Raw genomic sequence first — 57671 nt, 5'->3', positions numbered from 1 at the left:
CCCCGGAATCGCGGCGACGCTCTCCGGCACCGTCTCGAGGCCGACCCCGAGGAAGAGGAGCAGGGAGAGGAGACCGCCGACGACACCCATCGACAGAATATACGATCGGAACTCGGCGTTGCTCGTCAGGCGTTCGGGGTGGCCGCGCCAGGCGTACCAGTAGAGCGCGAAGTTCGCCCCGGCGACGATCATGAAGACCATGACCGCCCACTGGACGATCGGTTCGAACGCCTCGACGCTGCGCCCCTCCGGCGAGAACCCGCCGGTCGGCAGCGACGTGAGCGCGTGGGAGACGGCGTTGTAAAACGTCATGTTCGGGGCTAGCCCGGCGAGATGAAGCCCGTAGTAGACGGCCACCGCTGCGAGCGTGAACCAGGCGTAGATCAGCCAGAGCGCCCGCGCCGTTTGCCTGATTCGCGGCGTTAGCTTCTCGACCTGTAGCCCCGGTGATTCCTCCCGAATGAGCTGTGTGCCACCGACGGAGAGCTCAGAGAGGATCGCGACCATGAGCACGATGATTCCCATCCCGCCGAGCCACTGGGTGAGCTGTCGCCACAGCATGATCGACCGCGAGTGGGTCTCGACGGAAATCTCGCCCATGACCGTCGCGCCGGTCGTCGTGAACCCGCTCATGCTCTCGAACAGCGCGTTGACGGGATGTGCGATCGTCCCTGTCCCGGCGACGAGATACGGGATCATCCCGACGAGCGGGAGCACTAACCACGTCAGTGCGACGAGCAAGAACGCTTCGCGGTGCTCGAGGTCCGGGTCGGGCTCGAGGCGCTCGAGACCCGTCCCGACGGCGACGGCGACGACGAGCGCGACGAGAAACGGAAGCGGACTCTCCCGGTAGAACAGTGCGACGGCCGTCGGAACCAGCAGGGAAAGCGAGAGATACTTCAGCACCGTGCCGAGGAGACTCAAACTAGATCGGACGTCAACGTGAATCCTTCCTCTCATTCTAAATACCAACCTGGTGGAAGCGAGACGCGCTTCTCGCTCGACCGAACGTAACTACCTCCGACAGATTCGATGTACAGCAATAAAAACTGTGTCTCGAGACCGCCTCGGCCGAGAAACGGGGGAGTCCACGGGCGTCACGAAAAGAACTGCCGGTAGTGTTCGCCCATTGCCGCTCGAGACGTTTCCGAGAACGCGGCGATGTAGTCCATGTTGAAGTACGACCAGGCCTCGTCGGCGGGATCCGCGTAAACGTCGATCGCATCGGCTTCGGTCGCAAACCGGTGATTTCGCGGCGTATTCCGACTTTCCATCGCCGAGTAGCCCGTGGCCATCGGCGTGATCCCGTGTCGGACGAACCAGCCGCTGGCTGCGGGATGGTCCTGTGCGCCACAGCTGTGTGCGCGAACCACCGGCGAGCGGTCGCGGTCGGGCTCGTCGGCCGGATAGTACGGAAAGTCGGCCCAGCCGATGACAGCGTGCCCGCACTCGTGGGCCGCGAAGTTCCGAACGAGTTCCCGCGGTGCCCCGAACCGCCAGCCGAGCAGATCGACGAGTTCGGTATTGACGTAGCCGTACGCTCCGGCCGCTGCGTATTCGCTCCCGTCGTGTCCCGCGTACGAACGCATCGCACCCGCGGTCGTCGTTCCGTCTTCGACGACGAACAACGTCACCGTTTCCGGCGTCCGATCGGATCTGAGCGCGTCGTCGGTTTCGATCGCGTCGAGCGTCTCGCCGTGCGACGGAGACACTCCGAACGTCGCGACCGAGGGTTCGTCCGTCGTCACTTCGGCCGTCCCCGGGGTCGCGTCCGTCCACGTCTCGGCGAACAGTTCGACGCCCTCGAGGACGGACTCGAGCGCGTCGTCGGTCGGCTCGACGGAGTCGTGGCGGACGACTTCGATCGTCAGATCGCCGTCACCGACGGCCGCCGAACCGGTTCCCGATGCGATGGCCGTCCCGGCGACTGCGGTACACGCACACGTGAGAAACCGGCGACGGTCAAGCGCAGGTCGCCGGTGGTCCATCGGAGTCATAATTGAATCCAATACCGTTCGAGAGAAAAGACAGACCACTCATATCGTCCTTCCGGCCGACAGCAACGGTGACGCCGAGGACCGGATGTCGTGATTCCGATCGACTGCGTGTCGTGATTTCGGTCGACTGCGAGGTCACCGCCGAGCGAGGTGGCCGCACCTAGCGGTCCCGGCCGTTGATCCGTTCGCCGGCGGCCGTTTCGGGGAATATCTTCCCCGGATTGAGTGTGTCGGTCGGATCGAGCGCTCGCTTGATCGTTCGCATTGCCTCGACCGCGCCGGCCCCGTGTTCGGGCTCGAGGTATTCTCGTTTTCCCTGTCCGATACCGTGCTCTCCCGTCGCGGTTCCGCCCAGTTCGATCGCGAGTTCTACGATCTCTCGATAACACTCCTCGCCGTGTTCGACCTGATCGGGATCGTCGGGGTCGACGAGAACGCTGTAGTGGAGGTTGCCATCGCCCGCGTGGCCGAAACAGGGAACCAGGAGGTCGTACTCGTCAGCCAGTCGTTTCGCCTCCCGGACCACCGTCGGATAGGAACTGATCGGTACCGTCACGTCGCCGGGGTGGAGCGGCTCGAGGGCGGGATCGTAACTCCTGACGGCGTAGGCCAGTTCCCTACGCGCCCGCCAGAGGGCGTCCATCTCGTCATCGTCGTCGCTCATCTCGAAGCGGGCGACGTCGTGGTCTTCGAAGATCGTCCGGCAGAGGTCGATCTCTTCCTCGACGCCGTGATTGGCGTGAAACTCGAGGAAGACCATCGGCGCGTCCGGGAGATCGCTCCCGAGATACTCGTTGGCCATCGTCGCGCTCAGCCCGTCGACGAGTTCGATCCGGGCGACGCCGACGTCCGTCCGGACCGCGTCGAAGACCGCTTCGGTCGCGTCGTCGAGCGTCTCGAAGATCGCCCGGCCGCCGCGGATCTGTTCGGGGCGGCCCGCGAGCTCGAGGGTCGCTTCGGTGACGACGGCCAGCGTCCCTTCGCTGCCGACGAGCAAGTCTGTCAGGTTGTAGCCGCTCGAGGTCTTGATGGCTCGCGAGCCCGTCCGGACGACGGTGCCGTCGGCGAGAACGGCCTCGAGGCCGAGTACCCAATCGGCGACCTCGCCGTACCGGACGGTCTGCATGCCGCTGGCGTCGGTCGCGATCATCCCGCCGATCGTCGAGATGTCGCCGGAGGAGGGTAACGGCGGGAAGAACAGGCCGTCACCGGCGACGTACTCGTCGACGTCGGAGCCGATGACCCCCGTCCCGACGTCGATCTGGAAGTCGTCGGGCCGGTAGTCGGCGACCGCGTCCATCCGCGTGAGGTCGAGGCTGATGCCGCCGTGAGCCGGGACGGCGTTGCCCTCGAGTCCCGTCCCAGCAGCGTAGGGGGTCACGGGGACGCCGCGGTCGGTCGCAGCGGCGAGCACGGCCGAGACGTCGTCCGTGCACTCGGGCCAGACGACGGCGTCCGGGAGCACGCCGTCACCGTCGTTTTGCTCCGTCCCGAAGTCCGCAGCGTGCGATTCGCGTCGGCCGTCCGCGAAGGATATCTGATCGTCCGCGAGGTCGAGCGCCTCGAGGAACGAACAGTCATATGTCATACGTCCACGTCGGTCACGACTCGTATCAACGTTTCCCACCGTTTCGAAGGGACCGGAAGTCGAACAGGTGGAAACGGCCACGCGCTCGAGTCCCGAACCCGCGACCTGCATCGGCACCTCGAGGTAGCACGGTAGCTGTGTGCCGAGACCCTCGATCGGTGACAGCGGCGACCGTTCGTCCCGGGAGACTGGACGGAAACGCTACAAATTTATGTGAATGGGTGACGCGGTGTGTGGTGATGGCAGTACGACGAGCGATCCGACGGCAGACGCGGAGGGGAGCACTGTGAACGCTGAACTGGACTTGCTAGTGCGACTCGGCGACTACGATCGGCCCCAGGGCGTCGCCGAGCGGGCCGTTCAGGCCGAGGAACTGGGCTTCGACCGGATCACGGTCGGCGAGACGACCGGCTGGAACATCGTGCCGCCGCTGACGCTGGCAGCCGAGCGGACCGAGGAGCTCGGCATCTCCAACGACGTGATCTCGCCGTACGGGCGAACGCCGTCGATGCTCGCCCAGACGGCGCTCACGATGCAAGACGTGGCGGACGGCCGGTTCCGATTCGGAATCGGCCCGAGTTCGCCCGCGATCACCGAGCGCTGGCACGGTCAGGAGTTTGACCGACCGCTGCGCCGAACCCGCGAAGTGATCGACGTGATGCGAAACGTCTACGAGGAGGGCAACCCCGCCTACGACGGCGACATATTCGACATTCCCGGATTGGGATACGAGCGCGGCCCCCACGAGAACCCGCCGCCGATCGACGTGGGAACCCTCGGCCCCAAGGCCACCGAGATGGCCGGTCGCTTCGGCGACGGATGGGCCCCCCAGCTATTCACGAAAGACGGACTTCGCGACCGCCTCGAAGATCTGGAACGCGGTGCCGAGTTAGGGGGCAAGGGACTCTCGGACCTGCGGGTGGCTCCGATCGTCCGCGGGATCGCGATGGCAGATCGCGAGGCCGCACGTGAGAAGGCCCGCAGCACCGTCGCCTTCCTGCTCGGGGCGTATGGCCCCTACTACGGGAACTCGGTCGCCGAGCAGGGCTATTCCGACGTCGTCGAGGAGATCCGGGCCGCCTGGGAGGAGAGAGATACCGACGCGATGGCTCAGGCGCTACCCGAAGACGTACTCGACGAGTTGGCTCCCGCGGGTACACCCGAGGAAGTCCGCGAGTGGGTCGAGGCATACAGCGAGATCGACGGCGTCGATGCCGTTCGGCTCGGGTTCGTCAACGGAATGTCCGAGGACGACAAGCGGACGACGATGGAAGCGGTCGCCGACCTCGTCTAGACACTTCCTCGAATACGGGGTAGTGTTTCGATCGGACTCACACGCTGCATATATACCGTCTATCTCCTATTGGGGCTATGATACCACTACTAAATTCGCCCGAGAGTCTCACTGCGTTCGGCGATTCGCGTGCGGACGTCGTAGATACGGTGATGGATCTGTTGGCGAATCGACGCCGACGCGCAGTTTTGCAGTATCTCGAGGCGAACGACGGCTCCGCGACGCTAACGGAGCTCGCGGTGGAAATCGCCGCACAGGAGACCGGTTCCGATCCCAACGCGATTTCGGATCACGGTACCGTCTCGGCGAGAGAGCAACGGGCCGTTCGGATCTCGCTCCACCACACGCATATCCCAAAACTGGCGGCCACGGAGGCCATCGACTACGATACCGCGACGGAGACGGTCGCGCTCCGCGATCGCGGACGGGCGCTGCTCTCCCGGCACGAAGCCGTTGACGGCGCTCCACAGGGATTCAGATAGGAGTCGAATCTTGCTGGTCGACCGACGGGCGGTCCTGCTCGGCACACGGCTGGATCGCGGCTCGGTATTCGATTGATCGCTACGGCTCGATGACGAGTTTCCCGAGGAAGCTGTCCGACATGACGGCTCGCTGGGCGTCGGCCGCCTCCTCGAGGTCGTACGTCCGCGCCACGTCGATCGAGAGGGACTCGCTGTTCATGAGGTGAGCGACGCCTCGCAGCGGCACGCGCAGGTCCGGCGTGTTGAACATGCTCATGAACTGGTAGGAGACGTCCTTCGATCGGGCCGCACCGTCGTTCGTAAAGCCCGGATCGGGACTGTTCTCGCCGATGCCGACGACTCGAGCACCCTGTGCGGCCACGTCCGCGTCGAACTGCAGGTAGTCGTCGAGGCGGTGATCGAGCACGGCGTCGACGCCGCCCCCGGAGGCCTCGAGCACGGCGTCGGCCAGATCGTCGCGGCCGTAGTCCAGCACCGTCTCGGCTCCGTAGTCGGCGAGCGCGTCATGATATTCCTCCGAGGCGGTCGTGATCACCCGCGCACTCACGGCGGCCGCGATCTGGACGGCCGCGTGACCGACGCCGCCCGATCCGCCGTGGATCAGGCAGCATTCGGCCGGCTCGAGGTCGGCGTGATCGATCAGGGCGCGCCAGGCGGTGACGGCGGCGACGCCCGCGCCGCCGGCCTCGGTCAGATCCGCGCCGTCGGGGAGGTGCACGACGCGGTCGGTGGGAACCGTCGCGAACTCCGCGTAGGCACCCTGCGCGGCGGCCCCGCCGATTCCGGTGCCGTAGACGCGGTCGCCCGCCTCGAAGCCGTCGACGGACTCACCGACCTCGGCGACGACGCCCGAGAAATCGACGCCGGGCGTAAACGGCACGTCGACCGGCGTGTACGAGCCGTCCCGGAAGTAGGTATCGACGGGGTTGACGCCCGCGGCGGCCACCTCGATCAAGAGTTCGTCCGCGGCCGGCTCCGGTCGATCGATCTCGTCTACCTGTAGTACGTCCGCATCGCCGTGTTCGTGGAGGCGTACAGCGCGCATATCGTTCGAGACCACGGAGCGGGGCCGTAAAATTGTACACGTGACGGCAGGGGAGACGGCGTCCTCGGATCGGTCTCTCCGGTACTCGAGCGGGCCGCGCCGATCGGAGCGCTGCCCGGCCGTTTTGCACCAGCAAGTACAACCCTTGTCCGCACGAGCGCCCTCGTTCTCGGTGTGAGCGAATCCGATAGCCAGCCGCTCGAGGAGACGACCGTCGGAATCTTCCTCGCACCGGAAGGCACCGAAGAGGTCGAGTTCATCGAACCGAAGGAGACGGTCACCGACGCCGGAGCCACCGTCGACGTGCTCGGCAGCGAGACGGGCGAGGCCCAGACCGTGAACGGCGACCTCGAGTGGAGCGACAGCTACGAGGTCGAGAAATCGTTCGAGGAGGTCTCGGCGGACGACTACGACGCGCTGATCGTCCCCGGCGGGACCGTCGGTGCGGACACGCTCCGAACCGACGAGGACGGCGTGGAACTCCTGCAACAGCACGTGGAAGCCGGGAAGCCGACGGGCGTGATTTGCCACGGCCCGTGGACGCTGGTCGAAGCCGACGTCGTCGACGACAAGACGTTGACCTCCTACCACAGTCTGCAGACCGACATTCGCAACGCCGGCGGCGAGTGGGTCGACGAGGAGGTCGTCACCGACGACGGACTGGTGACGAGTCGGAATCCGGACGACCTCGAGGCGTTCTGCGGGACGATCGTCGACGAATTCGCGTCAGCACAGCACTGAAAACTCCCTGACTTTTCTCCACCGTTTTGGATCGGACACGTGGCTACTGCGAAAACAGGAACGTTCAGCGTCGATGGTCCCTGTATCGTTCGGACTGAGCAACCGACGTGCGGTGGCGCGCGCTGTCTGCGAGGCGCGACTAGTGCGAGACCTCTGGTCTCGCAGACCATTCGCGCGGCAACGCCGCGCGAAGACGAAGGGAGTGCCTCGAAAGCGAATAGCGCGGGACCGGAGGTCCCGCGAACCATGCGAACGGGTCTTCGACCCGTAAGCAGGTCGGCCGAACGAAGGTGAGGACGACCGACGACATTGTGCGAGGGATGAGTGAGCGCCGTCAGGCGCAAACGAATCGGCTGGGGAGGGCGTGGCGATTCCCTGTTGCCACGATAGCAGGACACAATTTTCCACCCACTCACCTTCAAGAATACCGTTCCATATCAGTAGTTGGTAATATACTTCCTTCATTAAGGTTAGAAGGTGAAAATTGTGGCAAGTACAGACCAAGGAGTTACCGCTGCGGTCGAGTAACAAGGAGTGCACCCGCGAGCGACCACCGGGAGCGAGCGGCCTTTTTAGCGTAGATTTTTGCGCCCAACGAGGGACGCTTCGCGTCCCTCGAGCCGTGCGAGCGGGCCTTCGGCCCGCGAGCAGAGAGAGGTGAGCGAGCGCAGCGAGCGAACCCGAGGCGGAAAAAGGTACTTGCGCAATCCTATCGAACGGCTCGAGTCGCATCGTCCATGATCTCGAGCGCCTCTTTCAGTTCCTCCGTTCCGGTGGCGTACGAGAGCCGCGCGTAGCCCTCGCCGTTCGCGCCGAAGGCGTCGCCGGGGACGACGACGACGCCCCGCTCGAGCACCGCCTCACACCAGCCGTCGGGGACCTTCGGCATCGCGTAGAAGGCCCCTTCGGGGGTCGGCACCTCGAGGCCGGCGTCGGTGAGCCCGTCGAGCACGAGGTCCCGCCGCTGCTCGAAGGTGTCGACCATCTCCTCTACCCGATCCTGGGGCCCCGTCAGGGCGGCCTCGGCGGCGTACTGTGCGGGCGCGGAGGCACAGGCCTGTCCGTACTGGTGGACGCGAAGCATGCGCTCGATGCGCCGGTTTGATGCAACGACCCAGCCCAGCCGCCAGCCGGTCATCGAGTAGGTCTTCGAGCAAGCGCTGATGGCGAGGACGTTGTCCGTCTCGGCGAACTCGAGCGGCGAGTGGTGGTCGCCCTCGAAGACGATGTGCTCGTAGACCTCGTCGGAGATGCAGAGCACGTCGTGCTCGTCCGCGATGCGGGCGAACTCGCGCATGTCGGCCTCGCTCTGGACGGCTCCCGTCGGGTTCGCGGGGCTGTTGACGACGAACGCTGCGGTCTCATCGGTGATGGCGTCCTCAACCGTCGCGGGATCGAGGGTCAGATCCTCGCGCAGTCCGACCGGCTTCGGCGTACCGCTCGCGATGTGTGTCAGCGCGTCGTAGGAGACGAAGCCGGGGTCTGGGAAGATCACTTCTTCGCCGGGATCGACGTGGGCCTCGAGCGCGAGGTGCAGCGCCTCGCTGCCGCCGGAGGTGGCGATCACGTCTTCGGGGTCGATCTCGAGGTCGTAGTCCCGGTCGTACTTCGCCGAAATCGCCTCTCGAAGCTGTGGAGTGCCCTTGTTCGAGGTGTAGGCGTCGGCCCGCCCGGCCTCGATCGCTTCGATCGCCCCGCGGCGGGCGTGGGCGGGCGTCGGGAAATCCGGCTGGCCGAGGCCGAGGTTGATCGCGTCATCGCCGGCGGCCTCGAAGACCTCGCGAATCCCGCTGATCGACACCTGCTCGACTCGCGCTGCGAAGTCGGTCATGGCTATACGGGGGCGGTCGATCCCGATAACTCTTCATGTGTTCGCCGGTCCGGGCTCATCGCCCGAACGGTCCCGAACTCCGAACCATCTCGACCCGTAAACGGTCCTGTCAGTGGGCCTGAAGTAGCCACAAGGGATATGCCGCTCGTAGCGAATCACACTTCCAATGACTCTTACTCGCCGATCGATGCTCGCCGCGGGCGCGACCGGAACCCTCGCACTGACGGCAGGCTGTCTCGACGTCGTTCTGGGTAACGGGCCCCTCGAGTTCGACTCCGACCGCGTCGCTCCGACCGAGGACGCGCTCGAGGAGGCCGGCTACGGGGAAAGCGGCGTCAATAACGACGCGATCGAGCGAACGGTCGACCTCCCCGGCGGCATCGAACGCGACGTCCGAGCCGGCGTCTGGCGCTCGGTCTACACGAAGGAGGTCGACTATCTGGGCGAGACGCGCGAGGGAGCCGCCTTCGCGGGCGTCTCGATCCCCGGCATGAAGGTTGCCGGCCGATCGCTCAACCCGCTCGACGATATGTCGAACGGGGAACTCCTCGAGCGGTTTCTGAGCGAGGTCCCCAGCGATCACGGGGATATCTCGGACATCCAGCGCGAGGATTCGTTCGGCCTGGATATCCTCGGCGACGGCCGCGAGATCGACCTGTTCGTCGGCCAGAGCGACCTCGAGGGCGAGACGATCGATATCGAGATCAAGATCACGTCGTTCGAGCACGATGGCGACCTGCTCGTGTTACTCGGGACCTACCCGAAACTGCTCACCGCCGAAGCCGCGAACGTCGAGGAACTGATGGAGTCCGTCGAACACCCGTTCGAGGGGTAGAAGTCGGCTCGCCCGGTTTGCCAGCCCGAGTTACGGCGACGGAGGACCAATTATCGGGGGAATCGGACAAGATCGGCCGACCCGCCGATGTCCGCGTTTTCGATTTTCCCGGACGACGGACAACCAGAGTACGGAGTAACCAGCACACGGCGCGATCCGTGTACAAAACAGAGTGCGATCCGTGTACAGAATAGAGACCGATTCGCGTACAGAACGGAAAGTGACCCGCGAACGGCGTCAGTAGAACTCGCGGACGAGGTCCATCGCGTCCTCGGGCGCACCGTCGGGAATCTCGGACATGTCCTCCGTGACGCCGTGTTGCTCGTGGTACGGCACGGAGTTTTCGTTCTGGTACATGACGCCCTGGTACTCCTTGTCGCTGTCGAGGATAACTTCCTTGGCGGCCTCGTAGTCGTTCGGATCGTGATCCTCGTCCTCCTGCAGGTCGACGAGACTGTCACGGAAGTAGTCGTAGGTGTCGACGTCGTTGAACGTGACGCACGGACTGAAGACGTTGACGAAGCCGAAGCCGTCGTGCTCGATGGCCTGCTCGATGATTTCGGCGTGGCGCAATGCGTCCGAACTGAACGACTGCGCGATGAAGCTCGCGCCGGAGGCCATCGCCAGGGCGAGCGGGTTGACCGGCGGCTGCTTTGGCCCTTCGGGGGTCGTACTGGTCTCGAAGTCCGACCGCGAGGTCGGCGAGGCTTGGCCCTTCGTCAGCCCGTAGATACGGTTGTCCATGACCACGTAGGTCATGTCGACGTTCCGGCGGACGGCGTGGACGAAGTGACCGGCACCGATCGAGTAGCCGTCACCGTCGCCGCCGGCGACCATGACCTCGATGTCGGGGCGGGCCATCTTGACGCCGGTCCCGACCGGGAGCGCACGGCCGTGAACCCCGTGCAGGGCGTAGCTGTGCATGTAGGTCCCGATCTTGCCGGAACAGCCGATCCCGGCCACCACGAAGGTGTTGTCGGGGTCGTTATCGGTGTTCGCGAGGGCTTTCATCATGCCGTTCATCGTCCCGAAGTCGCCGCATCCGGGACACCACGTCGGCTGCTTGTCGGATTTGAAGTCGGTGAATCGTACGTCGGAGCTCATTATGCTGGTACCTCCTCAGTGAGTTTCTCGGTGATATCGTCCGCGAGTTCGTCCGCCTTGAATCGAACGCCCGTGTACTTGTTGATGCGTTTCACTCGGGTAAGCACGTCGTGTTCGATCACGTCCGCGAACTGGCCGGTCGCGTTACACTCGACGACGATCGTCTGCGGCCTCGATCTCCCCGGTCAGGTCCGGCCGTGGGAAGATGTAGGGCACCGAGATGACGCGGACGTCGATCCCGTCCGCCTCGAGGTAGTCGAGCGCCTCGATGAGCGCACCTTCGTTGGACCCCCACGAGATGACGAGGTTGTCGGCGTCCGAGTTCCCGAACTCGCGGTAGTCCCAGTCCTCCTCGTTCCGTGCGGTCTCGACCTTGCGATATCGCTTGTCGACCTGGTGGACGCGCTCGTCTTCTTCCTCTGTCCGGCGGCCGAGTTCGTCGTGCTCAAGGCCGGTGGACATGTGGGCGGCGTCGGTCGTGCCGGGGATGGCTCGCGGGCTGACGCCGTCTTCGGTGACGGCGTGGGCGCGGAAGTGGCCCTGCGCGTCGAGCCACTCGTCGACTTCGTCCTCGTCGACGAGTTTGCCGCGATCGATCTCGACGTCGTCCATGTCGAAGGCCTCCGGCGGGAACGTCTGTTCGGTGACCGACATCGCCAGATCGGAGACCAGGAAGACCGGGGTCTGGTACTTCTCTGCGAGATTGAACGCCTCGACGGTCTTCCAGAAACACTCGGTGATCGACGTGGGAGCGACGACGAACCGCGGGACTTCACCGTGGCCGGCGTACAGCGCCATGTCGAGGTCGCCCTGTTCCTGTTTCGTCGGCATCCCCGTCGAGGGACCGGACCGCTGCACGTCGGCGATGACCAGCGGCGTCTCGCTGGTCGCGACCAGGCCGAAGGTCTCGGTCATGAGATCAATCCCGGCCCCCGACGTGGCGGTCATGGCTCGAGCGCCCGCCCGTGCGCCACCGAGCGCCATGTTGATCGCCGACAGTTCGTCTTCCGCCTGAACGACGTGACCGCCGTAGTCTTCGATGCGTTCCGTCAGATACTCCATGATCGACGTCGCAGGCGTGATCGGATAGCCGGCGTAGAACCGGCAGCCGGCAGCGATTGCACCCATGCCGATCGCCTCGTTGCCGTTGAGTAAGACGTAGTCGTTGTCGGTCGTGTCGATGTTGTAGCCGAGGTGGTCCAGGTCGTAGTTCTCCTGGACGTACTCCTGACCCGCCCGGGCGGCCGCCTTGTTGTTCTCGACGATCTTCGACCCCTTCCCGCCGAAGCGCTTCTCGAGGGCTTCGTCAAGGTACTCGACGTCGAAATTAGTGATTTCGCACGCGGCACCGAGCGCGACGATGTTGCGCATGATCGCGCCGCCGGCCTCCTCGGCCAGCGTCTTCAGCGGGACGTCGACTGCGGTCATCTCGTCGGGAATCTCGGCCTCCCACGAGCGCTCGCCGTCGTAGATGATGGCGCTGCCCTCGTGTAGTTCGTCGAGGTTCTCGTCGATCGTCCGCTGTGTGAGCGCGACAAGGATATCCAGTCGGTCGACGACACTCTGGACTGACTCGACCGACGTCCGAATCTTGTAGGCAGTGTACCCGCCGCGGATCCGGGACGCGAAGTCTTTCGACGTGAATACGTGCCGTCCGGCTCGGGAAAGGGCCTGAGCGAAGATTTTACCCGTGGAGTCGATACCGTCGCCGGCCTCGCCCCCGACCGCCCAGTTAAGATCCTCAGCCATGTTATGCTGAGCCTTGCCCCCCATAAATGAAAAGGCTTCTGAAACCCCAACCGGACAACCGCAACGGTGGGTGATATGTTCGATAGGCAGGGACAGTTTTCATTAATCGTTACAAATTGCGCCGGTGACGGTTACCAACGGAAAGAAACGGGTAACGCGGTGAATGTGATATCGAAGCACATGGTCAGTTTCACCGTCCGTGCCCGTAACACGATCTCGGCTCACGACCGGAATCGAGTCGAACCGGCGGCGGCGATGGAACGGAACGACTTTTCGACCCGCCCCCGAACGGAGTCGACATGGAAGGGACGCCAGTCACCGTCGAATCGGTCACCGAAGTCGGTCCGGACACCGTTGCACTCGAGCTCGAAACGCCCGACGGGTTCGACGCCCTGCCGGGCCAGTTCGTCTTGCTCCGGGCCAGCCCCGACGACGAGGTGCTTTCGCGTCACTACACGCTCTCGTCGCCGGACGTCGGAGCGACGTTCGAACTCACGGTCGGCATCGATCCCGACGGCGACCTCTCGCCGTGGCTCGCCGACCTCGAGGCCGGTGAAACCGTCAACGTCGAGGGGCCGTTCGGCAGAATTACCTACGACGGCGAGGACGACGTCGTCGCGGTCGCCGGCGGGCCGGGGATCGGTCCCGCGGTCGCGATCGCCGAAGCGGCTCACAACGCGGGCCGCGACGCCGTCGTGATCTATCAGGCGGACGAACCGGCCCACACCGATCGCCTCGAGGCGCTCGAGAGTGCCGGTGCAACGATTCGGTACGTCGACGAGGACGATGACGACACCTTGGCGGATGCGATCGCCACGCACCGTGAGGACGGCCAGCTGTACGCGTTCGGCTTCGAAGACTTCGTCACGTTCGTCGCCGAGGCGATCGACGACGCCGGCGGCGACCCGGACGAAGCGTTAATCGAAAACTTCGGCTGACGATCGGCGTCACTCGCTTCCGGACCGCGCGGCCGGCCTCGAGGTGCCGGCCGGGCGAACTCACGCGTCGGGTTCTGTGGACCGTCCCATCACGCGTCGGGTTCCGTGGATCGCCCCAGTTGCACGAATGCGAGCGCCGCTCCAAGCAGGGCGGTGTTCTTCGAGAAGTCGTTGATCTGTTGTTGTTTTGCTTCCGGGTCGTCGATGTTCCAGAAATCGTGCATCAGCGGCGTGGCGGTGGCGAAGAATCCGGCTACTGCGGCGGCGGAGGCGGCCGGCACCCGCCACAGCGCGATCCCGATACCGCCGAACAGGAGTCCGCCGCTTATCGCGGGCACCGAAAACGACGGGACGGGGACGCCCTTCGTTTCGGCGAACTGTACTCGGCCCTCGAGGCTCCGGAGGTTGTCTGTCGCCATGAACGCGAGGACGGCACCGAACAGGACGCGTGCGATCCGAAACAGCCCGTTTTCGGGTATCGAACTAGCGTCCGTCTCCGACCGTCGGGGACTCTCGCTCGGACTGCCGCGCCGTGTCTCGCGTTGCAGGAGGTCGGTCATACTCATTTTCCTACGCTCTCCTATACGTGCGACGGGTTTCAGTTCACCCGTGACATTTGCCTGTTTCGGGAGCGCTGACTATCCCTCCAGCGGACAGGTTAGAGCGCTTGACAAAGGTGTTTATTCCGCATCGTGGTGGAAACGCGTATGCGACGACGAGACCTCCTCGCCGGAACGACCGGCGCGGTCTGTGGACTGGCCGGCTGCACGGGTTCGACGTTCGACCGACTCCAGTCGGACCGTCCCGGTACCGACGGTGACGAGTCCGCGACCGACTCGAGCGATACTACCCGATCGAGCTCGGCCGACACGATCGAAGTCGGCGATCCCGACGAGGTTCCGTTCCCCGACGCCCACCCGCCACACGAGTTCGAACTGCGAAACGAGGGCGAGACCGATCGAACGGTCTCCGTTACGATTACGGCCGACGAGGATGACGATGGCGGAAACGATGACACGGACAACGACGGCGGCGCGTTGTTCGAGCCCGATCTCGATCTCGCGGCGGGCGGTGCGATCACGCTCGTCCTCGTCGAACCACGGTCGTACGCGATCACCGTCACGACGAGCAGCGACGACGGCACGAGCGAGGCGACCGTCACCGACGGAATCGACCGCAGCCCCTTCGACTGCACCCGTTCTCGAACGACCCTGACACTAAGCGAAACCGGCACGCAGACGGAGTCGATCTCGACCTCGATATCCTGTCCGACCCCAGTGGTTGCAGACGCGTCCCTCGAGGTCGGCGAGCGGGAGTGTGCGGGCGGAACGGACGAGGACGGTGCGACCGTCGAGTTCGCGGACGAAACGGTGATCGTCGACGGCGATATCACGATTCCGACGCCGTGTCACGGCCTCTCGCTGGCCGAGACGGAGTACGACGAGCGACGAGATGTCCTCGCGATCACCGTCGCCGTCGGCGACCAGGAGGACGGCACCTGTATCGATTGTCTCGGCACCGCCGACTACGCGGCCCGAATCGATCTCGAGGGGCGGTATCCGGAACGCGTCGACGTTCACCACGAGACCGGCGACGAGAGCCAGCGGATCACTGCGGCCGAGTATGACGATTCGGCTGGGGAGTAAAACGAGAGCCGAGACGATCAGTGTTCGACGAGTTCGATCAGGATGCCGCCGGTGTCCTTGGGATGCAAGAACGCAACCGAGTGGCCCCACGCGCCCGGTCGCGGCTCCTCGTCGATCAGCGTCACGTCGTGGTCACGGACCGTCTCGAGGGCACCTTCGATGTCCTCGGTCGCGAGCGCGAGATGGTGGATTCCCGCTCCGTTGTCCTCGAGGTAGCGGGCGATCGTTCCGTCCGCTTCGAGCGGTTCGAGCAGTTCGAAGTAACCGTCACCGCAGTCGAGGAAGACGACGCGCATCCCGTCAAACACCTCCTCGTGAACCGCCTCGAGACCGAAGAGGTCGTCATACAGCGCTGCGAGGGCCTGTGCGTCGTCGATCGCGATTCCGGCGTGGTCGAAGTGCATCGGATTGTACTGCACGGTGGGGCCGTGTTATTGTTATGTTTTTTCGTGGCGTTCGAGTCGCACTCGAGGAACGGGGGCAGTGTCATGCGACCTATCAGTTCAGATTCCGGTGCTCGGACAGCCGATCAGCGGATCCGCCGTCGAGTTCGGCCACCGTATTCAGCTCCTCGATGGGGTTTCTGAATCGGTACCTCGGAAGTCGAAGTAACCGCTCTGCCAGGTGAAAATCGACATAACAGCCACTGACACGAGCGGATCGCGTTCCGCTCGAGGGCGGCGACTCGAGCCGTTACGCCTAGTCGGTCGCGTTGTCGTCGGTTACGTTGTCGGTGGTTGCAGTGTCGTTCATCTCGGTTTCGTTGTTCGCGGTTTCGTTATCCGCCGTCTCGTTACCCTCTCCGATCGGCTCGTCTTGTGTGTCGTCCGTCGCGTTCTCGTCGGTTTCCTGTTCTTCGGGGGCGGCTTCGTCGCCTCCCTCTGGCATCGAGAGGGAGTCGCCCTCTCCCGGTGGGACGATCTGCATGACCGCGCCCGTGTCGCCCGTCGGGGTACCCTCTTGATTTGCGAGCACGTACACGTTCCCGTCGTCGTCCTGGCCGAACATGCGGACGAAGTAGGGGAAGGATCCGTCTTCGGTGCCAGCGACCTGCAGTTCTTCCATCTCCCAGAGTTCGTCTCGCGGGACTACCTGTTCCTCGCCACCTCCGGCCGCGTCGGTCGCGGTTTCGTTTCCGGCAGCCGTTTCATTCCCATCGGCCGATTCGTTCATCGCAGCCGTTTCATTCCCACCAGCTGACTCGTTCATCGCAGCCGTCTCGTTCCCGCTTGCATCACCATCCATCGGTTCGGCTCCGCCACCGTCGGAATCCGAGGCGGCGAGAAGTCGGCCCGCCGGCTCTTCGCGGGACGGATCAGCCGTCCAGTCACCGAAGATGTACTTCCCGTCGAGTCCCTCGACTTGCCCGGCTTCGTAGACGTGACCGCCGACAATCACGATGCCGACCATCTCCTCCTGATAGACGTGGGGGTACTCGACGATCGGGTCCTGGAACTCCTGGCCGTCGTACGGCGGTTCGTCGGGAGCCGAGTCAGGACAGTCCTCCGGCGGCTGACTCGGGCTGTCCGTGCTGAAGCAGTGAGTCCCTTCCTTCACGTTCCAGCCGTAGTTCCCGCCGGACTCGACGATGTTCGCTTCTTCGAACAGGTCCTGACCGGCGTCGGCGACGAACAGCCGACCGTCGCTGTCGAACGAGATGCCGAACGGGTTTCGGAAGCCCCACGCATAGTGTTCGTCGAGACCCTCGTCGGAATCGACCAGCGGGTTGTCCTCGGGAATACCGTACGGTCGGTCCTCGCCCTCCTGATCGACGTCGACGCGAAGGACGCTTCCGAGCAGGTTCTCGCTGACGTCCTGTCCGTTCCCACCTTCGTTGCCGTCGTACCAGTCGTCGACGTGCCCTTCCATGTTGTCGTTCGCCCCGCCGCCGTCGCCCATCGGGACGTAGAGGTAGCCGTCGGGCCCGAACGCCATCGGCCCCGCGTCGTGGTTGTACTGGGGCTTCTGGAACTCCATCAGGACTCGTTCGGATTCGGGATCACCCTGACTCATGTCCTCGTTGGCCTGGAACTCGGAGACGACCTCGACGTGACTCCAGCCGTCGGGCGTCTCGTCGTTCGATGGCGCGCTGTAGTGGACGTAAAAGCGACCGTTCTCCGAGAACTCGGGGTGGAACTCGATTCCGAGCAGCCCGCGTTCGTCGTAGTCCTGGTTCGGATCCGCGTAGTCGCCCTCGAACGTCCCGAGTTCGACCATCCGATCGCTCACGTCGAGGAACGGCTCGTCCTGGAGCCCGTCGTCGGTGACGACCCAGAGCTCGCCGGTCTGGTCGGCGACGAAGTAGCGGTTTTGCTCCTCGTCAGCGACCGCCATATCCGTCGGCGCGGTCATTCCCTCCGCGATGGTCCGGACGCCGATTTCCGTCCCCGACTGGAAGAAGGCCTGGCTCTGACCGTCTCCCGATTCCTCACCGGCCTCGTCTCCGCCGCCGAGCGAAATCTCTCCGCGCATCGTGGCCCGGTGGGGTTCACAGTAGTACTCCGCCATCTCGCTCGTCGCCTCGAACTCGAGCGTCTGGGTCTCGCCCTGCTCGCTCATGAGTTCCGTCCGCTCGAGTTCCTCGCCCTCGCTGTCGACGATGACGAAGTTGTGTGCGGCACCGTCGAGGTTCTCCCACGTGACTTCGTACGTGGTCCCCTCCTCGAGTTCAAGTGTCGGGTTCGTCTCGTCCGCGATGGCGTCAGGCGAGACGCCCTGCCAGCCGCTCGTTTCGGCGCCGAGTTCGATCGTCTGGGTATCGAACTGGGCGGCACCGATCCCGCTCAGACCGACGACACCGCCCGCGGCTGCGGCCGCCTGCAGCACGCGACGACGGGACGCTGATGGATAGTTGTCGGACGACTCCGATACCGGGGTCGATCGCTCGTCGGGGTGGTCGCTCATAGTGCGCTCACGACAGGCGGTTACCCGAGACAAGGATAAACAGATCCGACCGTTCCTTCGAATTCCCCGCTCAATAGAGCGTTGTCTTCGAATCGCCCGACGGGAGGGGCTGTAAAAGGGTATTACTCGAGTCGGATGGGCGGTATTACGCGAACCGAATTCGATATCCAGTCGTTCACATCGCGCCGCCGGGCTGGTACTCCCCGAACTCGTCGCGCATGACGTTACAGATCTCGCCGACCGTCGCGTATGCCTTGACCGCGTCGATGATGTAGGGCATCAGATTCTGGTCACTCTGTGCCGCGTCGCGCAGCGCCTCGAGGGTCGCGTCGACCGCCTCGTCGTCGCGCTCTGCGCGGACCGACTCGAGGCTATCGACCTGGCGCTGTTGGTCCTCCGCAGTGACCTCTTCGACGTCCATCTGAGGCTCCTCGTCGACCTCGAACTCGTTGACGCCGACGATGATTCGCTCCTTCTCCTCGATCTCCCGCTGGCGGTCGAAGGCCGTGTCCTGGATCTGGCGCTGGACCCACTGCTGTTCGACGGCATCGCGCATGCCGCCGCGGTCGTCAACCTCCTCTAAGATCTCGTAGGCCTCTTCCTCGACCTGGTCGGTCAGAGATTCGACGTAGTAACTGCCAGCGAGCGGGTCGATAGTGTCGGCTGCGCCGGACTCGTGGCCGAGGATCTGCTGGGTGCGCAGCGCCGTCCGGACGGACTCCTCGGTCGGCAGCGCGAGCGCCTCGTCCTTGCCGTTGGTGTGGAGACTCTGGGTGCCGCCGAGAACCGCTGCGAGCGCCTGGTAGGCGACGCGGACGACGTTGTTCTCGATCTGCTGGGCGGTTAGCATCGAGCCCGCGGTCTGGGTGTGGAACTTGAGCTGTTTGGACTTCGGATCGTCCGCGTCGAAGCGCTCGTCGATGATGTCGTGCCACATTCGGCGGGCCGCACGGAACTTGGCAACCTCCTCGAAGATATTGTTGTGGCCGTTGAAGAAGAAGGAGAGCTGCGGTGCGAAGTCATCGACATCGAGTCCGGCCTCGATCGCCGTCTCGACGTACTCGATGCCGTCTCCCAGCGTGAAGGCGAGTTCCTGGGCGGCCGTCGAGCCCGCCTCGCGGATGTGATAGCCCGAGATCGAGATGGTGTTGAACTTCGGCGTCTCGGAGGCGCAGAAATCGAAGATGTCCGTGATGATCCGCATCGAGGACTCCGGCGGATAGATGTACGTATTGCGCGCGATATACTCCTTCAAGATATCGTTCTGGATCGTCCCGCGAAGCTCCTCGCGGTCGACGCCCTGCTGGTCGCCCACCGCGATGTACATCGCTAGCAGCACCGACGCCGGCGCGTTGATCGTCATCGAGGTCGAGACCTCGTCGAGCGGGATGCCGTCGAAGACGGTCTCCATGTCGTCGAGCGAGTCGATCGCGACCCCGGCCTTGCCGACCTCGCCGGCGGCCATCGACGCGTCCGAATCGTACCCCATCTGCGTGGGCAGGTCGAAGGCCATCGAGAGTCCGGTCTGGCCCTCGTCGAGCAGATAGTGATAGCGCTCGTTGGTGTCCTCGGGCGTCGAGAACCCGGCGTACTGGCGCATCGTCCACAGCCGACCGCGGTAGCCGGTCGAGTAGATACCGCGCGTGTACGGCGGCTCGCCAGGATTCCCCAGATCCGCCTCGTAATCGAGATCGTCGACGTCCGCCGGCGTGTAAAGTCGATCGACCTCCTGACCGCCCGTGTCAGTGGTAAACGATTCCTTGCGCTCGCCGAACCGCTCGAGGACGGGTTCGACTTCCTCCTCGTGCCACTCCGCTTTGCTGGCACGGATCTCCTCGAGTTCGTCGGGATCGAACATTATGGTCACTGTGGACCGGCCGGGGCTTGAACTTTGATGAACGCGTCGCGTTTGCGCGTCCGTCCAGCAGACCCGCGTTCCGATCGGTTCAAACGCTGTCGGTCGGATCGTGTTGCGCCGCCATCCGCGATGCTTCGTCGGCATAACGCTCTCGCGTCTCCGGATCGTCGACGCTCCCGAGCGCATCGGACGAGACGAGAAGTCCGGCTTTCGTCTCTCGAGCGGGCCCAGTAAAGCTCGTCAGGGCCCGCTCGCGACGGTGGTACCGTCGACCGTCTTCGGTCGCGTAGACGAGGATGATGAGGTTGAGCTCGTCATCGCCGTACGTTCGCTCGACGAGCCAGACGCGGACCTCGTCGCTTTCGCCGTCGCGGTCGTCGCTGTCATCGGAATCGATCCGCGCAGCAGTCGAATCTGATTGGTTCGAACTCATAAATATCACTTCGATCGCAACAACCGCTTATGTCTCGAGCCGACATTGTCTCGGTCATGGCAACGGAATCGACGGGTGGGTCCAACGATGCGGCCGATCGTCGCCGTGCCGCCCGCTACGTCGCGCCGTTTCTCGCGCTCGGAATGGTAAATCTCGGTCTCTTGCTCCGCTGGGGACTGGATCCGCTGTGGGCCTTTGCCGTCCTGCCCCCGATGGTGTTTCTCTCCGGGATCGGTTGGATCGCGTTCCGCCACGGCTTCCCGGAGCGATCGGCCGGAGCGGGCCCGAACCGGTGACCGCAGTGAGGAGGACCTCACGGTTAGCGGCCCGTATCGTACTTATACGTCGCCGATTCGGGGTCGATGCCGAAGTCTTCCGGTGACTCCTCGTCGTCCGCGTCGTCGCGCCCGTCCGGTGCGTTCTTGAACGCGTCCCGGAGCCGGTCGGGCAGTCGAAACTCGGCGACATCGATCGAAAGCGCCACTGCGTCCGGATCGACGCCGTCGCGTTTGGCCGCGAGCCGGTCCTGTAGAACGGACGGCAGGTCGGATTCGTCGATCCGTTGGAAGCCGAACTGAGCGAGATACCCTCCCTCGCCGGTCAGGGTATAGACGGTGTCGAACCCCTCGTCGCTCGCGTACTCCACGAGCCGTTCGACGACGTGGGCGCCGACGCCCTCTCCGCGCCAGCCCTCGAGGACGCCGATACTGGTCAGTTCGCAGACGTCCTCGCTCTCGTCGGGCTTGTGGACGCGGATACGACCGAACCCGGCCTTCTCGCCGGATTCCTCGTCGACCGCGACGACGTAATCGCGCGATCGAAACGCCGTCTCGTCGAGGCCCATCGACTCGATGTGATCCAGCAACCAGACCTCTTCCCTGTTTTTCGCGTCCCGGACGTACATGAATCGACGTAGGCGGCGTGTAGCCAAAAGCGTTTGTGAGTTGCCAGTATCTCAAGACCGCGGCCGCCTGGCCCCAGCGCATCGCGCCGTTCTTCGCAATTTTGCCCTCTCCCCGCATTCCAAACCCAACTGAATAGCCACTTATACAGCCAAATAGAAATGAGACATAGTGCAATACGCGATTCTATATTACAGACCAGTCCATTACATCGGGATAGGAGAACATATGGGCAAAATTTTTACCCCTCGATGTCAATGGTTCGCACATCATGGTCGTCTGCGAAACCTGCGGTGACGATGTCACCACGCGGTTCACGCATCGAATTCGAAGCGAAAGCATGACTCACCGTCGAACGCGAGACGTCTGTGCGAGCTGTCATCCGTTCGTTTCGGATTCGGCCCGACCCGATCGATCGACCGAGGAACTCGTCGCCGACGGCGGGACTCGAGCCGCTTGCCCGATCTGTTCGGGAACCACGGTCACCGATTCGGGTTCGTACGCGTGCGTCGATTGCGGCTGGACCAGCGCACGGTAGCCCGCAGTTGCGGCCCGTCACCCGAACCGCGAATCGGACGACCACCGTCTCGACCGTCGAACCGTCCCGACTGTCCCGATCAGTTCATCCGGCCGATAACGCCGCCTCGAGCCGGTCTTCGATGTCGTCCAGCTCCTCGCGCAGGGCCTCGCCCTCGGTATCCTCGAGGTCGTCGATCCGGTCGGCGATCCCCTGCAGCCGCGAGTACTTTTCGTCCTCGTCGACGCCGGTCTTCTGTACGTACACGTCCTCGTCGACGTCATAGACTTCGTTCTCCTCGAGGTCGGTCACTGCGAGGACCACGTCCAACTTGTCCCGATCGATGCCGGTGACCCACTCGCGGGGGATGCCGCGCTCGTCGAGGGCGGCGAACACGGTTTCGGCGTCCTTCGGCCGGCGGCGTTCCCGCGTCGTCCGTCTCACCGTGCCGTACCGTCCGTGAAGCCGCTGATCGGGCCCGATTCGCTCGAGTAGCGGTTCCCGGGCCGATCGGCGCAGCCTGTCAGAGCCGTGCTGGACGTCCGACGCGAGCACGTAGAGATCCGTCAGCGAGTCGGTGTCGAGCGCCGCGGGGTCGTCGGCATCGATCCCCTCGAGCAGCGCCGCGAGCAGCATCGCATCGTCGTGAACGCGCTGGGGCGGGTCCCGCGCGTCCGTCGCTGGAACGAGAAACGGCGTCTCCCCGCCGGCGGCGTCGACGTCGTACCTGATCGTCTCGTCGTCGGTCGCGTACGTGTCGGCCAGCGTCACGACGCTGGCGTACGGCTCGACGCCCGGCTGCAGTTGCTCGATGGCGATCGACCCCTCGTCAAGTCGCTCGAGGAAAACGACGAACTGCTCGCGCCAGAGCGACCGCCGCTCGCCGCTGTCGCCGAACCGGACCACGATCCGATCCTCGGCGGTCCGCTCGATTCCGAACGGCCGTTCGGAGACCGGCGTGATTAGTTCCGCACCCGGCTCGAGGGCCTCGCACTGTTTCCTGAGGGCCGTCCAGGTGTCGTCGGGTTCCATACGCAGCCTACGGTGAGCGGGCAGAAAAAGCGCGGCCACGAATCTGCCATCCGTCTCGTCTCGACGCCTCGGGACGGGTATCGATCGCTCACGAGGCGATAATCGACGGTTCGGGTTCCGAGCTGCGTCGGCGTCTATCGGAGAATCGCCGGGAGCTGGGAGAGCGACGAGAGGTGGTAAGTCGGCTCGGCGTCCATCTCGGTCAGGTCGTCGTCCTCGGAGCGCGAGAGCAGCGCCGACTCGAGGCCCGCGTTATCGGCCGCCCGAACGTCGACCGCCCTGTCTCCGACGTAGAGTGCCGATTCTGCCTCGAGATCCGCGATCGCGGCCTCGATGTTCGTCGGGTCGGGCTTGCGGCGGGAGAGCCCGTCGGGCGTCAGCGGACAGCCGTAGACGGTCTCGAAGGCAGGTCGGAGCCCGAACCGCTCGAGCAGCGTCGAGATGACGGTCGGGTGGTTGTCGCTAACGATCCCGAGAGATTGCTCGAGCGACCGAACCGCAGTGATATCGTCGTAGACCGATCGCAGCCCGCGTTCGACCGCTTCGCGCTGGGTGCGGACCATCTCCCGTGCGGCCCGCGCACAGAACGTCTCCGTTTCGATACCGAGGCTGTGACACCGCCGGGCGATCGATTCGAAGTCGCCAGCCACGATCGCCCGGACGGTCTCGGTCGCCGGCCCGGGACACTCGAGTGTCTCGTACGCTCGACCGAGAGCGTCGGACAGCCGCTGTGACGAGGGGGTCTCCACCACGACCCCGTCGAAATCGAACAGGACCGCATCGTACACCATGTAGCGGGCGTATTTTCTCGAGGATCATACGCTTGTTGATCGGGTCGGCTCGCACTGCCAGTTCGCTGGTTGCCGTCAAACGGGGACCCAGAGCTAAGAGCCCCCGGGTGCTATTCAGTCGCATGCTCCACGCAGAAGGGCCGCTGCTCACCGTCGATGTCGGTGAGCGAGCGGCATCCGAAACGGCCATCGACGACGTTCTCGAGACGAACGTCGGTGGACGGGCAGTCGCGACCGCGTTGGCCCACGAACGAATCCCGTTCGATGCGGATCCGTTCGGGCCCGAGAATCGCGCGTATCTCGCCACGGGACCCCTCCAGCAGTCCGGTATGTCCTTTACCGGTCGAATGAACATGACCGGGCTCTCGCCGTTGACCGACGGGTTGGTCTCGACCAACGCGGGGGGCTACCTCTCGCGGAACTTCGTCGGTACGGGAATCAGCGTCCTCGAGGTCGTCGGACAGAGCGACGAGCTACTGGCCGTTCACGTGACGGATCAGGGCGTCGAGTTCGAAGCGGTCCCGGAGCTCGAGGGGGCGACGGTGCCAGAAACCTCCGAGTACATGACCGAACGCCACGACCTCGGTCCGGACAACTGCATCGCGATCGGGCCGGCCGGCGAGAATCGGGTTCGGTTCGCCTCGGTGATGACGTTCGACTCGCGAGCGTTCGGTCGCGGCGGACTGGGTGCGGTCCTGGGATCGAAGAACGTCAAGTGCGTCACCTTCGAGGGCGACGCCGCGCCGACCGTCGAGATTCCCGATCCGCCCGAGATGGACGTCCACCGGGAGGCGGCCCAGTCGGACGACCTGATGCGGCGACAGGGGACGACGGGCAGCACCGAGTTCATCAACGACAATTTCGCGCTTCCCACCCGGTACTTCAGCGAGTACGAGTTCGAGCACGCGGATCGGATCGGCGGCAACGCCGTCGAGGAAAAGAAGTACAAGAAGGGCGCGTGCTCGGCCTGCGCCTACGCCTGCAAGCTGCCGACGCGGGACGAGGAGACGGGCGTCGAAACCGAAGGGCCGGAGTTCGAAACCGTCTACGCGTTCGGCTCGAGCCAGGGCGTCGGCGACATCGTCGACGTGATGCGGGCGAACGAGCTGTGTGACTCCCTCGGGATGGACACGATCTCCGCCGGCGTTACCGTCGCGGCCTACCTCGCGAGCGAAGACGAGTTCGGAAACGCGGAACTCGCGCGGGAGGTCACCGAGCGGATCGCGTACCGCGAGGGGATCGGCGATCTCCTCGCCGCGGGAGTCGATCGCTGTCACGACGAACTCGGCGTCGACAACTACACCGTCAAGGGAATGGAGTTCGCCGCCCACGACGGGCGCGTCCTCCACGGGCAGGGGCTCTCTTATGCCCTCGCGAATCGGGGCGCAGACCACATGTACGCCGGCATGTTAACCCTCGAGTACAGCGGCGAACTCGATCCGGAGGGCACCCTCGGGAAGGCCGAGCGGCTCGTCCAGGAGGAAAACGCGGCGGCGTTCCGTGATACGGGAATCGTCTGTGCGTTCGGCAGCGACTACGTCACCGACGACCGACTCGAGACGCTGTTCGACGCCGACTACGAGGAGCTCATGGAAATCGGTGCCCGAACCGTTCGCCTCGAGCGTCACTTCAACAATCAGCGCGGCTTCGACCGCGCCGACGACGGGTTGCCGTACGAGATTCCCGACCTCGAGGGGGCAATCGACGAGTACTACGCGGCGCGGGGCTGGACGGACGACGGACTCGTTCCGGACGCTGCGCTCGAGACGGTCGCGCCGTCGGCGGACTGAGAGCGGGAGAAAGCACACGTCAACCGAAACCGCGCGGTCAGCCGCCGTACACTGACGGAACCAGCCGAATCACGGAGTCGTCCGTCAGTTCCGTCTCGAGGCCGTCGATGTGGACGACGTTCTTCGTGTCCCTGGTGACGACCGTGTCTCCAGCCAGCCCCTCGCCGTCGTCGGCCACGAGTTCGCCCTCGAGCGGGTACGCGGCCTCGAGTTCGACCAGGAGTTCGCCGACCGTTTCGGCGTCGGTCTCGTGAAAAACTGTCTTCTCGCCGACCGCGTCGCGGAAGGGGCCGAAGAAGACGCACTCGAGTTGCACGGTGTGCCGTTCGATGGGAGAGCCCTTGTACACGAGGGTTCGTCGCGAGTCTCGAGGGGTCCCGAACGGCCCTCGATCGCTACCGGTTCGGTCACGCGATGTCGTCAGGAACGTCGAAACCGTAGAGGCGTTCGCCCTTCTCCTTACTGCGGATGTCCAGCGCCGCCGCACATATCGCCACCGCGGTCTCGGACCGGATGCGACCTCAAGCGAGGACCGTGCGAAGACGGACCGATCCGCCGCGACCGTAATCCTGTTGAGGAGCGTCGCCCGAAGCGAACCCAGTGGCAGCCGCGACGCAGCTTCGACGGTCGCTCTGGGTACTGGTCGCAGCGGCGACGCTGACCGTCATGGCGGGCGCGATCCTCGGACCGATCGTTCCGCAGATCCAGCGCGAACTCGGCGTCTCCGGCTCCGCGGCCGGCCTGATCATCACCACCCACGGCGGGGTGATCGTCCTGGCGAGTCCGCTCGTGGGAGCGCTCGTCGACCGGATCGGCCCACGTCGCCCCTTCGTCGGCGGCCTGCTCGTCTACGCCCTCGGCGGCGGCGCGGGACTCGTCGTCGACTCGTTTTACCCGCTGCTGGCCTCTCGAGTCGTCCTCGGGCTCGGTACCGCCGCGGTTTACACGTCGGTTACCGTGCTCATATACGAGCTCTACGAGGGGCAGGCGATGGAGCGCGCGCTGGGGTATCGGAGCAGCGCGAACAGCGCCGGAGCCGCAGTGTGGCCGCTGATCGGCGGCGCTGCCGGTGCCCTCGCGTGGAACGCCCCGTTCGGGGTCTATCTCGTCGCGCTACCCCTGGGTATCCTCGCCGCGGCGACGATCCCCGAAACGCGTTCCTCGAGCGAGGCCGACGACGCGACCGCGGACGGACGCGAGAGAACCGACGAGGGCCCCGGCGGTGTCGTTGTGGCTCTCGCCGTGTTTCGCGATCGGCCGACGCTTCCGCTCGTGTACCTGCTGTACTTCGGTGCGAACGCGCTCCTGTACGTGATCGTGGTCTTTTATCCGCAGTTTCTCGCCGGGATTGGGGTGACTTCGTCCTTCGATATCAGCCTCTATCTGGCGGCGAACGGCGCTGCGGGCGGTATCTCGGCGATCGCATACGATCGGCTGCTGCGCTACACCGGCCGGTCGACGCTCGTGTTCGCGGCGTTCGTCCTCTGGACCGCTGGGTTCGGGATCGCAACGGCGGTCGGAACCGCCGTCGGTGCGGCGCTACCGGTGCTACTGTTCGGCCTCGGCATCGGGCTGGTCTTCCCGTCGACGTTCGCGTGGGTCGAAGCGTTCGCACCGCCGGATCGACAGGGACAGTTCAGCTCCTACATCGCCTCATTCGGTTACACGGGACAGTTCCTCTCGCCGGTCCTGTTCGGAGCGATCGTCCCGATCGCGGGCATCGGCGGCGTATTCGTCGCCGCCGCTACCGTCGCCGGCATCGCAGCCGCTGCGCTCGGGACACACCGGTTCACCGGATCGTCGTTCTGAGGGAACTCGAGCGAACACTGTCACCCCCGGCCCTTTTTCTCCGAGCGTGGATAGCACGACTGGCAGATTCCAATGACGACCGACAACCCACCCGAGTCACCGCGCGAGCAATCGCTGTGGCTGGCCACGACGCCAACGACCGAGTACGGCCCTCTCGAGGACGGCCTCGATGTCGACGTGGCAGTCATCGGCGGCGGCATCACCGGGCTGACCGCGGCGATCGAACTGAAGGAAGCGGGACGATCCGTCGCGGTGCTCGAGGCCGATCGGATCGTCGAGAGCACGACCGGTCACACGACGGCCAAACTCACCTCCCAACACGGACTGAGCTACGATACGCTCGTTTCCCAGTTCGGCGAGCGGAAGGCGCGGCAGTACGCCGACGCGAACGAGGCGGCGATCGACGAAGTGCAGCGACGCGTCGAAGACGAGACCATCGACTGCGACTTCCGCCGGACGGAAGCGTACACGTACGCTGCATCGCCGGACGACCGGGAGACGATCCGAGACGAGGTCTCGGCCGCGCAGCAAGTCGGTCTCCCCGCCTCCCTCGTCGACGGGACGCCGCTGCCGTTCGACACCGCCGGCGCGGTCCGCTTCGACGAGCAGGCCGAGTTCCACCCGCGGAAGTACCTGCTGGCGATCGCGGAGCGGGTTCACGGCGACGGGAGCTACGTGTTCGAGGAGACGCGCGCGCTCGAGGTCGATCCCGGCTCGCCGTGTCGCGTCGAAACCGAACACGGCGAGGTCGTCGCCGACGACGTGGTGGTCGCGACGCACTTTCCCGTCCTCGACCGCGCCGGCTACTTCGCGCGGATGCATCCCCACCGCGCGTATCTGCTCGCCGTTCGGGTTGCAGAGACGCCCCTCGAGGGGCTGTTCTACAGCACCGATTCGCCGCCGGCGACGATGCGAACGTATTCGCCGAGTGCGGCGGCCAGCGGCGGTTCCGATGGCGGCGATTCCGACGACGGCGAACTCCTCCTCGTCGGTGGGCAGAGCCACAAGTCCGGAATCGATGGCCCGCCGACCTCAGAACGGTATCGGCGTTGTGAGGCGTTCGCACGCGAGCATTTCGACGTCGAATCAGTCGAGTACCGCTGGTCGACGATGGACTACTCGCCGGTGGACGACGTTCCCTTCATCGGACGGATCGATCCGCTGTCGAAGCACGTCTACGTCGGCACCGGGTTCGGCGGCTGGGGGATGACCAACGGCACCGCCGCGGGGATGATCCTCGCCGATCTGATCGTCGAGGGATCGAACCCCTGGGCCGACGTCTTCGATCCCCAGCGATTCACGCCGAAAGCGTCGGCCAAGAGTTTCCTCGAGGAAAACGCCACAGTCGGCGGCAGTTTCGTCGGCGATCGGATCAAATCGCTACTCGCGTCGCTCGGGGCCGACGGTGCGATCGACATTCCGCCCGGCGACGCCCGCGTCGTTCGGCGCGCGAGCCAGCCCGTCGGCCTCTACCGCGAGGCGGACGGAACGACCCACGCCGTGTCGGCGACCTGTCCGCACATGGGCTGTCTCGTCCGGTGGAACGACGCCGAGGAGACCTGGGACTGCCCCTGTCACGGCTCGCGGTTCACTCACGAGGGCGAGGTGCTGTCGGGCCCTGCGGTCGAGGGCTTGTTGTACCGAGAGCTGTAATCAAAACTGGAAAATTGAGCGGTGTTACCGGAGGGAAACTGCATCGATCTCGATGCGCTTCGCTTCGGGAACCGTTTCTGCAGACTCGCTCGAGACGGCGTACGTTCCCCGTTCGACCGCGGCCCCGTCTTCGTCGTCCGGAAGCACGATCACGCCCCGGACGAGCAACGGTGCGATCACGCCGGCCGCGACGGCTCGCGGATCAGACAGCGGTGCTCGAACGACGACCCGATCGTCCGCTTCGAGGTCGTTCTCCGCGACCACCGCGCGTGCGGCCTCGAGCAGTTCTCCGTGCGTCACGGTTCGCTCACCGTCGCTCAGGATCGCCGTCTCGGGATCGATAGTGAGCGGCGGAAACGACGGGTTTTCGGTCCAGATTCCGGCGTCGAAGTGGTGAACGTCCGGCGCGTCGGGGTTCGAGCCGTAGCCGACGCGCTGTGCGCCCCGCGGGAGGTCGTACTCCTCGAGAGCCGAGACGGGCGCAACGAGGGCCCGAAAGTCGTCCGCGTCCGCGAGGTCGGTCGGCGGCTCGAATCGGGTGGTGCCCTCGAGCAGCGTCGTCCCGAAGAAGGCGAGCAGTGCGAGCGGGCCGTCGCCGACGACGCCGACGGTGACGTCCTCGCGAACGCCCGCGTGGCGGAGGAAGTTCCCGGCCTGCCACGAGGAGGTACACAGCCAGTGGTAGTCGTACTCCCGACTCGTCGCGTCGACGAGCCCGATCCGGTCGTCGCGGAGCTCCCGGGTGAACAGCTCGTCGACCGTCCCAGCGTTCATACTCGAGAGTGGGAACCGGGGCGGAAAAAGGACGCCGACTCGCGTCGCCGGCGTCGCCGTCGCGGCCCGCCGTACGGCGGGGTGAGTTCATACGGACTGCTGTAAGTCATTTTCGGCGCGACCGCGATCCGACCTGCGGTCGCGACGGCAAATCGTTACAGCAGACCGTATCAGTCGTCCGCTGCCGCCGGCTCGGCGTGGTCGATGTCCGTCCCGAGACACTCGAGGAACTGCGCGAGCCACTCGGGGTGGTCCGGCCACGCCTGGCCCGTCACGAGATTTCCGTCGCGCGTGACGCCGTCTTCCCACTCGCCGCCGGCGATTCGAACGTCCGCTTCGAGCGCCGGATAGCCGGTACAGGTGCGGCCCTCGAGCACGTCCGCCGCGGCGAGGATCTGGACGCCGTGACACAGCGCCGCGACCGGTTTGTTCGCCTCGAAGAAGTGACGGGTTATCTCGAGTACCTCGTCGTATGTTCTGAGGTACTCGGGTGCGCGGCCACCCGGAACGACGAGCGCGTCGTAGTCGGCGGGATCGACGGCGTCGAAGTCGTGATTCAGTTCGAAGTTGTGGCCCGGTTTCTCGGTGTAGGTCTGGTCGCCCTCGAAATCATGGATGGCCGTCGGACAGGTGTCCCCGGCTTCCTTCTCCGGACAGACGGCGTGGACCTCGTGGCCGACCATCTGGAGCGCCTGAAACGGGACCATGATCTCGTAGTCCTCGACGAAGTCACCGGCGAGGAGCAGTATCTGTTGTGCTGACATGGGTATCTCCGTCTAACCGTTCGGTCGCAACAGCCATAATCTATACTGTACGATACCGTGACACTCATAACAGCGGTCGAACCGCTCCGGCAACCGCTCCAGGATGTCTGCTTGAAGGCGTCTGCTCGAGGGAAATTTCGTGATGGGTGTCCGCTGAGGAGAATTGCTCGAGCGCCGTCAGTCATCTCAGACGACGCTGTGATCCCGGTAAAACCGCCGCGTTCGATCATCAGCAAGCAGCGGTCGGTGTACCTGGAGCGAGGCGACGCCCGGATAGCTGTTGGCCTCGATGACCTGGAACCCACCCTCGTCGGTGACGATCAGATCCCAGCCGACGTAGGGTATGTGGGAGAGCGTTTCCGCGATCTCGAGCAAGCGGTCTCGAGTTTCCTCCCAACCGGGAATCGCTGTTCCCTCGATACGATCACCGGTCTCGGGATGACTCTCGTGCCAGTCGACGACACCATCGTGTGGATACTCCGCACCCGTACTGAGCACGCCCGTCTCGCGATCGATCTCTGCGCTCAATCCACCGTTCGAGAAGTTGTCCACGGGGACGGAGTCCCGTGTTCCGATTCGGTGAATCGCGATCGGGATGAACGCCTCTCCCGCCCGCTCGTCGTACATCGTCAGAACTCGAAGCGTGTTCGCCGTGTCGGGGAACAGCTCGTCCGCGTAGTCGGCCTGTTGGACGAACTCGCAGACAAGGTAGTCCTCGAGGCCCGCGAGCGTCTCGACGAGGTCGGACTCGCTCGTCCGCTGGCCGTCGAATCGGTACTCACCGTCCACTCGCTCGAGGAAGTGAACGTTGTTCCCGCCGCCGCCGCTGAACCACTTCAACACGAGCCGGTCTCCGTCCGAGAGGGCGTCGTCGATCCAGTCGATCGGTTCTTCGGTCGGCTGCGTCGTCGCCGGTTCGGGCGAGCGCTCGAGTTCGATGCCGCCGTCGGTTATCGCCGACTCTTCGGCGGGATCGAACGTGTGAAAGCGCCCGTCGTTGAGCAGCCCGTACACGGTCGGACGGTGAGTCGGGAACTCCCCGAGAACCCGGTGGAAGGCGAGTTTGTTGTCGATCAACGCGTTCCAGTGGCCGTTGATCTGCTTCGTTTTGACCAAGCGCTGGTAATCGGTGAGATAATCGGCGGGGTCGTTCGACTCGAAGTCGTAGACAACGCCGGACTTGCTCAGAAAGCCGCGTCGATAGAGCTGGAGTCGGCGACGGGGAGGAATATCGAAGGCCGACCCGGACCGTCGCTCCGCCCGGAGTAGCTTCCGCAACCGATTTGCCGACCGATAGGTTCCAACGATATCCATCACCCGCGACTGACGGGCCGCGACCCATATTTATCGGTAAAATAACGGTCGTGCCCGCTGTGGCGAACTGTCCCGCTCGCTAGAACGCCCGTTTGATCTTCTCGAAGAAGCCCTCCTTCACCTCGATTTCGTCGCCGCCGGCCTCCGCGAACTCCTCGAGCGCGTCGCGTTGTTCCTCGTTCAGGCTCTCGGGGGTGACGACCTGCACCTTCACGAAGAGGTCACCCTGTCCGCGACCGCGAAGCCGGGGCATTCCCTTCCCCTCGAGGCGGAAGGTCTCGCCGCTCTGGGTCCCCTTCGGAATCTCGAATTCGGCACCGCCCTCGAGCGTCGGCACTTCGACGGTGTCGCCGAAGGTGGCCTGTGGGAACGAGATCGGCAGCCGGTACTGGAGGTCGTCGCCCTCGCGGTCGAACTCCTCGTGCTCGCGAATCGAGACGTCGATCAGCAGGTCCCCGTGGGGACCCCCCTCCGGGCTCGGTGCCCCTTCGCCTTCCATCCGAAGGGTCTGGCCCTCCTGAATGCCGGCCGGGACCTCGACGGTAAGCGTCGCCTCGTTTCGGACGTAGCCCTCGCCGCGACACTCCCCGCACGTCTCGGAGTACAGCGTCCCCTCACCCTCACAGCGGGGACAGGCCGTCGTCTGCTGAACCCGGCCCAGCGGCGTCTGCTGGACCTGGGTCACCTGCCCCCGCCCCTGACACTGCGGACAGGTCTCTGCGTCTGCCTCCGGCGGATGCCCCTCGCCCTCGCAGACATCGCACTCCTCGGGCCGCTCGACGGTGAATTGCTTTTGTGCCCCCTCATAGGCCTCCTCGAGTTCGATCTCGAGTTCGGTCCGCAGATCCCGACCTTTTCGGGGTCGACGGCGGCCGCGTCCGCCGCCGCCACCGCCACCGAAGACCTGCTCGAAGAGGTCGCCGAGGCCGCCGCCGCCCATGCCACCGCCGCCACCGCCCATTCCGCCGAACGGGCCGCCGCCCATCCCGCCGGCACCGCCCGCATCGCCGGCGTCGAAGCCGTGTTTCTCGGCCTGCTCGTAGCGGTCGTGCCCCATCTGATCGTAGGCCTCGCGCTTCTCCTCGTCGGTCAGCACCTGTTTGGCCTTCTGGATCTTCTTGAACTTCTCCTCGGCATCGGGGTCGTCGCTGACGTCCGGATGGTACTCGGTGGCCTTCGACCGATACGCCTGTTTGATATCCTCGGTAGACGCGTCGGAGCTCACGCCGAGAACGTCGTAGAAGTCCTCGCTCATTCGTTGTTCACCCGATAGTCGGTTGAGACACTTGAAACGAACGTTCCGGACGTACCTTTTTGCGCCTCGGGATTCCTCATGGTTCGAGAGACCTTCGGTCTCTCGTCATCACGAAAGACGCTTTGCGTCTTTCGAACGACTTCGTTCGGAACCTCTCGGCGCAAAAATCTACGCTAAAAAGACCGCTCGCTCCCGTTGGTCGCTCGCGGGTGCAGTGCTTGCGCCTTCACCGCTGCAGTAACTCGAAAGCTACGGACGGGTCATTAATGGGGTGTTTCACTTCCTATTCACTCTCGAGGCGCGAGGGAGATGCATCTCATACCATTCGTCTTCCGAACTGACGACTCGAGCGCACACGATTCATCCCAGTCGTCTACGGTTCGGTAGAAAATTCGCAGGCAGATACCGACTCGTCCGTTCAGTCCTCAGTGATGTCGTCAGACTAGGTCTGACGGAGTGACGAAGACTCGTTACTCGTCGTCTTCGGCCTCGTCCTCGTCGAAGTCGACGTCCTCGAAGTCGGCGTCGACGAACTCCTCGTCCTCGTCACCGGCAGCGCCCGCGTCGGGACCGGGGTTCGGGCCGCCGCCCATGCCGCCGGGGCCTGCGCCAGCCGCACCGCCAGCACCTGCCGCTCCGGCACCCGCTGCGCCGCCGGCCGCACCGGCGTCCGCGGCACCGGCTTCCTGGTAGATCTGCTTGCCGATCTCCTGAAGCTCCTCGCTCAGGGTCTCGGTCGCCGTCTCGATGTCGTCGGCGTCAGCATCGTCGTCGTCGATCGTCTCCTCGAGGCCTTCGATCGCGTCCTCGATGTCCGCGCGAAGGTCGTCGTCGACCTGCTCGTCGTTCTCCTCGAGCAGCGTCTCGGCGCGCTGGATCGTGGCCTCGGCACTGTTGCGGGCCTCGATGCGCTGGCGCTTCTGCTGGTCCTCTTCGGCGTGTTTCTCGGCTTCGCGCTGCATCTTCTCGATCTCGGAGTCGGAGAGTCCCGCACCGCCCTCGATGGTGATCTCCTCGGTGGTGCCGCTGCCCTTGTCCTCCGCGCTCACGTTGACGATGCCGTTCTCGTCGATCGAGAACGTGACTTCGATCTGCGGGGTCCCCGCGGGGGCCGGCGGGATGCCGGTCAGGTGGAACTCGCCGAGCATCTCGTTTTCGGCGGCCAGTTCGCGCTCGCCCTGGAAGACCCGGACCTGCACCGTCGTCTGGTTGTCCGCCGCAGTGGTGAAGATCTTCGACTCCTCGGTCGGAATCGTCGTGTTCTTCTCGATGAGTCGCTCGAAGAGGCCGCCCTTGACCTCGATACCGAGCGAGAGCGGCGTCACGTCAAGCAGGACGATGTCGTCGACCTCGCCGCCGAGCACGCCGCCCTGGATCGCCGCGCCCAGCGCGACGGCCTCATCGGGGTTGACGTTCTTCTGGGGCGCCTTACCGGTCAACTCTTCGACCTTCTCTGCGACCTGTGGCATCCGGGTCGAGCCGCCGACCAGGAGGACTTCGTCGATGTCGTCCGCATCGTAGCCCGCGTCCTCGAGCGCCTGCTCGGTCGGCTCGACGGTGCGATCGATCAGGTCCTGCGTCAGCGACTCGAACTTGGCTCGAGTCATGGACTCCTCGAGGTGGATCGGGCCGTCGTCGGTCGCTGTAATGAAGGGCAGGTTGATCTCGGTCTCCTTCCGACTACTGAGTTCGATCTTGGCCTCCTCGGCGGCGTCCTTGAGCCGCTGGAGGGCCTGTCGGTCGTCGCGGAGGTCGATGCCGTGTTCGTCCTCGAACTCGTCGGCGAGCCAGTCGATGATGGCCTCGTCCCAGTCGTCGCCACCGAGGTCGTTGTCACCGTTGGTCGCGACGACCTCGTAGACGCCGCCGCCGAGATCGAGAATAGAGACGTCGAAGGTACCGCCACCAAGGTCGTAGACGAGAACGGTCTGGTCGGAGTCGTCATCGAGGCCGTAGGCCATCGACGCGGCCGTCGGCTCGTTGATGATGCGCTCGACCTCGAAGCCGGCAATCTCGCCGGCGTCTTTGGTCGCCTGGCGCTGTCGATCGGAGAAGTACGCGGGGACCGTGATGACGGCTTTCTCTACGTCGTCGCCCAGATAGTCTTCAGCGTCGCGTTTGATCTTCTGGAGGATCATTGCCGAAATCTCTTCGGGCGTATACTCCTCGCCCTCGATCTCGACGGTATAGTCGTCCTCGCCGATGTGGCGCTTGATCGAGGCGATCGTCTTTTCGGGGTTCTGAATCGCCTGATTCTTCGCGGGTTTGCCGACGAGCCGTTCGTCGTCGTCGGTAAAGGCGACGACAGAGGGCGTCGTTCGTTCACCTTCGCCGTTGACGATAATCTCCGGATCGCCGCCTTCCATCACCGCGAACGCGCTGTTCGTCGTCCCGAGGTCGATTCCGAGAATCTTGTTGCTCGCCATAGTGGACGGGTATTGTGCGCACTTTGTTTTAAAGGTTACTAGGCAGACGGAGGAACCGAATAAAATCCGGATACCGCGGCTCTCAACCTCGCTCGAGACAGTTGGGTCCCAGTAAAAACGAGCGTCACATTCGGCCACACGATCCGCGTCGGCTCGAGTCGCGAATCACCGGCGGACTGAGACGCGATTCGCCGACGACTCGAGCGGCTCCGTCCGCTCGCCTTATTCGTTCGGTTCGTCTGCCGCGGCGTCCGCGGAAGTGTCCTCGCGGTCGTCCTCGGCGACTTCGCCGCCGAGTTCGATCGCTTCGTCGTCGCCGCCGGCGTCGTTCGCCGAGGACTCGTCGGCCTCGGCCGCTTCGTCGTCCGCGGTCGTGTCGGCATCTGCGTCGGAGTCGCCGGTCGCCCCATCAGCAGCGTCGGGTTCGCCGGTGGCGTCGCCTCCGTCGTCCGATTCGTCGGCTGCCCCCTCCTCCTCGCTCTCGTCGTCGCCATCGCCGTCGTCTGGATCAGCGTCCGCGAATTCGCCGTTCGAGACGGTCACCTGAGCGTTCTGGATGACCTTCTCCCCCATCTCGTAGCCGGGCGTGTAGACGTCGGCGATGGCCCCCTCGGGCTGGTCGCTGTCGACCTGCATCATGACCTCGTGGCGCTGTGGGTCGGCCTCGGTACCCGGGTCGGGATCGATCTCCGAAACGTTCTCGTCCTCGAGGATGCGATCGAACTCGCGAAGCGTCATATCGACGCCGTCCCGGAGCGTTTCGACGTCGCCGCTCTCCTCCTCGAGCGCGCGTTTGAGGTTGTCCCGAACGCCGATGAGACGTTCGACGAGGTCCTCGGCGGCGCGGTCCTTGATCTGCTGTTGGCGCTTCTTGGCGCGTTTCTTGTAGTTCTGAAAGTCCGCCTGTTTGCGCTTGAGACGGCTCTTCAGGTCCTCTATCTCCTCTTCGTACTCCGCAATTTTCTCGTCGCGCTCGTTCAGGGCTGTCTCGTACTCGTCGAGTTCGGTCTGGAGTTCGCCGATGGTCTCGGCCTGGGACTCGATGCGCTCGGAAAGATCCTCGAGTTCCTCGCGCTGGTGTTTGACGGTCCCGTTGAGGTCGCGGGCCTCCTCGACGATCGAGTTGACCTTGTGGGCGAGTTCGTCGTCGTACTCGGTGACCCGATCGAGCATGCGCTGAACGTCTTCGCTCGTTTCGGGTGCATCCCCGTCTTCGCCGACATCGTCCGCGGTCGTTTCCGTCTCCACTGCTGTTGTCTCTTCGGCCGCGTCCGCGCTCGGGTCAGTCTCCGTGGCTGCTTCTGCCGATTCCGATTCGGTCGATTCGGATTCCTGCTCCGAGTCCTCGTCCCTCGACGTCTCGGGATCGACGTCGGCCGTCTCGCCGTCGTCGGATTCCTCCTCGGACGGGACACCCTGGGCTGACGCGTTCGTGCCCTCGTCTTCGCTCATGTGGCAGTCAACGAACAGCGGTAATAAAAGGGTTGAGGTACGGCGGCTCGCATCGGATGCCGTTTGTATCTGCCGCTGCGGATTCCGAGGGGCCGACCGAACCAAAACGACCTGCTACCGGTATCACCTGAAGCAATTATCCCGCTTGACCACCGAGGACCGATATGCAGTGGTGCGACCAGCCAGCGAGCTCGCTCGGGATCGAGGGTGTAAAGGCCCGGAACCGAAGCCAGAGGGGGCGAGTGGCGTGACCGACAACCCACTCCCGGCCGAACATCTCTCACCGCTCGCCGCGCTCGTCGACGAGGTACTCGCGGGTGTCGGCTACGAGGTGGCGGCCGCCACCGACGCCGTCGATGACACCGTCCCCGGCTACGGCGGCCTATTCGACCCCGCGACCACCCCGGCCGAGTTGCGTCGCGCGCTAGAAAGCCTGTTAGAGTCGGGACTCAGCCGGCCACCCGTCCCCGAGCCGACGAGCGACACGTTCGTCCTCTCCGTCGACGGCAGTTCCCGCGGCAACCCCGGCCCAGCAGGTGCGGGCGCTGTCATCACGGACGCTGCGGAGAACCAACTCGCCCGTCTCGGCCGACCCGTCGGCTCCCGGACGGGGAACAACACCGCCGAGTACGTCGCCCTCCAGCTCGGGCTCTCCGAACTGTTGGCTCGCTACGAGCCGCGCAGACTGGAAGTGCGCATCGATTCGATGACGGTCATCCAAGACGTCTGGGGCGGCGATGACCCGACGGAACCGGGCGTCGAGACGTACAGCGAGGCCGTCGCGGCGGCACTCTCGAGCATCCCGGACCACCGGTACACGCATCTGGCTGACAGCGACCCGAACCCTGCCGACGCGCTGGCGACGGTGGGTGCAGATATCGCGGCCTTCGGACCGGGATAGTAGCGTTACGGCGCTTAAGGTATGCAGACATACCTACTGTCAATTACATTTATAGGGGTCGTCCAAATATATTCTTGAATGACGGATTCCTTGAAAGAGAGGCTATTTCGGACCGACACTAAGGCATGGAACAACCCGTGGTACGGCTACATCGGTGCGCCAGTTTTTGCGATGGTTGGTGTAGTAATCGGTCAGCTATATGGTGTCCATCTCGTCTCCTCTCCATTGGGAGAGTACCTGACAGTGGCTCTCTGTTTAGCGGTGACAATGTTCGTCGGGTTCACAGGACTCGCATTCGTCGATAAACGCACATAAGATGTCTATTGCCGTGGACGTGTACGCTCTCCAACTGTATTTGCCACGCAGTACGAGCAACAGGCACCCACGTCTGGGAGAATGGGACGGCTCACGAGACCGATCAAAATAGCTCTCGTAGTGATCGATCTCGAGGTCGCGACAGACCCGACCGTATATGTGGGTCTGCCCCCGATTGTGTCCCGTGACGTCGACACCGGCCGACGAATCGATCGCGATCGAACTCCGGTACGAGGACGGAACGATCCGGATCGACAGCCTCGAGGAGTCATCGATCTCGCCATCGTCGCTTCGGACGGCCGTCCCCGATCTCGAGGCCGACCGGCGGACTGACGGCTTCCGCGTCCCAGCCGTTCGATACGCCGACTTCCGAGCGGCGCTGGCGGAGACGGACGCCGCAGTCGACGATCGCGTCCTCGACCTCGAGTCCGTGTCCGCTCTCGAATCCGCGTACGAACTGCGCGGCTATCAGACGACGGCGCTCGAGAGGTGGCTCGAGACCGATCGCTGGGGCGACGCCCCGACGCTCGCGTCGATCGGGCGAGCGCCCGCCGGCGTTCTCGAACTTCCGACGGGCAGCGGGAAGACGGTCATCGCGCTGAAGGCGATCGAACGGCTCTCGGTGCCGACGCTCGTCGTCGTGCCGACGATCGACCTGCTCGAGCAGTGGCAGCGCGAACTCGAGCGCGAATTCGATCGGCCGATCGGCCGCTTCGGCGGCGGCGAACAGCGCCTCGAGGCGATCACCGTTTCGACCTACGACTCGGCGTACCTGAAGGCCGATTCGGTGGGCGACCGGTTCGGTCTCGTGGTCTTCGACGAGGTCCACCACCTCGGCGGCGAGGGCTACCGCGAGATCGCGCGGCTGCTGGCCGCACCCGCGCGGCTGGGGCTGACTGCGACCTTCGAGCGGCCCGACGGCGCACACGAAATACTCGAGGAAATCGTCGGTCCGCTGATCCACCGCGTCGACGTGGACGAACTCGCCGGCGACCATCTCGCGAACTACGACGTCAAGCGACTCGAGGTCTCGCTCACCGCCAACGAGCGCGAGGAATACGAGCGGTATCAGGACGTGTTCACGGACTACCTCGCGCGCTCGAACATCGAGATGCGCAGCGGCTCTGACTATCAGGAACTCGTCAAGCGATCGGGCAGCGATCCCGACGCGCGCGAGGCGCTACTCGCACGCCAGCGCGCGCGGGAACTGTCATTTGGGAGTGAGGCGAAACTCGAGGCGCTCGCGGACGTCCTCGACGATCACCGCGGCGATCGGATGATCGTCTTCACGGCACATAACGACCTCGCGTACGACGTCAGCGAACGGTTTCTGATCCCGACGATCACCCACCAGACCGGCACGGCGGAACGACGGGAGATTCTCGAGCGGTTCCGGGAGGGAACCTACATGCGGATCGCGACATCGAACGTGTTGGACGAGGGTGTCGACGTCCCCGACGCGAACGTGGCGGTCGTGCTCTCGGGTAGCGGCAGCGAGCGGGAGTTCATCCAGCGACTCGGGCGGATCCTCCGCCCGAAATCCGACGGCGGACGAGCGATCCTCTATGAGGGGCCTTGTTTAGACGCTTGATTTCACCGGGTAGCGGCGTCAAGCGCTAGTTCGACGTTTCTGACGGCGCATTTGAGCACGAGTTCGCGGAACTGGCCGAACCAGGTTCTCGCTCGAACGATCTCGCCGTATTTGCGCCGGAGCGCAAAAAACGTCGATTCGATATTTGATCGTTGATGGTACGTTGTATCATCGAGCAACACATTGTTTGCGACGCCGTGCCAGCCAAATTCGCGGTGCTTGATCACCGGTTTGACGCCCTCAGACCGAAGCTTCTGTCGAAGGAGCTCCCAGTCGTAGCCTTTGTCAGCGGTTAGAATACTCAGTTTGTCTAGGTTGCGCGTGAGCAGTTGCCACGCGATCTGTGTATCGTGCGGTTGTTTCATCGAGCAATGTATATCTAGAATCGCACCAGTTTCGCAATCGATCAAGGCGGTCGTTTTCACCGCCCTGAACGTGTAATTCGTCCGTTTGGCGTAGTGCTGGCTCGCCGCGACCCGATCCATGCCGGTTGCGTCGATTGCCTGGATCTCGCCGGTCTCGTGCAGCTCCGCCGACAGCCGGAGAACGTCGCGCCAGAGCGGCATTTTGAGGTCTTGCATTCGCGCACACACGGTGGTAAAATCGGGCAGCTGAGTTACTTCTAGGTCAAGAATTCCCGCAATCCGTGGCATTTCGTACAGGACGTCCAAGAGTCGCCGGTACGGCAAATCGAGATACGTTTTGAGGCCGCGAATTGAGACGATCACCCAGTCGGCGTAGCCGCCGTCACCGCGTTTTACGGCTGGTTTTGGCCTTCCGACGACGGCTTTTTGGGCGAGCGAGACAACGTGGCTAGTGAAGCGGGCTAGCTTCGTGTGCACAGCAAAGCCTTCCCGCTTCACTCTCTAGTAAGTTAGACATTTAGCGTGAGCTACTAGGAACACGATACTACACTCTACGTCGCTGAGCCGCCGTATTTCGCGCGTCTAAACAAGGCCTCTATGAGGTTATCTCCGAAAATACCGGCGAGGAACGGATCGCGGGTCGTCGTCGCGACTGACGACCGGTGGATGGCAGACACACGTCGCCGGGCCGAATCAGTCGCTTCGGCCCGGCCGACGGCTGCTGTGTCCTGTATTCCGCAGGGCAGTATTTAGCGGGGGCCGCCGGCTCGAGGGTATCGACATCCGATCCGTTCGGACGATGCGATTTCGGGACGACCTACTGGTCATCGCGGTCGGTCTCGGACGAACGGTGCCGCTCGAGAAGCTGTTGTACCCCGGCCCGGAGCGCTTCGCTCCGGGAGTGGTAGACGTCGGCGTCGACGAGCGACTCGAGGGCGGCGAGCTGTTCGCCGGTTGCCCGGAACGTCACGCGCTCGAGCGTCCGCCCGTCCGCCAGCCGGGAGTGGTCGGGGTCGGCGACGACGTCGTCGGACGACGGACTACGCGACATATCCGGTCACCTCGTTCCGGTCGCGATCGGGGCGCGACGACGCGCTCGTCTCAGTTTCTGTGACTGTGAGTCCCGTTCTATTTTTCGCGAGGACCATGTGACGAGAAGGGGACGGCCGGTGAAAAGGGCTCGCGTAGCGCGGTGGAAGTGAAACTGTTCGACTCCGGCACTGGCGGCCGGGATAGCGTCGGTTTCGATCGTCACGGAACGCCGTTTGATCAATCGTCAAAAGGGCGGGTCGGATCACGCGATTCCCGGCGAGACGGACAGCGTTATGCTCGTTCGGCCCTTGCACGTGACGCGGGCAACCGCAGACACACACCATGCCCGAAGATACGCATTCATCCGCCCGGAGCAGTGCATCCGAGTCCGATCGGTTCGAGCGACTCGAGAGCGCCGAGTACGACCGCGTCAACGAGTTCCTTCGCGATCGCGTCGCCTTCACGGCCCGCGAGTGGGCGATCGCTCGCCTCGGGGCCGACTTTCGGACCGGAACCGGTATCGAGATGACGACCATCGGGGAGAACCTCCCCGACCTCGTTCCCTTCATGGACGATCAGTACACGCGTCAGGCCGTCTACCAGTCGCGGAAATCCTTCGAAGAGAAGGTTCGGAAAGCGGGCGCGACGTTCCTCTACGGCGCCTACTCCGATTTCTTCACGGCCGACGAACTGGACGACATCGCCTACGAGGCCACGGAGGTAGCGCGGTTCCTGATCGAAGTCGAAGGGGCCTCCCTCTCGCACGAGACCGAACGGGAGGCGGAAGAACGGGTCAAAGCGGCGATGGAAGCCGTTCACCGGGCGAGCCTCGAGCTCCGATACGACCGCTGTCCGAACTGCGGCGAGCGACTGGGGGAGGACGCGATCGAATCCGAGTGAATCGCTCAGCGGAGGTGAATGAAGGACTCGATCGGCCCTCGAACGCCGTCGTGGGTCTCGTACGCGATTCGGAAGCCGGTAACCGTCCGGATGACTTTTGTCGACGCCGCGCCGACTCGAGACAGATGCTGACGAAGGACCTGCTTCGCGTCTCGCGGGCCGGCGGCGGCTACCAGCCGCAGTTCGCCGACCGCGAACACCGGCCGCTCGCCGCCCGCGTCATCGGCACGTATCAGGGCCACGTCGGCGAGCCGCGGGCGACGCTCGAGAACGCGCTGACCGCGCTCGAGCGCGAGGCCGAGGACTTCAAACTCGTCCGGGGCCTCGCGGCGCTGGTCGAACGCGAGACCGTCGCGGAGACGGAGACGGCGATCGAGCCCGAACGGGCCCGAAGGGCCGCGTTCGAGGCGGCCGAGGCCGTCGGCGTCGTCACCGAGGACGAGCGCGCGATGGCGTTCATCCGCGCGAGCGAATCGGTCGACGCGTCGGCGGACGACCTCGAGGCCGCGCTGTACGCCGATCTCGAGGAGCGACAGGTCGTGACCGCGGTCGAGTCGCGCTGGGATCCGGACGACCTGATCGCCCAGTACAACCTCTCGCTCGCGCAGACGGCGCTGTTCGACGCGACCGAGGTTCGAGTGCGCTCGAGCGATCCGAAGGCGTTGATTTCGGCGATCAAGCGGCTGCGGCTGATGTACGAGATCCACCGGGTTGACGACGGATCTGTAGACGACGATGCGGGACTCTCCGAACGCGAAGTTATCGTGACGGGACCGACCCACCTCTTTCGCGCAACCCGGCGCTATGGGACGCGCTTTGCGCGACTCCTGCGAACGGTCGCGAAGGCTGACCGGTGGCACCTCGAGGCGACGATCGACGACCGCGGCACCGAACGGACCCTTGAACTGTCCCACGAGGATCCCGTCCGGGTACCGGACGCGGAGCCGATCGCGGAGATGTCTTTCGACAGCGGTGTCGAGGCCGATTTCGCGGCCCGCTTTACGAATCTGAATCTGGACTGGGACCTCGTCCGCGAACCGGAGCCCCTCGCGACGGGAACGCGGGTAATGATCCCCGATTTCGCGTTCGAGTACGCTCCCGCAGGGACGGGCCGCGGGGACGCGTCGAACGAGTCTGACGTCGTGGGTAGTAACTTCCGCGTCTACTTCGAGATCATGGGGTTCTGGACGCCGGAATACGTCGAGAAAAAGCTCGCTCAGCTCGCCGGTCTCGAGGACGTGGCCATGCTAGTCGCCGTCGACGAATCGCTGGGCGTCGGCGAGGAGATCGCCGCCCGCGACCATCGAGCGATCCCCTACTCGGGAACGGTCAGAGTCAAAGACGTCGCCGATGTCCTCCGGGAGTACGAACGCCAGCTGGTCGCCAAGAGTGCGGCCCGCCTTCCCGACGCGTTGCGGCCGGCGGACGACGCCGTCACGGTTGACGCGCTGGCTGATCGCCACGGCGCGAGCCCGGACGCGCTCGCGGACAAGGCGTTCCCCGAACACGAACGAGTCGGTCGGACGCTGGTTCGCCCCGCCGTTCTCGAGTCGGTGGCGGACGAAATCGAGCCGGGGATGGCGCTCGCGGACGCCGAAGCGATCCTCGAGGCGGTCGATCTCACCGACTCGAGCGCGATTCTTTCGCGACTCGGCTATCGCGTCGAGTGGGAGGGGCTGGCCGGGGGGACGCTTGTCGAACGGTAACGGCCGAGACCGGGCGTTGAACGACCGAGACCGGACGTCAAACGGCCGGGCCGCGAACGGTTGCGGACGATATCGGGGATGGCGAAGGCAGTGTGGTCCGGCAACCGTGGCCGATTTTCAGATACAGCGACACAGATCCAACGTGCTTTGTGATCACTCTTAAGCCCCCGTCACCCATCTTGATAGATACGCAGTGTCTAACCAGTCCTCTCCCGACCCCGTTTCCATCCTCCTCGTCGAAGACAATCCCGGCGACGTTCGCCTGATAGAGGAGGCGTTCAAAACGGCGGGATTCGAGACGGTCTTTCATACGTTCGCGGACGGTGGATCCGCCCTCGACTTCCTGCATGAGCAGGTGCTGTGTGCGGACGATGCCGACGTGGATCTCATGTTGCTCGATCTCAATCTTCCCAGAACGAGCGGATTCGAGGTACTCGAGACGCTCAAGAACGAGCCGGATCTCACGTCGCTACCGGTCATCGTCCTCACGAGTTCGGAGGCGACCGAAGACATCGTCAGGAGTTACGAACTGTGCGCGAACGCCTATCTCACCAAGCCGAGCGATCCGGCTGAGTTCGCCGAACTCGGCCGTGCCGTCGAAGCGTTCTGGATCGACGAAGTAACGCTGCCACCAGTACCCTCGTAACTCGAGACGGACAGTACAGACTCGAGACGGACGTGGACGGCGCTTTTGATTCCGATCAGTCCCGATCCGTCTCGCTCCAGTCGCAGTCCTGACACTTCCGGCCGGTGACGAGTTCGGTCACCGACGGCATGTAGGTCACCGCCAGGACGGAGCCGCCACACGCCGGACACTCCTCGTCGGCCTCCTCGATCGAGTCGACCTCCATGACGGAGTCGCCCTCGACGATCTCGGCGAGTTTCTTGGCCGTCACCATTCGCCCCTGAACGACGCGATTCTCGCTCACACTCAAATTTTCGGACGAGACACCCTAAGCTTTCCTGACGCGGTCGCCGGCCGACCGTCCGCTCGAGGCCGGCGCGGTCTCGTCGCTGAGGACGGTCGACTGGTCGGTAGTTGCAGGATTCGAGCGGTGGCGGTGGGGCTCTCGGTCGGCATGTGTCTGCGGGCACAACCGTATAGATGCTCTTGCCCGAACGTCCGCCTATGGAGACGCGATGGGCGCTCGTCGACGGCGTCACCCTCGAGTTACCGGCCGACTGTACCGTCTACGAACTCCGGGATGCCCTGTACAAACCGGACGACGCAGTGCTCGTCGCAGTGACCGGAGACCTCGTTTCGATCGTCCACGACGAAGACCGACCACTTTCGGAGTTAGTCGCCGGCTGTGCGGAGACGTACTACTTCCGGCGGCCGGAGGAGCCCGACCGAAACGAGGTACTGGCTGCACCGGAACTCGAACGTGTGCTGGAGCAATCCGACGACGAGCGAGCCGGGGCGGAAACGACGTTCCAACGGCCCGGAATCGATCACTGAACTGGTCGACGATACCGTCTATCGTTCGCCGTTGACAATTTCGACCGGATCGCCCACCCGGAGGGTCTCGCCGCGATCGCCTTCGGGGACGCGCGCGATGAGCATCAGCGAATAGTAGTGGTCGAACGCGCCCGCGTCCGCCCAGTCGGGGAAGGTCTCCTCGCGGCGGCGAACGAACTGCTCTCGAAATCCCGGAGTCGGATCGCCGGTATCGGGATCGCGCTGGGGAACGACGCATCTGCCACAGGGCGTCACGCCCTCGAACCGGACGCCGCCGACTTCGAACGCCGGCGCGTCCGCGCCGACGAACCGGTCTTCCCAGAACGGCTCCACGCCACCGACCTCGACGTTCGCTCGGAGCCGTCGCCGAACGCCCTCGACGGTCAGTTCGTCGAACCAGTCAGCAACGGTGCGCAGCGTCGCCGTGCTGATCACCGACGGCCCCATCTCGCGTCGATCCACGAACCCCAGCGATCGATCTCTCTCGAGCGATAGCTCCACGTCGAAGAACTCGCTCAACCAGGCCGCTGCGGTCTCGCGATCGGACTCGAGGTCGAATCGCTGCCGTTCCCCGTCGCGCGTCTCGATCGCGAGCTCGCGCGTTTCGGGATCGAAATCCGTGTCGAGGTCGTGTACTCGATCGGTCCGCTTCCCGTTGAGTACGTCGCCGTCAGTGTCGAACAGCGCGAACTCCCGATCGTGGGCGACGGTCCCGCCCTCGAGGACCTCGGCCGTCTCGAGATCAATGCTGTCGAGTCCCTTCACCGGATACACCCGCAGCCCCTCGAGTCGTGCCATTAGTGAACCGTATCGGCCGGTGATGCATTATACTAGCGACCGAAACGCGGTTCGCGCTGATCGAACAGCCGTCATCCGATCGGTGCCGACAGACTGTCAGTGGCGACGGGAGCGCGACTACGTGACCGATAACGGGACGCTGCCGGGTCAGGAATCGTTCCGTGTGATCGAATCGCGAGAACGAACTCGTCGATGGACGACGACGTGTTCCGAATCAATCGATCGTCACGACGGGGGTCCCGGTCTCGTCGAACTCCACTCGCACCTGATGACCGGCGTACGGAAATCCGACGTGTCCCGACCGCCGTTGGCCGGACTCCGTGGCTGCGAACACCGCGCCGAGCGCATCGGGATCGACCGCGTCGAAGAGCGGCGGTAATTCCATGGGATCGGTCCCCTCGAGTGCAGCTACCCCAGTAACGATCCGCTCGTGTACCTCATCGGTGTCGAACGCGAGGGATTGTTCCATTGAAATCTACCGCCACACCACTCCATTAATAACTTTCGAAGCATTGATTCATAGCAGTTATTTCCGATCGTAACTGCCAGCTACTGGTCGCTCGAGTTCGGAGCGGCCATCGAAACGCCGCTCTGTCAGTCGCCGTGACGACACCCCGTCAGCCGCCGGGGGATCGCGCTTTCGATCGACCACTGACCGAGCGCGTTCGCGGGTCACTCGTCGTCGTCCGTCTCGTTCGCGTCGTCTCCGGATCGATCGTGGTCTCCGGACTGATCGTGGTCTCTGGATCGATCATCGTCAGCGCTGTCGTCCCTCTCGTCCGTATCGGGCGTTTCGCCGGTGGTCTCCGGGAAGTAACCGGCTGTTCCGACATCGACTCTCGCGAGGCTCGGTTCGGCGGCCGCCTCGTCCTCGAGGAAGGTCCCGTAGGCGAAGTTCGCGATGTACAGCGACGTCGCGGTTTCCTCGGTGGTCCCGAAGTGGACGTCCGCGGGGAAATCGAGGGGGTCGCCGCCGGCGAGCGTCTCGATTTCCTGATCGTCCGTCACGCGGACGACCTCGTTCGCCGCGTTCACCGCGACGTAGAGGGTTCCGTCCTCATCGATCGTCATGCCGTCCGCACCGACCAGACCCTCGTCCTGGACGACCTGTTCTACCTCTCCGGCGCTCCCGTCATCCGCGACCGGGACTCGCATGACCGATCCCGCGTTGAGATTGTCGACGTAGACATCGCCGTCCGGATGGACGGCCAGCCCGTCCGCACCAACCGGCGTCTGGGCGTCCATGTCCGGCTCGAGCAACGGATCCGAAACCCACGGCTCGGCTTCGCCGTCGGTCGTCACGCGCCAGATCGCGCCGCCGAGGTGATCGGAGACGAGCAGCGCGTCCGACGTCGCGGGATCGGGCATGATCCCGTTCGGCATCGATTCGTCGGGCGACAGCGACGCGATCCGCTCGGGGTCGCCGTCCTCCGGATCGACGCGCCAGATGCCGTGCGTCTCCCGCTGGCCCGACCCGTTCGCGGCATAGAGCGTACCGTCGAGGACGGTAACGCCGAGTAGGAGCCCCTGATCGCCGGTATCGAGCGTCGCGACCGACGACTGATTCCCCTCGGAGTCGACGGCGCGGATCTCGCCGGACGGCCCCATACTCAGGTAGACGGTTCCCCGCTCGTCGATCGCGAGATTCTCCGGGAGCGCGGGCGGTTCGAACTCGGCGATCGTCTCGAGGTCGCCCGCCGCGTCGTCTTGTCGTCCGAACGCGCCCGTGGGGAGACTCGCGAGCGCGCTCGTCGCGGCGATGCTCCCCAGGATAAATCGTCGGGAAACACTCGCTCGGGAATCGGTACCGGTCGTCGGCTCGGTCGTGTTGTCAATAGTCATGACTGCAACGGCGGGACCGACCAGCCGAAATCGTGTAAATCGCGCACACCGTTTCCCGACAAACCGACCGGTTATTGCGAGTTGCACGGGCGAAAGTTCGTGTTTGTCCGCATCCATGACCCATTATGTCGGCCGAGCGGGTGTGAGTCGGTCCGCGCCGACGGCGATGTCGTGCACACTGTTCCCGACGGTCTCTCGAGTCGGCGGATAGCAGTACCCGTTTGCCGAACCGACTGTTCCCGAGCACCCACTTACCGAACTGACAGCTCGTCACCCCCCGACGGCTCCGTGAACTCGAGTTCGATCTCGAGTTCGCGCTCTCGCTGCTCGGAGAACTCGATCTCGACCTCGACGGGATCACTGTAGTCGAAGGGGATCTCCCACTCCGACGCGGAGATGGTAAACGAGGATCCGGCCTCGAGCTGATCGGCGAGGTCGTGGAGGAAGGCGGCCGTCTCCTCGCTGGAGAGGTACACCTCCTGTTCGAAGAAGCCGCTCGTAATCGTCCGCCGGTCGCTGGTTCGATCGTCGGGGAAGTCGACGCGGTCGCTCATAGTGGTCGTCCCACGACGACGCCGATAAAGCTGCATCCACGCGTTTCGACAGATCGGATCGATGGCATACTTCCCCTGGCTTCGACCGCGAGCACAGTGAGAATCGTCGACACCTTTCTTGATGCGGGATGTCGTACGGACGTGCGTGACACTGATCGACGCCCTGGGAAACGGAACGCGCTTGGCGATTCTCAGGGAACTCTCGCGGGAACCGATGTACGTCTCGGAACTCGCAGCGGAGATCGGAATGGATGGAAAAACCGCCGTCCACCACCTCTCGACGCTCGAGGACGCCGGGCTGGTCGAACACTACAGGCGCGGGAATCGGAAGTACTACGAACTCGCTCGGCGCATCGAGTTGCGCATCGCCCCGCCGCCGGAGCGCGCGTTCGTCCTGCAGGCCGATCCGCTCGACGACGAGAGCGAGTCGGAATCGGAGCCGTCGTGAGATCCTCCTCGTGTCCATGCATGGGTCGGACAGTGACAGTGGTGTAGTGAAAGTGGTGTCCAACTGGCCCGTGTAGAAATCTCCCACGGGTTCCGTGTAGGGATTTCCATGGAACTGATCCCTCCGGCCTGCTAGCTATATGGCACTGGTTCGCATGCGGAACCCACATGCTCGAGGTCCTCGTCGAGAGCGCCATCGCGTCACAACGTCCGAGAGTCGCGAATGCGGTGCGCTCGATCGGTACGAGACGCCGCCTCTCTCGTCGATCGGTCCGACGGATCATCGCTGCTCTCCTGGTGACCGCGACGCTCGTCGCAGTTCCGGTCGCGCCGGTTCTCGCTCAGGGCGACGACGGAAGTGTGGATGAAGACGTCGACGCGGCGGAGAACGAAGGCGGCCTCGAGGGGGCGATCGAGGGATTCGTCGAGGCGCAAGGGCTCCTCGGTGCGGTGCTCGTCCTCGTCGTCGGTGGCGTCCTCTTGACGGTCTGCGTCGAGAAGCTGATCAGTTATCTCACTCGAGCGGCGCTGAAATTGAAGATATCGCTGTTCGCGCTCGCGATACTCTTCACCGGATTCGAGTTCGACGACACGATCCTCGCGCTCGTTCTGTCGGCCGGCGACCTCGAGGGTGCTGCCCTCGGGACGGCGCTCGGGACCGGACTTGCGATCATCGGCGTGACGCTCGCCCTCGCCGCGATCATCAGGCCCTTCCCGGTCGATCTCCCGTCCGATTACATCGCCCTCTTCGCGATGGCACCGCTGATGTTAATTCCGTTCGTGCTCCTCGGAACGCTGACGTTCGTCCACGGACTCCTGCTCCTCGTCGCGTTCGTCCTCGCGTTCGGTTATATTATCGCTCGAGAGTACCAGCGCGACACGCCGGTCTTCCGGACCACCGAACTCGGCGAGGAGATACAGGCCGACGGCGGCGTCGCGTTGCCCGCAGAGTTCTCGGAGATCTCCGAGGATCGACTCGTCGGCGGTCGCTTCGCGTCCGGGTGGCTCTGGCTCCTTCTCTCCGTCCTGGCACTGATCGGCATCGTGTTCGCGTCGATGTTGCTCGAGGCCGGGTCGGAGGTCGTTATCGACGGGTTCGGCCTCGAGGAAACCGTCTTCGGGGCGACCGTCCTGACGGTGATCCTCACCTTCGAAGACGTCATGCTCACGATCGAACCGGTTCGACGGGGGGTCCCCGAGATCGGCGTCGGAAACGTCATCGGGAGCGTCCTCTTCTCGGTGACGGGAAACGTCGGCGTCATCATGCTCCTCAGCGACCTCGAGATCTCCCGATCCGTGCTCACCTTCCATCTCCCGACGGTGATCGTCGTGACCGCCCTCGCCGCGTACTTCCTCTACAAGGGGAAGCTGAAACGGTGGCACGGCTTCCTCCTCGGCGGGCTCTACGTCGCCTACTGGCTGATCGCGATCGTCGTCTTCGGTGGCGTTCCGATCAGTGGCTGAGCCTCGGTGAGTTCGCGGAACTGGTCTCGTCGGCAGCGCTGTCACGGCCGTGACGACCGGATCGCGGGCACTAGTGAGGTCGTGGGCACCGGCGATGGCGACCGTCCCCATCGAGACCGCCTTCGACCGCTCGGTCGCGTTTCGTCGTGACCGCAATCGGCAACTAAGTACGAGCGTGGTGTAGGCTCACGGACATGGTCGTTCCGAGCTCGACGGTGGCCCTCGTCGGCCTGTTTCTCGTCGGCGTCGTGCTGGTAATCTGGTGCGTCGAGATCTTCATCGAGGCCGTCGCCCAGAGCGCCGTTTCGCTCGGCGTTTCCGGCTTCTTTCTCGCAGTCGTACTGGCCGGTGTCGACCTCGAGAACGCCGTCCTCGGGATCACCGCGGCGTTCGTCGAACTTCCCAGGCTCGCGCTCGGGACGGTGTTCGGGGAATCACTGTTTGTCCTCGCCGTCGCCGTCGGACTCGCGGGGGTCCTCGTGCCGTTTCGGATGGACGTTCCCAGCGCATATCTCGTGCTGCTCGTTCTCGTTCCCGTCCCCGCGTTCGCGCTGTCGATCGGCGGGACGATCGATCCGCTCGAGGGAGCGGCCCTCCTCGGGTTGTTCGTCCCGCTGCTCGCCTACATCTTCTGGCACGAGCGCCGCTCCGAAACGACGTATCTGCTCTCGGCGGAACTCCAGGAAGTGGTCGATCTCGAGGCCGACGCGGAGAGCGAAGCGGCGGTGCAGACGGGAGCGGAGACGGAAACAGGAATGCCGAACGGGGGTGACGAGTCGAGAGTACAACCGACCGGGGAGTCGGATCCGGAGTTGGATCTCGACCTCGACGAGTTCGTCCCCTCCTTTGAGCACCGGAGCGGCCTGTTCAACCTCGGCGTGGCCGTCCTCGCGGTCGTGGGGATGACCGTCGGCTCCGGGGTCACGGTGGTCAGCGCCGAGGGAATTTTCGTCGCCTTCGGCATCTCGGGCCTGGCGTTCGGGGCGACGGTGTTGAGCTTCATCGCCTCGATCGAAGAATTGGCGCTTACCGTCGAACCCGTTCGACAGAGCCGCCCGGAACTGGCCGTTGGGAACGTGGTCGGTAGCACCGTCTTCTATCTGACGGCAAACGTCGGCATCATCGCCATGCTCCACCCTGTCGGCACCGGCGGCGACGTGCTGACGGTCCACTGGCCGTTTCTCGCGGGCAGCCTGCTCGTCGTCACCGCCATGCTTGCACGCGGTCGCGTCACCCGCATCGGTGGCATCGCCCTGTTCGCGCTCTACGTCGCCTACTGGATCGCGAACTATGCGTAGCCACCGGAGGGCGGCTCGTCTCGAACCGAGTCGAGGAGAACGAGTGGCGGTGGATTCTCCGATCGTCCGCCGACGATACGCCAGGCCGACACGTCCGATCTCGGCTGCTTCGGACCGTACGTACCGTTCGACGGATAGGTATTCGAGGTACATAACTACTCTAGGAGGAATTCGTTCGAACGGTGACGGAATCCGCGTCCGGCGCAGTGGATCGACCGATCTGGACGCTACAGATCCTGTCGACCAGAACTGCATCGATCCGGTGAGTTCAATGAGATCTAACACTAACTGTGATTACCACCGGAATGATCGTGTTAAGTGGAACAAATCGACGAGCGACGCGAAACGCGCGGATTTCGCCACCAGCCGGCCTGACCGCCGCCGCCTGCACCGGCAAGTATTGTGTTTCCGGTGCAACGGTATCTCCGATTTATAGACATCTCGAGCGAGGATGGGGAAGAGGATCCACAACCAATGGTATCCAGAGACAAAGCGGGACTCGAAGCGGATCTCGACTCGTCACGACGGCTGTTCCTGAAGAGCGCTGCGGCGACCGGCGTCGTAGCGGGACTCGGCGGTATCGCGACCGGACAGGAGGCCGAGGAGATCGAACTGGGCGGCGAAACGGCCGGCTGGGTCGGCCAAGCGCCGTCCGATATCGAAGGCGAGACGAATCCGACGCTGGAACTCGAGGAGGGACAAACATACGTCGTCACGTGGGAGAACCTCGACGGACTCCAGCACGATTTCGTTCTCCTCGACTCGGAGGGAGAGGAACTCGAAGGAACCGAGATCATGGGCGACGAGGGAGAGACGCTGACCCTCGAGTTCGAGGCGACCGCCGAGATGGCGGAGTATTATTGCTCGGTCCATCCGAACTCGATGCGAGGCGACATCCAGTTGGCCGGGGCCGAGGGAGGAGACGGGGACGCTGAGGAAACCCAAGAGGATGTCGTGACGGAAGGGCCGACGATCGGCCTCGAACGGGTCGCAGGCGGCTTCACCTCCCCGGTCGGCTTCGAGGTCGCACCGGGACAGGAAGACCGGTACTACGTCGTCGATCAGCCCGGACAGATCCGCGTCCTCGAGACGGGAGCCGACGGCGGTGGCGAAAACGGCATGACGGACGAGAACGGGATGGCTGCCGGTAACGAGACCGAGGCCGGTAACGAGACCGAGGCTGAAACCGACAACGAAGACGGCATGGGAGCCGGGAACGGAACCGCCGGGCTGCGAGCGGAGCCGTTCCTCGACCTCACCGATCGAATGGTCGAGGTCGGCGAGGCGACCGACGCCGGCTTCGACGAGCGCGGCCTCCTCGGACTCGCCTTCCACCCCGAGTTCGAAGAGAACGGCCGCTTCTTCGTCCGGTACAGCGCACCCCCGACCGACGACACACCCGAGGACTACGACCACACCGCCGTCCTCTCGGAGTTTACAACCGAAGGAGACGACCACGAGACGGCCGATCCCGACTCCGAGACGGTCCTGCTTGAGGTGCCGGAGCCGCAGTTCAACCACAACGCCGGTGCGGTCCTCTTCGGACCGGACGACTACCTCTACGTGCCCCTCGGCGACGGCGGCGACGCCGACGACACCGGACTGGGTCACGTCGAGGACTGGTACGACGACAACGAAGGTGGTAACGCACAGAACACGACGGAAAACTTTCTCGGGAGCATCCTCCGGCTCGACGTCGACAGCGAGGGCGAAAACGGTGAGTCGTACGGGATTCCAGACGACAACCCGTTCGTCGACAGCGACGAAGGCCTCGATGAGTACTACGCGTGGGGGCTGCGCAACCCCTGGCGAGCGTCCTTCGACAGCGAGGGGCAGTTCTTCGTCGCCGACGTCGGACAGAACCTGTTCGAGGAGGTCAACATCGTCGAGAACGGCGGCAACTACGGCTGGAACGTCAAGGAGGCGACGCATTGTTTCAGCACCGAGAACCCCAACGAACCGGGAGAGGACTGTCCGAACGCGACGCCGGACGACGTCCGTGGCGGCGAGGACCTCCTCGATCCCGTTATCGAGTATCCCCACCAGGTCGGCGACGAAACGGTCGGGATCTCGATCACCGGCGGCTACGTCTACGAGGGTGACACGGTCTCCGAGCTCGAGGACATGTACGTCTACGGCGACTGGAGCAGGGCGTTCGAAACGCCCGACGGAAGACTGTTCGCCTCGCCGGTCAACGAGTACGAACCGACCAACGACCGGTCGGAAGACGACCTCTGGGAGATCCAGGAGCTCTCCGTCGGCGGCTCCGAGAACGGAAATCTCAACCGCTTCGTCCTCGCGTTCGGGCGGGACCACGACGACGAACTCTACGTGCTGACGACCGCTCGCTACACCGAGGGCGAGACCGGCGAAGTGTACCGGATCGTTCCCGAAGGCGAAGGCGAGGCGATCGAAGAACACGAGAACGCGGTGGGGACTGAAGACCAAGCGGCCGAAGGGGGCGAATCGGAAGACGAGGAGGCCGAAGACGATCAGGCGGAAGAAGGCGGCGAGGGAGCCGACGAAACAAAAGAGGAAGAGGCGGACGAGTCGGGCAACGAGACGGAGTCGGAAACCGGAAACGAGACCGCAGACGACGAGTAATCGCGGAACGCGCCGACAATCGACCCGCCGTTCGTCTTTTCGATCGAGATACCGCTCGAGTGCGAGTGATCGGTTTGTGCAGTGGATCCGTCCGCCGACTATCGTCGCGCTGATCCGCGACGAACGGCACTTAGAGCGCGTCTTTCGGCCATCAGAGACGATCGATATCGGAGATAACTGACTATTATCGTTTCAGCTTCCGTATAATTTCTTCTTGTTTTCGAAACGGTCAGGACGCTTTATTGGCCGAGTTAGAAACCACGCAATGTGGTCTGTGAAAGGCTAACAGACGTGATAGCTTTCCACGACCTCTCCGTATTCGACACAATGACGAGACAGAACAGCGAAAATCGGCTGTCGAGACGGACTGTTCTCAAATCATCCGCAGCGCTCACCGCCGCAGGGCTCGCGCCGACAGTCGGCGCTCAGGAAGCGTTCCCCAGCGAGATCGAACTCGGTGGCAGAACGAGCGGCTGGATCGGCCAGTCACCCGACGAAATCGCGGACGAACGGAATCCGACGCTTCGACTTGAAGCAGGCCAGGAGTATACGCTCACCTGGGAGAACCTCGATGGGGCACAGCACAACTTCAACATCGAAGACGAAGACGGCAATGACCTCGTCAGTACGGATCTCTTCTCCGAGTCGGGCAAAACGCAGACCGTCGAGTTCACCGCCGAGGAATCGATGGCCGAGTACTACTGTGGGCCACACCCCCAGTCGATGCGTGGCGATATCGAATTCGTCGGTGAGACGGCTGACGGTGAGGAAGCCGCCGAACCCACGCAACTCATCGGTGAGGGGCCGACCGTAGGCCTGGAGACGGTAGCAGAGGGGTTGACCGCCCCCGTTACGCTCCAAGTAGCGGATGAAGACGCGGACCGGCGGTTCATCGTCGACCAGACGGGGTACATCTACGTTCACAACGACGACGGCCTCCAGGAGGAGCCGTTCCTCGACGTCTCGGACCAACTTGTCGAATTCCAGGACTTCGACGAGCGCGGCCTCCTCGGACTCGCCTTCCACCCCGAGTTCGAGGACAACGGTCGATTTTTCGTCCGGTACAGTTCGCCACCGCGGGAGGGAACCCCGAGGAGTACGATCACACGTTCGTCCTCTCGGAGTTCCGGACCGCAGACGAGGAGCACTCGACGGCCGATCCCGATTCCGAGCGGACGCTCCTCGAAATTCCGGAACCACAGTTCAACCACAATTCGGGCCCGATCGCCTTCGGTCCCGACGGCTATCTCTACGTGGCGACCGGCGACGGCGGCGGTGCGAACGACACGGGAACGGGTCACGTCGATGACTGGTACGACGAGAACGAGGGCGGTAACGGGCAGGACACGGCGGAGAATCTCCTCGGCGGAATCTTGCGACTCGACGTTGACGTGGACGGCGAGACGTCGGAGACGTCCGAAGACGGCGGCGACGCCGAGGGCGACGAGCGCGCGTACGGTATTCCGGACGACAATCCGCTGGTCGACGCCGAGGGGCACCTCGACGAGTACTACGCGTGGGGGATGCGCAACCCGTGGGGCGGGATGTCGTTCACCGGCGAGGGAGAGTTCCTGATGGCCGACGTCGGACAGAACCTCTTCGAGAGCGTCAATCACGTCCAGCGCGGCGGCAATTACAGCTGGAACGTCAAGGAGGGGACCCACTGCTTCAGTACCGAAACGCCCTCCGAACCGGCCGAAGACTGTCCCGAAAGCACGCCCGAGGACGTCAGAGACGGCGAAGAATTACTCGATCCGGTCATCGAATACCCACACGACCTCGGACTCCTCGAGTCCGCTGGGGCCGAGGACGGCGAAGACGCCGAGGAGACCAGCGAGCCGGTCGGCGTCTCTATCACCGGCGGCTACCTCTACACCGACAGCGAAATCGACGAACTGGAGAACACGTACGTCTTCGGCGACTGGAGTCGGGACGGCGAAGACCCGGGAACGGTGTTCCTCGCCCGACCGCCCGAGGAATGGCTCGACGAGGTCGATGTCGGTGGCGGCGCCGAGGACACGTTCCTCGAACCGCCGACGGGAGACGACGAGGAGACCGAACCCAGCGAGGGGACCACTCGGGACGGACTGTGGCCGATCGAACGGATTCAGCTCGAGGGTGATGCCGCCGAAGACGGGCGACCGACGGGATTCGTCTACGGCTTCGGTCGGGGGGCGACGGCGAACTATACGTCCTCACCACCACCACGTCGACGGTGGAGGGAGAGGGTGCAGTCCACCGGCTTGTCTCGACGGACGAGCAGGAGCGACGCGGCGAGCACAATTGATGGACCGGTAAGAGATCGGTCACCAATTCGTTTTTCGACCGAAAGCCTGAGAGCGTTCGTCGGCCGCCGGTCGCGATCCAGTCGTCACTGACTATCGTACCGAGGGGAACCGCTCCCGCGATCGGTCGGCGTCGAAATGCGGGCAAAAAAGACCGCGTCGAGGCCTACTCGGAGAGCGAGAAAACGACGAACCGGTTGCCCGATTCGGTGTAGTTCTCACGCTCCCCGCCGGCGGGGGCTGCGACGTACTGTTTTCCTTCACCCGGATCGTACCAGCTGACCGGCGCACCGGACGCGGCGGTGCCGAGGTCCCACGAGGCCAACGGCTGGCCCGTCTCGGTTTCGAACGCGGTGAACAGGTCGTCACCGTCTCCCGCGAAGGTAACGCCGGTCGGCGTCGTCAACGAACCGCCCCACGGCGGCGTCTCCTCGTACCAGTTCCGCCATTTCACTTCACCGCTGATCGGATCGATCCCGGCGAGCACGCCGACGTAGCCGTTCCACGCTTCTCGCCACTCTTCTTCCGATCCGTCTCCGTTGTCCGCTTCTTCGTCGGCGGTTTCTTCTTTCTCCTCTTCAGCCTCTTCTCCGTTATCGGCAGTTTCTTCTTTCTCCTCTTCGGCCTCTTCTCCGTCGTCGGCAGTTTCTTCTTCCTCCTCTTCCTCTTGCTCCTGTGTAGCCGGCACCGGCGCATGCTCGATATCCATCCCGATGTACGTCTCACCGGGTTCGTACTCCGTCTCGAACCAGGAGAGTCGCATCGGCTGGTTGAGCCCTTTGACGATTAGCGTCCTGCTCTGGGGATCGAAGGAACTCGTCTGGGGATTCGTGCCACCCCTGAGGTCCGGCATGATCCACTGCGCGTTCTCGATGTCGTCGAACGGCGGTAGCGACCACATGTTGTAGTGCTGGACGAACTCCTCGCTGCGCTGGTGGAGCTGGCCGGTTTCCATGTCGACAGTGTACACCCAACCGGTCTTGCCGGGCCAAGTCGCGAACTTCCTGGTCTCACCGTCGACCTCCTCTTCGAAAACGAGTGGCGGACTCGGTGAGTCATAGTCCCACCAGTCGTGGGGCGCGTCCTGATGGTGCCACTGGTATTCGCCGGTTTCAATGTCGACACCGACTTTACCGCAGGTATAGGGGTTCCAGCCCGGACGAACGGTACCGTACCACGGACCTGG

General features: G+C 64.2%; 51 protein-coding genes and 2 pseudogenes (2 of these 53 running past the window's edge). 23 read left to right on the top strand and 30 right to left on the bottom strand.

Annotation, left to right across the window (positions count from 1 at the left end):
- The 3 genes from CP556_RS16475 to CP556_RS16465 all read right to left on the bottom strand — a co-directional run.
- Positions 1-960, bottom strand: the 5' portion of a protein-coding gene (locus CP556_RS16475; RefSeq protein ID WP_098726603.1) for a TrkH family potassium uptake protein. 588 nt of this gene lie to the left of the window's left edge; the window shows 960 of its 1548 coding nt (coding positions 1-960); its start codon is at positions 958-960; its stop codon lies beyond the left edge, outside the window.
- A 137-nt stretch (positions 961-1097) separates the two neighbouring features.
- Positions 1098-1997, bottom strand: a complete 900-nt coding sequence (locus CP556_RS16470) for a hypothetical protein (RefSeq protein WP_255291486.1) — start codon at positions 1995-1997, stop codon at positions 1098-1100.
- Positions 1998-2157: 160 nt separating this feature from the next.
- The gene (locus tag CP556_RS16465; RefSeq protein ID WP_098726601.1) at positions 2158-3585 is read right to left on the bottom strand and encodes an FAD-binding oxidoreductase; all 1428 of its coding nucleotides are present in this window, start codon (positions 3583-3585) and stop codon (positions 2158-2160) included.
- Between the two features lie 286 nt (positions 3586-3871).
- Between CP556_RS16465 and CP556_RS16460 the strand changes: the two genes are divergently transcribed.
- Together CP556_RS16460 and CP556_RS16455 are read left to right on the top strand one after the other, a co-directional pair.
- The gene (locus CP556_RS16460) at positions 3872-4879 is read left to right on the top strand and encodes a TIGR04024 family LLM class F420-dependent oxidoreductase (RefSeq protein ID WP_098727444.1); all 1008 of its coding nucleotides are present in this window, start codon (positions 3872-3874) and stop codon (positions 4877-4879) included.
- A gap of 77 nt (positions 4880-4956) precedes the next feature.
- The gene (locus CP556_RS16455) at positions 4957-5361 is read left to right on the top strand and encodes a DUF7344 domain-containing protein (protein WP_098726600.1); all 405 of its coding nucleotides are present in this window, start codon (positions 4957-4959) and stop codon (positions 5359-5361) included.
- Positions 5362-5440: 79 nt separating this feature from the next.
- Here CP556_RS16455 and CP556_RS16450 read toward each other — a convergent pair whose 3' ends face one another.
- Positions 5441-6406, bottom strand: a complete 966-nt coding sequence (locus CP556_RS16450; protein WP_098726599.1) for an NADPH:quinone reductase — start codon at positions 6404-6406, stop codon at positions 5441-5443.
- Between the two features lie 174 nt (positions 6407-6580).
- Here CP556_RS16450 and CP556_RS16445 point away from each other — a divergent pair, with 174 nt between their 5' ends.
- Positions 6581-7147, top strand: a complete 567-nt coding sequence (locus CP556_RS16445; protein WP_098726598.1) for a type 1 glutamine amidotransferase domain-containing protein — start codon at positions 6581-6583, stop codon at positions 7145-7147.
- Positions 7148-7856: 709 nt separating this feature from the next.
- Here CP556_RS16445 and CP556_RS16440 read toward each other — a convergent pair.
- Positions 7857-8978, bottom strand: a complete 1122-nt coding sequence (locus CP556_RS16440; RefSeq protein ID WP_098726597.1) for a pyridoxal phosphate-dependent aminotransferase — start codon at positions 8976-8978, stop codon at positions 7857-7859.
- A gap of 166 nt (positions 8979-9144) precedes the next feature.
- Here CP556_RS16440 and CP556_RS16435 point away from each other — a divergent pair, with 166 nt between their 5' ends.
- Positions 9145-9813, top strand: coding sequence for a DUF6517 family protein (locus CP556_RS16435; protein WP_098726596.1), 669 nt, complete (start codon positions 9145-9147; stop codon positions 9811-9813).
- Between the two features lie 237 nt (positions 9814-10050).
- Here the strand turns inward: CP556_RS16435 and CP556_RS16430 are convergent, their stop codons facing one another.
- Entirely contained in the window at positions 10051-10917 is an 867-nt protein-coding gene (locus tag CP556_RS16430) for a 2-oxoacid:ferredoxin oxidoreductase subunit beta (RefSeq protein ID WP_098726595.1), read from the bottom strand.
- Positions 10917-12666 (bottom strand): annotated as a pseudogene (locus CP556_RS16425) (2-oxoacid:acceptor oxidoreductase subunit alpha). Before CP556_RS16425 ends, CP556_RS16430 begins: the two are co-directional and overlap by 1 nt.
- A 299-nt stretch (positions 12667-12965) precedes the next feature.
- On the opposite strand from CP556_RS16425, the gene CP556_RS16420 reads away from it, so the two are divergent.
- A complete protein-coding gene (locus CP556_RS16420) occupies positions 12966-13604 on the top strand; it encodes an FAD-dependent oxidoreductase (RefSeq protein ID WP_098726594.1) in 639 nt (212 codons plus the stop codon).
- Positions 13605-13693: 89 nt separating this feature from the next.
- Here CP556_RS16420 and CP556_RS16415 read toward each other — a convergent pair whose 3' ends face one another.
- Positions 13694-14170, bottom strand: a complete 477-nt coding sequence (locus CP556_RS16415) for a DoxX family membrane protein (RefSeq protein WP_343124880.1) — start codon at positions 14168-14170, stop codon at positions 13694-13696.
- A gap of 141 nt (positions 14171-14311) precedes the next feature.
- Here CP556_RS16415 and CP556_RS16410 point away from each other — a divergent pair, with 141 nt between their 5' ends.
- Positions 14312-15250, top strand: coding sequence for a hypothetical protein (locus CP556_RS16410; RefSeq protein ID WP_098726593.1), 939 nt, complete (start codon positions 14312-14314; stop codon positions 15248-15250).
- Positions 15251-15267: 17 nt separating this feature from the next.
- On the opposite strand, the gene mce is transcribed toward CP556_RS16410, so the two are convergent.
- From mce to CP556_RS16390, 4 genes are all read right to left on the bottom strand, one after another.
- Positions 15268-15654, bottom strand: coding sequence for a methylmalonyl-CoA epimerase (mce, locus tag CP556_RS16405; RefSeq protein WP_098726592.1), 387 nt, complete (start codon positions 15652-15654; stop codon positions 15268-15270).
- A 295-nt stretch (positions 15655-15949) separates the two neighbouring features.
- Complete coding sequence (locus CP556_RS16400; protein WP_098726591.1) at positions 15950-18154, bottom strand: PQQ-dependent sugar dehydrogenase; 2205 nt, start codon at positions 18152-18154, stop codon at positions 15950-15952.
- A 175-nt stretch (positions 18155-18329) separates the two neighbouring features.
- Positions 18330-20012: an acyl-CoA mutase large subunit family protein gene (locus tag CP556_RS16395; RefSeq protein ID WP_098726590.1), complete on the bottom strand. Its 1683-nt coding sequence runs from the start codon at positions 20010-20012 to the stop codon at positions 18330-18332.
- A gap of 88 nt (positions 20013-20100) precedes the next feature.
- On the bottom strand, positions 20101-20445 hold the full coding sequence (locus CP556_RS16390) for a DUF7967 family protein (RefSeq protein ID WP_098726589.1): 345 nt from the start codon (positions 20443-20445) through the stop codon (positions 20101-20103).
- A gap of 56 nt (positions 20446-20501) precedes the next feature.
- On the opposite strand from CP556_RS16390, the gene CP556_RS16385 reads away from it, so the two are divergent.
- Positions 20502-20741, top strand: a complete 240-nt coding sequence (locus CP556_RS16385) for a DUF8142 family protein (protein ID WP_098727442.1) — start codon at positions 20502-20504, stop codon at positions 20739-20741.
- Between the two features lie 23 nt (positions 20742-20764).
- On the opposite strand, the gene CP556_RS16380 is transcribed toward CP556_RS16385, so the two are convergent.
- A complete protein-coding gene (locus CP556_RS16380; protein ID WP_098726588.1) occupies positions 20765-21349 on the bottom strand; it encodes a GNAT family N-acetyltransferase in 585 nt (194 codons plus the stop codon).
- A gap of 269 nt (positions 21350-21618) precedes the next feature.
- Between CP556_RS16380 and CP556_RS16375 the strand changes: the two genes are divergently transcribed.
- Complete coding sequence (locus CP556_RS16375; RefSeq protein WP_098726587.1) at positions 21619-21885, top strand: hypothetical protein; 267 nt, start codon at positions 21619-21621, stop codon at positions 21883-21885.
- Positions 21886-21969: 84 nt separating this feature from the next.
- On the opposite strand, the gene CP556_RS16370 is transcribed toward CP556_RS16375, so the two are convergent.
- Positions 21970-22896, bottom strand: coding sequence for a DUF7983 family protein (locus tag CP556_RS16370; RefSeq protein ID WP_098726586.1), 927 nt, complete (start codon positions 22894-22896; stop codon positions 21970-21972).
- 134 nt (positions 22897-23030) lie between these two features.
- Positions 23031-23687: an HAD family hydrolase gene (locus CP556_RS16365; protein WP_098726585.1), complete on the bottom strand. Its 657-nt coding sequence runs from the start codon at positions 23685-23687 to the stop codon at positions 23031-23033.
- A 122-nt stretch (positions 23688-23809) separates the two neighbouring features.
- On the opposite strand from CP556_RS16365, the gene CP556_RS16360 reads away from it, so the two are divergent.
- On the top strand, positions 23810-25477 hold the full coding sequence (locus CP556_RS16360) for an aldehyde ferredoxin oxidoreductase C-terminal domain-containing protein (protein ID WP_098726584.1): 1668 nt from the start codon (positions 23810-23812) through the stop codon (positions 25475-25477).
- A 37-nt stretch (positions 25478-25514) separates the two neighbouring features.
- Here CP556_RS16360 and CP556_RS16355 read toward each other — a convergent pair whose 3' ends face one another.
- Positions 25515-25793, bottom strand: a complete 279-nt coding sequence (locus CP556_RS16355) for a MoaD/ThiS family protein (protein ID WP_098727441.1) — start codon at positions 25791-25793, stop codon at positions 25515-25517.
- A gap of 284 nt (positions 25794-26077) precedes the next feature.
- On the opposite strand from CP556_RS16355, the gene CP556_RS16350 reads away from it, so the two are divergent.
- Complete coding sequence (locus tag CP556_RS16350) at positions 26078-27286, top strand: MFS transporter (RefSeq protein ID WP_098726583.1); 1209 nt, start codon at positions 26078-26080, stop codon at positions 27284-27286.
- A 72-nt stretch (positions 27287-27358) separates the two neighbouring features.
- Positions 27359-28939 carry an FAD-dependent oxidoreductase gene (locus CP556_RS16345; protein WP_098726582.1) on the top strand — a complete coding sequence of 527 codons (1581 nt, stop codon included), beginning with the start codon at positions 27359-27361 and terminating at the stop codon, positions 28937-28939.
- Between the two features lie 24 nt (positions 28940-28963).
- Here CP556_RS16345 and CP556_RS16340 read toward each other — a convergent pair whose 3' ends face one another.
- The 6 genes from CP556_RS16340 to CP556_RS16315 form a co-directional block, all read right to left on the bottom strand.
- Entirely contained in the window at positions 28964-29713 is a 750-nt protein-coding gene (locus CP556_RS16340) for a hypothetical protein (protein ID WP_098726581.1), read from the bottom strand.
- 170 nt (positions 29714-29883) lie between these two features.
- A complete protein-coding gene (locus tag CP556_RS16335) occupies positions 29884-30477 on the bottom strand; it encodes a DJ-1/PfpI family protein (protein ID WP_098726580.1) in 594 nt (197 codons plus the stop codon).
- A 186-nt stretch (positions 30478-30663) separates the two neighbouring features.
- Positions 30664-31791 (bottom strand): sugar-transfer associated ATP-grasp domain-containing protein, encoded by a 1128-nt coding sequence (locus CP556_RS16330; RefSeq protein WP_098726579.1) that lies wholly within the window; start codon positions 31789-31791, stop codon positions 30664-30666.
- 79 nt (positions 31792-31870) lie between these two features.
- Positions 31871-33046 carry a molecular chaperone DnaJ gene (gene dnaJ / locus CP556_RS16325; RefSeq protein ID WP_098726578.1) on the bottom strand — a complete coding sequence of 392 codons (1176 nt, stop codon included), beginning with the start codon at positions 33044-33046 and terminating at the stop codon, positions 31871-31873.
- A 470-nt stretch (positions 33047-33516) separates the two neighbouring features.
- Positions 33517-35472, bottom strand: coding sequence for a molecular chaperone DnaK (dnaK, locus tag CP556_RS16320; RefSeq protein WP_098726577.1), 1956 nt, complete (start codon positions 35470-35472; stop codon positions 33517-33519).
- A 222-nt stretch (positions 35473-35694) separates the two neighbouring features.
- Entirely contained in the window at positions 35695-36924 is a 1230-nt protein-coding gene (locus CP556_RS16315; protein ID WP_098726576.1) for a nucleotide exchange factor GrpE, read from the bottom strand.
- Positions 36925-37171: 247 nt separating this feature from the next.
- Here CP556_RS16315 and CP556_RS16310 point away from each other — a divergent pair, with 247 nt between their 5' ends.
- From CP556_RS16310 to CP556_RS16300, 3 genes are all read left to right on the top strand, one after another.
- Positions 37172-37825, top strand: coding sequence for a ribonuclease HI family protein (locus tag CP556_RS16310; RefSeq protein ID WP_098726575.1), 654 nt, complete (start codon positions 37172-37174; stop codon positions 37823-37825).
- Between the two features lie 78 nt (positions 37826-37903).
- Positions 37904-38140, top strand: coding sequence for a hypothetical protein (locus tag CP556_RS16305; protein ID WP_098726574.1), 237 nt, complete (start codon positions 37904-37906; stop codon positions 38138-38140).
- 157 nt (positions 38141-38297) lie between these two features.
- Positions 38298-39731 carry a DEAD/DEAH box helicase gene (locus CP556_RS16300; protein ID WP_098726573.1) on the top strand — a complete coding sequence of 478 codons (1434 nt, stop codon included), beginning with the start codon at positions 38298-38300 and terminating at the stop codon, positions 39729-39731.
- Positions 39732-39733: 2 nt separating this feature from the next.
- Here the strand turns inward: CP556_RS16300 and CP556_RS16295 are convergent, their stop codons facing one another.
- Together CP556_RS16295 and CP556_RS16290 are read right to left on the bottom strand one after the other, a co-directional pair.
- Positions 39734-40594: an IS5 family transposase gene (locus CP556_RS16295; protein WP_098724588.1), complete on the bottom strand. Its 861-nt coding sequence runs from the start codon at positions 40592-40594 to the stop codon at positions 39734-39736.
- A gap of 319 nt (positions 40595-40913) precedes the next feature.
- Complete coding sequence (locus tag CP556_RS16290) at positions 40914-41147, bottom strand: ribbon-helix-helix domain-containing protein (RefSeq protein ID WP_098726572.1); 234 nt, start codon at positions 41145-41147, stop codon at positions 40914-40916.
- A gap of 323 nt (positions 41148-41470) precedes the next feature.
- Here CP556_RS16290 and CP556_RS16285 point away from each other — a divergent pair, with 323 nt between their 5' ends.
- The 3 genes from CP556_RS16285 (at position 41471) to CP556_RS16275 (ending at position 44380) form a co-directional block, all read left to right on the top strand.
- A complete protein-coding gene (locus CP556_RS16285) occupies positions 41471-42028 on the top strand; it encodes a DUF5806 family protein (protein ID WP_098726571.1) in 558 nt (185 codons plus the stop codon).
- 125 nt (positions 42029-42153) lie between these two features.
- A complete protein-coding gene (locus tag CP556_RS16280) occupies positions 42154-43734 on the top strand; it encodes a DUF790 family protein (protein ID WP_098727440.1) in 1581 nt (526 codons plus the stop codon).
- 193 nt (positions 43735-43927) lie between these two features.
- Complete coding sequence (locus CP556_RS16275) at positions 43928-44380, top strand: response regulator (RefSeq protein ID WP_098726570.1); 453 nt, start codon at positions 43928-43930, stop codon at positions 44378-44380.
- 55 nt (positions 44381-44435) lie between these two features.
- Here the strand turns inward: CP556_RS16275 and CP556_RS16270 are convergent, their stop codons facing one another.
- Entirely contained in the window at positions 44436-44663 is a 228-nt protein-coding gene (locus CP556_RS16270) for a DUF5795 family protein (protein WP_098726569.1), read from the bottom strand.
- A 200-nt stretch (positions 44664-44863) separates the two neighbouring features.
- On the opposite strand from CP556_RS16270, the gene CP556_RS16265 reads away from it, so the two are divergent.
- Positions 44864-45193 (top strand): hypothetical protein, encoded by a 330-nt coding sequence (locus tag CP556_RS16265; RefSeq protein ID WP_098726568.1) that lies wholly within the window; start codon positions 44864-44866, stop codon positions 45191-45193.
- 18 nt (positions 45194-45211) lie between these two features.
- Here the strand turns inward: CP556_RS16265 and CP556_RS16260 are convergent, their stop codons facing one another.
- From CP556_RS16260 to CP556_RS16245, 4 genes are all read right to left on the bottom strand, one after another.
- A complete protein-coding gene (locus CP556_RS16260) occupies positions 45212-45991 on the bottom strand; it encodes an MOSC domain-containing protein (RefSeq protein WP_098726567.1) in 780 nt (259 codons plus the stop codon).
- A 214-nt stretch (positions 45992-46205) separates the two neighbouring features.
- Positions 46206-46460, bottom strand: coding sequence for a HalOD1 output domain-containing protein (locus CP556_RS16255; protein ID WP_098726566.1), 255 nt, complete (start codon positions 46458-46460; stop codon positions 46206-46208).
- A gap of 203 nt (positions 46461-46663) precedes the next feature.
- A complete protein-coding gene (locus tag CP556_RS16250) occupies positions 46664-47833 on the bottom strand; it encodes an SMP-30/gluconolactonase/LRE family protein (protein ID WP_141551698.1) in 1170 nt (389 codons plus the stop codon).
- A gap of 251 nt (positions 47834-48084) precedes the next feature.
- Complete coding sequence (locus tag CP556_RS16245) at positions 48085-48387, bottom strand: amphi-Trp domain-containing protein (RefSeq protein WP_098726564.1); 303 nt, start codon at positions 48385-48387, stop codon at positions 48085-48087.
- A 145-nt stretch (positions 48388-48532) separates the two neighbouring features.
- Between CP556_RS16245 and CP556_RS16240 the strand changes: the two genes are divergently transcribed.
- The 5 genes and pseudogenes from CP556_RS16240 to CP556_RS16220 all read left to right on the top strand — a co-directional run bounded on the left by CP556_RS16240 (position 48533) and on the right by CP556_RS16220 (position 56487).
- Entirely contained in the window at positions 48533-48835 is a 303-nt protein-coding gene (locus tag CP556_RS16240) for an ArsR/SmtB family transcription factor (protein ID WP_098727439.1), read from the top strand.
- 167 nt (positions 48836-49002) lie between these two features.
- The gene (locus CP556_RS16235; protein ID WP_255291485.1) at positions 49003-50298 is read left to right on the top strand and encodes a sodium:calcium antiporter; all 1296 of its coding nucleotides are present in this window, start codon (positions 49003-49005) and stop codon (positions 50296-50298) included.
- A gap of 194 nt (positions 50299-50492) precedes the next feature.
- A complete protein-coding gene (locus CP556_RS16230) occupies positions 50493-51596 on the top strand; it encodes a sodium:calcium antiporter (RefSeq protein WP_098726563.1) in 1104 nt (367 codons plus the stop codon).
- 474 nt (positions 51597-52070) lie between these two features.
- Entirely contained in the window at positions 52071-54200 is a 2130-nt protein-coding gene (locus tag CP556_RS16225; protein WP_255291484.1) for a PQQ-dependent sugar dehydrogenase, read from the top strand.
- 327 nt (positions 54201-54527) lie between these two features.
- Positions 54528-56487: pseudogene (locus tag CP556_RS16220) on the top strand (PQQ-dependent sugar dehydrogenase).
- A 164-nt stretch (positions 56488-56651) separates the two neighbouring features.
- Here CP556_RS16220 and CP556_RS16215 read toward each other — a convergent pair.
- Positions 56652-57671: the 3' portion of a pyrroloquinoline quinone-dependent dehydrogenase gene (locus CP556_RS16215; protein WP_098726562.1), read on the bottom strand. 861 nt of this gene lie beyond the right edge of the window; 1020 of the gene's 1881 nt are visible here — the last part of the coding sequence; its start codon lies off the right edge, out of view; the stop codon is at positions 56652-56654.

Source organism: Natrinema sp. CBA1119 (genome assembly GCF_002572525.1).
In the GTDB taxonomy this organism is placed as follows: domain Archaea; phylum Halobacteriota; class Halobacteria; order Halobacteriales; family Natrialbaceae; genus Natrinema.
This window is presented reverse-complemented; position numbering and strand designations above follow the sequence as displayed.

What these genes read in the sequence shown, in the direction of transcription:
- CP556_RS16265 (WP_098726568.1), top strand. Translation starts at nt 44,864, where the DNA reads ATGGAGACGCGATGGGCGCTCGTCGACGGCGTCACCCTCGAGTTACCG.
- CP556_RS16395 (WP_098726590.1), bottom strand. Translation starts at nt 20,012, where the DNA reads ATGTTCGATCCCGACGAACTCGAGGAGATCCGTGCCAGCAAAGCGGAG.
- CP556_RS16315 (WP_098726576.1), bottom strand. Translation starts at nt 36,924, where the DNA reads ATGAGCGAAGACGAGGGCACGAACGCGTCAGCCCAGGGTGTCCCGTCC.
- CP556_RS16385 (WP_098727442.1), top strand. Translation starts at nt 20,502, where the DNA reads ATGGCAACGGAATCGACGGGTGGGTCCAACGATGCGGCCGATCGTCGC.
- CP556_RS16455 (WP_098726600.1), top strand. Translation starts at nt 4,957, where the DNA reads ATGATACCACTACTAAATTCGCCCGAGAGTCTCACTGCGTTCGGCGAT.
- CP556_RS16440 (WP_098726597.1), bottom strand. Translation starts at nt 8,978, where the DNA reads ATGACCGACTTCGCAGCGCGAGTCGAGCAGGTGTCGATCAGCGGGATT.
- CP556_RS16435 (WP_098726596.1), top strand. Translation starts at nt 9,145, where the DNA reads ATGACTCTTACTCGCCGATCGATGCTCGCCGCGGGCGCGACCGGAACC.
- CP556_RS16255 (WP_098726566.1), bottom strand. Translation starts at nt 46,460, where the DNA reads ATGGAACAATCCCTCGCGTTCGACACCGATGAGGTACACGAGCGGATC.
- CP556_RS16260 (WP_098726567.1), bottom strand. Translation starts at nt 45,991, where the DNA reads ATGGCACGACTCGAGGGGCTGCGGGTGTATCCGGTGAAGGGACTCGAC.
- CP556_RS16410 (WP_098726593.1), top strand. Translation starts at nt 14,312, where the DNA reads ATGCGACGACGAGACCTCCTCGCCGGAACGACCGGCGCGGTCTGTGGA.
- CP556_RS16290 (WP_098726572.1), bottom strand. Translation starts at nt 41,147, where the DNA reads ATGTCGCGTAGTCCGTCGTCCGACGACGTCGTCGCCGACCCCGACCAC.
- CP556_RS16465 (WP_098726601.1), bottom strand. Translation starts at nt 3,585, where the DNA reads ATGACATATGACTGTTCGTTCCTCGAGGCGCTCGACCTCGCGGACGAT.
- dnaK (WP_098726577.1), bottom strand. Translation starts at nt 35,472, where the DNA reads ATGGCGAGCAACAAGATTCTCGGAATCGACCTCGGGACGACGAACAGC.
- CP556_RS16250 (WP_141551698.1), bottom strand. Translation starts at nt 47,833, where the DNA reads ATGACTATTGACAACACGACCGAGCCGACGACCGGTACCGATTCCCGA.
- CP556_RS16300 (WP_098726573.1), top strand. Translation starts at nt 38,298, where the DNA reads ATGTGGGTCTGCCCCCGATTGTGTCCCGTGACGTCGACACCGGCCGAC.
- CP556_RS16330 (WP_098726579.1), bottom strand. Translation starts at nt 31,791, where the DNA reads ATGGATATCGTTGGAACCTATCGGTCGGCAAATCGGTTGCGGAAGCTA.
- CP556_RS16390 (WP_098726589.1), bottom strand. Translation starts at nt 20,445, where the DNA reads ATGAGTTCGAACCAATCAGATTCGACTGCTGCGCGGATCGATTCCGAT.
- CP556_RS16365 (WP_098726585.1), bottom strand. Translation starts at nt 23,687, where the DNA reads ATGGTGTACGATGCGGTCCTGTTCGATTTCGACGGGGTCGTGGTGGAG.
- CP556_RS16305 (WP_098726574.1), top strand. Translation starts at nt 37,904, where the DNA reads ATGACGGATTCCTTGAAAGAGAGGCTATTTCGGACCGACACTAAGGCA.
- CP556_RS16400 (WP_098726591.1), bottom strand. Translation starts at nt 18,154, where the DNA reads ATGAGCGACCACCCCGACGAGCGATCGACCCCGGTATCGGAGTCGTCC.
- CP556_RS16380 (WP_098726588.1), bottom strand. Translation starts at nt 21,349, where the DNA reads ATGTACGTCCGGGACGCGAAAAACAGGGAAGAGGTCTGGTTGCTGGAT.
- CP556_RS16370 (WP_098726586.1), bottom strand. Translation starts at nt 22,896, where the DNA reads ATGGAACCCGACGACACCTGGACGGCCCTCAGGAAACAGTGCGAGGCC.
- CP556_RS16340 (WP_098726581.1), bottom strand. Translation starts at nt 29,713, where the DNA reads ATGAACGCTGGGACGGTCGACGAGCTGTTCACCCGGGAGCTCCGCGAC.
- CP556_RS16245 (WP_098726564.1), bottom strand. Translation starts at nt 48,387, where the DNA reads ATGAGCGACCGCGTCGACTTCCCCGACGATCGAACCAGCGACCGGCGG.
- CP556_RS16345 (WP_098726582.1), top strand. Translation starts at nt 27,359, where the DNA reads ATGACGACCGACAACCCACCCGAGTCACCGCGCGAGCAATCGCTGTGG.
- CP556_RS16415 (WP_343124880.1), bottom strand. Translation starts at nt 14,170, where the DNA reads ATGAGTATGACCGACCTCCTGCAACGCGAGACACGGCGCGGCAGTCCG.
- CP556_RS16335 (WP_098726580.1), bottom strand. Translation starts at nt 30,477, where the DNA reads ATGTCAGCACAACAGATACTGCTCCTCGCCGGTGACTTCGTCGAGGAC.
- CP556_RS16360 (WP_098726584.1), top strand. Translation starts at nt 23,810, where the DNA reads ATGCTCCACGCAGAAGGGCCGCTGCTCACCGTCGATGTCGGTGAGCGA.
- CP556_RS16230 (WP_098726563.1), top strand. Translation starts at nt 50,493, where the DNA reads ATGGTCGTTCCGAGCTCGACGGTGGCCCTCGTCGGCCTGTTTCTCGTC.
- CP556_RS16375 (WP_098726587.1), top strand. Translation starts at nt 21,619, where the DNA reads ATGGTCGTCTGCGAAACCTGCGGTGACGATGTCACCACGCGGTTCACG.
- dnaJ (WP_098726578.1), bottom strand. Translation starts at nt 33,046, where the DNA reads ATGAGCGAGGACTTCTACGACGTTCTCGGCGTGAGCTCCGACGCGTCT.
- CP556_RS16450 (WP_098726599.1), bottom strand. Translation starts at nt 6,406, where the DNA reads ATGCGCGCTGTACGCCTCCACGAACACGGCGATGCGGACGTACTACAG.
- CP556_RS16225 (WP_255291484.1), top strand. Translation starts at nt 52,071, where the DNA reads ATGGTATCCAGAGACAAAGCGGGACTCGAAGCGGATCTCGACTCGTCA.
- CP556_RS16235 (WP_255291485.1), top strand. Translation starts at nt 49,003, where the DNA reads ATGCTCGAGGTCCTCGTCGAGAGCGCCATCGCGTCACAACGTCCGAGA.
- CP556_RS16280 (WP_098727440.1), top strand. Translation starts at nt 42,154, where the DNA reads ATGCTGACGAAGGACCTGCTTCGCGTCTCGCGGGCCGGCGGCGGCTAC.
- CP556_RS16430 (WP_098726595.1), bottom strand. Translation starts at nt 10,917, where the DNA reads ATGAGCTCCGACGTACGATTCACCGACTTCAAATCCGACAAGCAGCCG.
- CP556_RS16285 (WP_098726571.1), top strand. Translation starts at nt 41,471, where the DNA reads ATGCCCGAAGATACGCATTCATCCGCCCGGAGCAGTGCATCCGAGTCC.
- CP556_RS16420 (WP_098726594.1), top strand. Translation starts at nt 12,966, where the DNA reads ATGGAAGGGACGCCAGTCACCGTCGAATCGGTCACCGAAGTCGGTCCG.
- mce (WP_098726592.1), bottom strand. Translation starts at nt 15,654, where the DNA reads ATGCACTTCGACCACGCCGGAATCGCGATCGACGACGCACAGGCCCTC.
- CP556_RS16470 (WP_255291486.1), bottom strand. Translation starts at nt 1,997, where the DNA reads ATGACTCCGATGGACCACCGGCGACCTGCGCTTGACCGTCGCCGGTTT.